We start from the raw sequence: 52,396 nt of genomic DNA on the forward strand, positions 1-52,396 counted from the left end.
CCCGCACTCCGCTAATTTACGCCGCGACCTGTGCCAAATGTTCTGACGACGGACAGTCCTGGTCGAACAGAACGACAGCGGCGGCGGCATTGCTTGCGGCGGGAACAAGGTCGGTGGTTGCCACGGTCAAAAGCCTTTCGGGTTGGGGCAGGCGATCAAAAGCGCGCCGCCGATGGTGATGATTGCGATGACGACTGCGAGCATCTGCGAAAGCGTCAGGAGGCGGGGATCGCGGTCTTGTGCTACGCCCTGCTCAAGGGATTGGGTGGCGGTCATGAAACCCTCCGTTCGTAGAGGATGCCCGCCAGCATCTCGTCGGCGGTATCGATTTCTGGCAAAAGCCGCGCGATTTCCGGCAGCTTGTCGTCAGACGTAGAATGGTCACGAACGACATCGGCTATGAGATCGTAAGCCTCAGCTAGGCGCTGATCGGTCCACGTTGTGTAGTGGCGCGCAGCCATTACGCCGCCCTCCTCTGGTTTGCATGGAAGTCCACAGAGCGAATGAGGTCATCCAGGCGAGGTCCGCGACCGTTCGCGCCCATCATGCCGAGAGCCGTCACGCCGCCGTTGTCGGGCTGCGAGAGATACCATTCGGCTTTTGCGCGATGGCTGACGAGGCCGTCATAATAGGCCCGCGCCGTGAAGGGCTTGATCCAGCGGCGGTTGCGTTCCAGCCTGTCCAGAGCCGCGTCGATGCGCGCGATCTGGTCGCGCAACAGAATGCCCGCGCGACGGTCGCAGTCGGCGTGATACTCTGCGCTGGTGGAAAAGTCGGAGCGGAGCATTATGCCTGCTCCCCGAGGGATTTGGCGATGGCGGCGCGAACATTGGCAAGCTGTTCGCGATGCGTCATCGCGTCCACATCATGCATCGACGCAAATTCTTCTTCTGAGACATCAAGCCAGTGCTCAACCTTGCGTAAGGCATCGAGCATCGCGGTTGCAGCAAGAGTGATAGACAAGTCAGGCTTGGAAAAGCCGAATACCTCTCCCACGGTATGCGCTGGTCCGTCGCCATAGCTGTTAATTCCGGCACATAGGCCGTGCCCCACCTTGCCGTCTGCGCGACGGATGGTCGAAAATATCGTCCAAGGCCCCGGCGTTCCTTTGAAATCAGACATATCCAATCTCCAAACTCGTCATCCTCGCCCCGGCGAACCGGGGTTGGGGGATGGGCCTCAGGCTGCGGGAACCAGCTTGCCGTTTTTGGCGACAAGCCATGTGTCGGCGGGGGTGCCATCGCGGCCAGCGATGCCGGCGGCGACAGAGACGATCTCATATTTGTTGTTGCGCTCGACGGCGAAGATCGCGTTTCCTTCTGCGCCCTTTACCTTGCCTTCAAAGCCAGAGGCCATCGCAGCGCCACGGGTTCCGGTGCTGGACGCAGCGCCACGGGTTCCGGTGCTGGACGCAGCGCCACGGGTTCCGGTGCTGGACGCAGCGCCATAGTCTCCGGTGCTGGACGCAGCGCCATAGTCTCCGGTCACATGGCTTTCGTCGGACTTGATTGCTCGCGACCAGACATAATCCCATGCGCGCTTAATCAGGTCATGGATGCTGATTTCGACGCCGATCGTGATAACGGCGGAGGCAAGCTTGATGTTGTCGTCGCTATGGGTTGCGCCAGACTGCTGAACCTCGAAATAGCGCGATCCAGCGGGCGGGTAATAGCTGAACACCTCGAAGGGGTGCGCTTCGGTAGTGCAGGCGTGGAATCCGTTCTCGCAAGCGCGGATCACGCCTTTGTGCGTGTAGGTTTTGCCCGCCTCGAACTGATAGCCGCGACACTGGAGGTTTTGATCGAAACCCTTGATCGAGTGAACGACCGCGCCTTCTGCCGCAGTATCGGTTTTCTTCTTCGCCATCTGTCCAATCTCCTGCGGGTGGTCCCGGTGTGAGATTGGGTATGGGACATTTTGTCCCGTTCGTCAAGGACAATTTGTCTCTTTATTTTTCACGGCGGAAGCGACCGTTTGTCGCCACTAAAAACCGAATCGCACCTCGCCTATCGCGAAGCTACGTGCTATGCGGGGCTGTAGGAAAGGACTCGTTTCCGATTGCGATTATCGTAAAATTCGTGTACGCATATTGCGTCCGTAGCGCGAAGTCTCAGGAGATGTCCCGATCCTCGCAAAAGCGATAGCGCTACGGGCCGCGTCACCCTTTGGGCGTGACATTCCAGATATTGAGGCGGTAGTCTTTAGGGCCAGAGTTCCCATTAAGGTCTGGCCATTTGGTTTTTCCCAGCACGTAGGCCGCAAGTTCAGCCTTGGTGGCATTAAGCGCCCGCTCGTTTTTCAATGCCGCGAGAGCGCCCAACGGAACGTCGAGCAATTGCAGCAGCGGCTCGCGACGTGAATCTCTAGTCTCCAACACTGGAACGCAGTTTGGCCGGGTGCGCTTCGTGGTGTAGCCCGCCGCGCATAGCTGGTTCCGCATAGACGGGAGATAGCTGGTGCAGTCGCCATGATCCGGGTGAATGTGAATCGGCACTTTTGGTCCATAGAAGGCTACAGGCCGGTGTAGCAGCATCTGCCAATACATCTTGCTGACGGTATCAGTCCGTCCCCGATCACCACTTTCCTTGTGCCTGTATTCCGAAAAAGGAGCAAACCGGATGTGAAAATGCGCCTGCCGATCCTCGATTAGGCCGAATAGATAGTCCACATACCGCATGTGGACGGAGACTCTACGCTTCTTTGCGGTGGACCATTTAACCTCGGAAACTACACCGCACTCTTGATTGATGCGCTTAAGATCGGCGGATATTTCAGCCACACGCCGCTTCGTTACAGCCAGTCCACCGATGGCCATGTAGGCATCGTCTACCTGGCTGCTTTCATCGCAGAAATACAGGACGGTATTCGCCAAGGAGCTAGCCAGCCACCCGGCAGTAGATCGCCAGCTTGACGGTCATCCGTTGGCAGCGGTGCGCACGAGCCGCCTCGGCCCCCTCGCCACCGCTTCATCCTTGCCGGTCAAAATATAGGACACGCTCCTATCGACCACCATCGCAAACCTAGGGATTAGGTAGGGCGGCAAAGGTGATCGCGTTTCATACTTCTTGTAGCGATCCAGCGGCACGCCGATGGCAGTAGCCATTTGCGCCTGCGTCCATTCACGCTCCACGCGAAGGCGCGCAGTGCGAGCGCACAGCATGTCGTTGAACTGAGCTTCTTCAGGCCACTGGGTCATGAGACGATTATGCCCGCTACGCAGCGACAAATCGCTCGACACGTTGTCCTTGACATAGGGGACAATTTGTCCCATTAAATCCTCATGCCAAACGAACGCATCACATGGGCGCTTGTGGACCGCGAGGCTGAAGCCCTTGCCGTCACGAGCGAGGCTCGTCGCAAATGGAGACAGGCAGGACGTGGAGTGCCGCTGGCATGGCGCGTCAGGATCGCGGAAAGGCTTGCCTCCCGTGGGGTGTTTGTCGCCCTGACCGACTTTGACGCTCTACCCGCCAGTCCGGGGAGGGTTGCGGCATGATCTATTTCATCCTGTCTCCCTCGAATGCGCTGGTGAAGATCGGCTACAGCAAAGAGCCGCGCCGTCGCTTCGCCGGTCTTCAAGCGGCTTGCCCTGTAGATCTTGCTTATCTTGGGGAAGTGGCGGGTGGAAGCGAGCTTGAGCGCAAGCTGCACACGTATTTTTTCGGCTTCCATTCGCGCAACGAGTGGTTCCATTTCAAGGGATCGCTCGCTCAAGAGGTGGTGGCGATAATCGCCGGCAATTTTGATTATGCCCGCCTCCCCGAGAAGGGTGTTCGCTCTTGGGCGCTCGTTGAGCGCGCTTCGGGCAATCCGGTCTGTTCCAATGGCCGTAAGCGCAGGGCTTTTGAAATCCCTGCGACCCCCAAAGAACGGGGAGCGGCCTCCCTATGAGCTATGTCATCGGTCATGGGCATGCCCGCGCCTGCAACTGCGTTGGCCCGCAGAATGGCGATCCCGTCTGTCCGTGCGCGATGCCCGCGTATCGCGAGCGCCAGCTTGGCGAGCGGGCGCTGGAGTTCATTCGCAAGCAGGGCCTTGAGAAAGAGATTTCTCATGAGACGCCTGCGCAGAAGGCGAAGCGCATCGGCGTTCCGCTGATCCCGGCGAGACCCAAGCCGCAACAGCCCGCTTTCGATCCTGTCATCAGCGTCTGCGGTGCCTGTGGAATGGAGATGCGCAAGGTCATGGGATACGCCTGTCCTCGCTCTGATTGCCCCTGCTTTCCGCAGGTGACGGCATGACCACCTCCCCCCTCACCGAATTGCAGCGGCTTGGTCAGGAGTGGGAAGATCCTTGCCCGACTTGCTGCGGCAACGGCGAGATCATCACGGACTGGAACCGGTATCTCCACTCCTTCCCCGACGACAAGGGCGACGAAGCTGTTGCTGACTGCCCGGATTGCGACGGGACCGGCCCCATCCCCAGCACAGAAAGGCGGTAGGTGGTGGGAGCAGAACGCATCCGTTTCGCCAATGGCGAGCTTGACGATGTGGCGTCCGTCCTCGTCAACACCAGCGAACATGCCGGGCAGTATCTTGCCCAGGCTCCGGCCATTGCCGTTCTCGCCTGCGGGAAGTTCTCGACCAATATCACTTATGGCGAGCTTGATCGCTTTTCCGGGATCGTCGGCCGCAATCCTCGCTTGAAGGACTTGCTGGCCGAGTATGGTGCGCCAGCCCAATTGCGGAAGATCCCGGCGCACACGCTGCGCCCTCGTCATCGTAATGCCCTTATTGCTCTGTCCCGACTTGACGCTTCCACGCTGTCGCAAATCATTCCGACCGACAGCCATGGCGTTTGGCTGGACGCGATCGATAAATGGCTGCGCCTCATGCCCAGCGGCAAGAAAGCGCAATCCCGGTTCAGCGTCGAATGGGTCGCCCGCCGCCTTTCCGAAAACATGTCGCGCTTCGAAGAGGTCGATACGATCATTGACTGGATCGGTCGCGGCAAAGGTCTGCTGAACGAAAAATGGACGTGGGAACGCGCCCTGGCGGAAGTGGAGGCATGGCACCGCTCCCTTCGCGATGAAGCCGCGCTTAAGCGCCTTGCCGCCGCCGAACGGGAGCGGGCCAGCTTCGACACGGTGATTTGTAAGGCTCCGCTGCCCGATGAAGCCACTGTCGCCGGGTATGATTTCGTGATGCTCCGGTCTCTGCGCAAGCTGCGCGAAGAGGGGCAAGTGATGCACCATTGCGTTGCGTCTTATGCCAACGATGTTCGCAAAGGGCGCTGCTCGATAGCCTCCATCCGCAAGGGCGGCGTTCACATCGCCACGCTGGAAATCTCTGCGAAAGGGGTTTCTCAGCAGCTCAAAGCGCACTGCAATCGCGCCGTCGAAGCTCCGGTTCGACAGGCCGTCGATGAGTATCTCCTTCGCCACTGGCGGCCAGAGGAGCGCGCCTAGATGTCGAACCACACCCTCAGCAATGGGGCCGATAGGGCGGGCGTGGTCGCTGAACTGCGCCGGGTAGCTGCCCTGTTCCAGCTCCGCGCTGTCTGCGCTGCCATGGAAATTCCCTTCCACGCCCTCCCCACCAGCGAAGGCGCATCCCCTTCCGGGGCGCAGATCGATGTTTCCAACCTTGTTCATGAGGGTTGATATGACGCAACGCACAATCAACGTCCTGCGCGTTAATGAGGTCGAAGAACGAGAGGAATACCGTTCGGCGGTCGCTGAAATCCTGCGCAACGTCCAGAACGACTATGGCGTGACGCTGCTTGAGATAGCCGAAACGATCGGCGTTTCTCTTGGCACGATCAGCAATGCGGCCAACAAGAAGGCCGACCTTAGCGCCACCTTTCTCCAGCGGATCGGCCGGGCCTACGCTCCTACCGAGCTGGACCCCTATTACCGGCTCTCGGGCGGTCGCGCCGTTGCACGTGCGAACGAAACGGACGGCGACATCATGCCGCTGTTGCTCCGCACTGGAGCGCAGATTGCCACCGCTCGCTGCCCGTCATCCCCTGGCGGCGTCTCCGAAGTCCTGCGCGAACGTCTGGGCTACCTGCCCGACCTCCGCCGCCTGCGTCGTGAGACTGACGCCCTGATCGCCCTCATTGAAGCGGAAAGGGATGCAGCATGACCTTCCCCCAATATCTCTCCATGCTTGCCGCTCACGCCCCTTTCTGGGTCGGCACCTACTTCGCCTGCGTCTTTGCGATCGGTGCCTATTACACCGGCAAGACCGCTCTCAAGGCTCCCCGGCCATGAAGCACGAACTCTTCACCACCCTGGAGCCGACCCGTCAGGAGCGCAAGCAACAGGTGCGCAACATCCTCGCCCGCCCTGAGAATGAGCGGCTGTGTGAGGCGCTTAAGGAATATCTGGATGAGCGGAGGGTGAAGTGACCTACCAGCGCAAGGAAATCATCGGGAAGGCGACCCTGTATTTGGGGGATTGCCTTGAGGTGATGCGGACGCTCGCGCCCGTCGACCAGATCATCGCCGACCCGCCATATGAGGCAGCGCTGCACAATGCGCGCGCCCACCAGTCGAAGTTGCGCAAGGATGGTGGCCCTGAACTTCAGGAAATCAACTTTGAAGCGATTGACGAGATCCGGGATGAATACGTCGCGGCGGCATCAGCGCTCTGCAACGGTTGGTTCATCGCGTTCTGCACACTAGAGGGCGTTCGTCCTTGGGCGGAAGCCATCAATGCCTCGCCTATGAAATACAAGCGCTCGTGCGTCTGGGTGAAGCCTGATTCCACGCCGCAGTTGAATGGGCAAGGGCCAGCCCAAGGCGCTGAGGCGGTCGCGGTAGCCTGGAATGGGCAAGGCCATGCCAAATGGAACGCTGGCGGCAAGCGCGGTGTCTATACGCACCTCGTCAACAATGCCGAACGCACAGGGAAGCACCCTACCGAAAAGCCCCGCCGGCTGATGAGTGAGATCATCGCTGACTTCACCATGCCGGGCCAATCTATTCTCGATCCTTTCATGGGCAGCGGCACGACTGGCGTTGCTGCCGTCATAGCTGGCCGAGCATTTATCGGCGTTGAGCGGAACCCCGAATATTTTGATCTGGCCTGCCAGCGCCTGCGCGACGCCCAGCGCCAACATGACCTCTTCCTCGGGGAGGCCGCAGCATGAAACAGCCCCTCACCCAACAGCAAGCCATGGACGAGGCTGTCAGGAAGGCGCGGCGGGACAAGATCACCGCCAAGGAGCGCGACATGATCGTGTCCCAACTGCGGACGCTTCCCCTGCCTGAGGTCCATCGGAACACGCGCCGGTCATATCTATGCCTGGGCAAGATCGCGGAGGCGAACGGGCTGTGACAGTCACCCTCCGACCATATCAAGCCGCCCTGCTCGACGGCGCACGCCAAGGCTTTCGCGAGCGCAAGCGCGCAATCCTGCTCCAGCTACCGACAGGCGGCGGCAAGACGGTATCCGGGTCGAAGATGATCGAAGGATCGTCCGCCAAGGGCCTGGTATGCTGGTGGCTTGCGCATCGACGGGAATTGATAGGCCAGACTTCCAAGACGTTCGCCGCGATGGGCATTCAGCACGGCATCATCGCCGGCGGGCATTCGTCCGATCCGCACAAGCGCGTCCAAATCGGCAGCATTCAGACTGTCGCGCGCCGCTTGGACGATCTGGCCCCGCCCGACCTCATCATTTTTGACGAGTGCCATCACCTTGGCGCAAGCCAGTGGCAGAAGATTTTCGACGCCTTCCCCAACGCCAAGATCATCGGCCTTACCGCGACGCCGTGGCGCTTGGACGGCAAGGGCCTGGGCCAGTGGTTCGAGGAAATGGTCAACGGCCCGACCGTGGCGGAGTTGATCGCAGAGGGTAGCCTGTCCCACTATCGGCTGTTCGCCCCGACGCAAATCGACACCAGCACGATCAAGATGCAGGCCGGCGACTTCAAAAAGGATGACCTCGCCAAGCTGATGGATAAGCCGACGATCGTCGGTGACGCGGTGAAGCACTATCTCAAGTTGTGTCGTGGCAAGCGCGCTGTCGCCTTCGCGGTGAACGTTGAACACAGCCAGCGCATCGCGCAGCAGTTCAACGCCAACGGCATCCCTGCTGAGCATGTCGACGGCACTATGGACGCTGGTTCTCGTGACGGCGCTATCCAGCGCTTCATCGCCGGCGACACGCTCGTCCTGACTAATTGCGAGCTGTTTGGCGAGGGATTCGATGTTCCCGCGATCGAGGCGGTCATTCTGCTGCGCCCGACCAAGTCTCTGTCCCTGCACCTTCAGCAGGTCGGCCGCGCTCTTCGCCCCGCACCGGGCAAGTCCGAGGCAATTATTCTGGACCACGCCGGCAACAGCATGATCCATGGCCTACCTGACGATGACCGGGAATGGACGCTGGAGGATCGCGAGAAGAAGAAGAAGGACGACAAGGTTTCGTCCCCCATCAAGACCTGCATGGAATGCTTCCATGTGTATCGGCCGGCGCCGAAGTGTCCGCAATGCGGGCATCAGCCTGTCGGGCAGGCACGCGAGATCGAACAGCGCGACGGTGAATTGGCGGAGGTTGACGTCGCCGCCAAGCGCAAGGAGCAAAGGCGTGAGGTCGGGAACGCCCGAACCCGCGAGGACTTGGAGAGAATTGCTCGCGAGCGCGGATACAAGCCGGGCTGGGTAAACGCGATCATGAACGCGCGGCAGACTGGCGGCTTTGCCGGGAGGCGGTACGCATGATTGGCGAGCGCTTCGGGAACTGGACCGTCATTTCTACGGACAGCGCAAATCGCGCCAACGGCTACAAGGTCGATTGTCGATGCGATTGTGGGACTAAACGCGCCACCAGCGCCAAATATCTCCGCAACGGAAAGAGCAAAAGCTGCGGTTGCGACGGAGTGTATGTCGGCGCGCTGCTCGACTGCGGCACCGTTCTGGCGATCAGCCAAAAAGCCCGCCGTAAGCCGCGAGTACTGACAGTCCGATGCAAATGCGGCGAAGAGTTTTCGAGCCGTCTAGAGGGGCGCTCAGTTCGCGGCGGCTGCCCCTCTTGCCGCGTTCACCACTTCAAGCACGGCGAATCCGCAGCCCTTTGTGACACCAAGGAATATCGCACCTGGAAGGGCATGCGCTGGCGTTGCGGTCCAAATGGGCTGGCTGATTATGCCGGCCGCGGCATATCAGTGTGCGAGCGCTGGTCTGACTATACCGTTTTCCTCGCAGATATGGGGCGTGCGCCGTCGCCAGCCCATTCGATTGATCGCGTCGACGTGAACGGGAACTATGAACCGGGCAACTGTCGATGGGCCACTGCCACGGAGCAAATGAATAACCGCCGCCCATCCTCCGAATGGAGGGCGCGAGCATGAGCGCCGCCCACACCGACCTAGTCAACCAGATCCGGCTCTACCTGTCGGACATCGGCGCCATGTCGATCCCGGTCGACACGCCTGGTCTGCTCTACACCCGCGATGGACGGCCGGCAAAATTCGGCACCAAGGGCGCGCTCGACATCGCAGCGACCGTGAAGGGCCGCGCCGTCTGGATCGATGCGAAGACCGGCCGAGATAGGCTGAAGCCAGAACAGATGAAATTCTGCGCAGCCCAGGAAAAAGCTGGAGGCATCGCCTTCGCCGCCTGGTCCGTTGCCGACGTCGCTACCCGCCTCAAGCTGGAGGGCCTCGCATGAGGCACCGCGACATCATAGACGTGGCGCACCCCTTCCGCCCATTCGCCCAGGCTATCGTCAACTCGCATGAGGAGATTGTCGAGGGCTATCTCAAGCGCCGCGCCCTTTCCGACGCGGCCAGCTTCCAGCGCGAGTTAATCGACGCAGTGGACGCCATGAGCAGCGACACTATCGGGGCCGCATGGCGCAAGGCCCATCGCCTGCAACTGTTTCGCAATCCGGCAAAGGCGACAGCATGGAAGGCCCGCGCCATCAGCCTTGACCCGACCGATCCGCACATGAGTATAGCCCTCGCCAGCTTCGCGCCGATGCAGGTTGACGGAAAATGGCACCTCGCCATCCCACTACCCATCCCGTGTCCGCTTGGGGCCAAATCCATTGAACCAGACGACATCGTTCTGATCGAGCCAGCCACCGGCAACGCCCGTCTCTACAGCGGCGATACGGACACGCTTATCAGCGCCGACAAGCCCGACAGCTTTACCGCCATGGCTGACGCCAAGGTGTGGGCGCGCGAGATCGCAGCCAGCGCTGTCGAATGGTTCTACCGCCGCTGTGACGCCGCCAAGATCGCCAACGTGGCGCCAACCTGGTCAGGCTTGCCATCATCGGCGCTCGCGATCGGGAATCCTGGCAAGATCATCTGGCCGCATGTCACGGCCATCACTGCAGGCGCAGGCATCGACGCCGCGCAACTCAAGAAAACGATCTTCCGCCAGGCGCGCATCACGCATGTCGAAAGTCCGATGCAGATTGTGAGGGCGGCATGATGGCTGACGTCATCGATCTGAACGCCTGGAGGCACAACCTCCAGATGGGCGACAAAGGCCCAAAGCGGAACCTTACGAATACGATCGCGCATCTGCGCGGCCTTCAAGGGCTGGGGAAAAGTCTGCGCTTCAACGAAATGACGCAGGCCATCGAGTGGAATGGCAAGCCGATCGAAGATCCTGACGTGGTCGACATTCGGCTCATCATCGAGCGCAACAATTATCAACCGCAGGACCGCGACATCCGCCCGGCTATCGACCGCGTGTGCCGTGAAAACCGCTACAACCCGGTCACGGATTATCTAAACAGCCTGAAATGGGATGGAACCCCGCGGCTGGAGCGATGGATGCCGCACCTGTTGGGCGCGCCCGCCAGCGACTTCGTGAAGTTGGTCGGCCCCAAGGTGCTGATCAGCGCCGTTGCCCGCGCTTACGAACCGGGGTGCAAGGTCGACACGATCATGGTCCTGGAGGGCGAGCAGGGCCTGAAAAAGTCCAGCGCCATCGCCGCCCTTTTTGGCGAGGAATATACTGCCGAGTCCGTGAGCCTGTTCGACCAGCACAACAAGATGGTCATGCAAATGATGGGCGCGTGGTGCGTCGAGCTGGCAGAGTTCGTGGCGGTCGTCCGCAAGGAGCAAGGCGCTGTCAAGGGCCTCATCTCTATGCGCTCCGATCGCGTGGTCCTGCCCTATGCCAAGATGGCAAGCACCCATCCCCGGCGCTGCATTTTCTTCGGAACGATCAATCCCGACAGCATGGGCTATCTGACCGACAGCACCGGCAACCGCCGTTATTGGCCTGTCACCGTTACCCGCATTGACATCGAGGGCATCCTGAAAAGCCGTGACCAGCTTTGGGCAGAGGCCGTGCATCGCTTCCGCCAGGGCGAGCGCTGGTGGCTTGAGGATGATGAAAACAAGGTTGCCACCGTCGAGCAGGTCGAGCGTGAAGAAGAGGATGCCTGGACGCCGATCCTTAAGGAAAAGCTGGTCGGCAAAGCCGTCATCACGACGAACGACGCGCTAACCGAACTTGGTATTCCGCACGAACGGAAGGACAAGCGCGCGCAGATGCGGGCCGCCACAGCGCTCGTCCAGATCGGCTATGAACGCTTCAAGGTGCGTCCTGCACCGGGGGCTAAACCTATATGGGCATGGAGGCGCAAGGAATGATGGCCGTTCCCTCCCCCCTGTTCCCACTGCGCCCTTGTTCCCACCTCAAGGCGGGAACATGCGCCAAAATTTTGCGTGTTTTTGTTGCCCACCTCACCTGTTCCCGCCGTGTTCCGACCCATTTTGAGGGGGTAGGAACGAGGTGGGAACGTAAGGTTTTCTGCGGCTCTTGCTCTATTTGTTCCCTCCTTTTTCTAAAGAAAGAAAGAAATAGGGAGAGTGGTAAAAACCTGGGTTTCGCGTGCGCGCGAGGAGGTGGGATCAATGGGTAATCTCACCGCCTTCATCTGCTGGCTGCTCAAGTCGCCGCGTTCGAAACGTGACGCCGGCCTTGAAGCGCGCAGGCTCAAGATCCGGCTCGATTGGGCGGAATTCTACTTCAACACGATCGGGAGGATGGGATGAGCACTGACACGACCCGGCCCACCACACAGCAGCAGGGGGAGTAGGGGGATGGGCAAGCACATCACCATCGACACGGAGATCAAGCGCCCATGGCAGGTGGCAGTGTGCCCCGTGGATTTTGCCGAAACTTTCATCCGCGAAGGCTGGCGTGGCGTCGAAGCGAAATACGGATTCCACACCCGCACGAACAAGCGCTGCATCGATGAGGCTGGAGGAGAGGCCCTGATACAGCAACGCCGCGAATATCTCGCCAAGGTTCGCAGGCTGCGCAAAAGCATCCAGCATCGCCACCAAGTCACCGAGCCTGCCCAGATTGTCCCTGAAAGCGTCCGTAGCGCGATTGCCTACATGCGCGGCAGGGAGGGTGGTTCGTGGCTTATCACCGCAACCGGCGCTGGTGATTTCTTCTTCGGGGCCATCCGACTGACTGGAGATGAGATCGTGGAACGGGCCAAGCGGAAGGGATGGACCCATGTTTAAGGCTAACCCTGTCGGCCGCCCCAGCAAGTACAAGGATGCCTACTGCGGCGAGGTGGTGACGCACATGACGGAAGGTGCCAGCCTGACTTCATTCGCTGCTGAGATCGGCGTTTCGCGGGCGACCATCAACGTGTGGATGGAAGAACACCCGGAATTTTTAGAAGCCGTTGGTAAGGCGAAGGCAAAATGCGCCTCTTGGTGGGAGAAGCAAGGGCGTCGGATTGCGCTGGAAGGTGGCGGCCCAGGCTCCAGCACCCTCGCCATCTTTGGCATGAAAAACATGGGCGGCGACGACTGGACCGACAAGCAGGAAGTGGACCACCGTAGTTCCGATGGCAGCATGACCCCGCAACCGCCGATCTACAACATCACCGACAAGTGAACCGCGAATTCATAGATATATTCCCTGCGTATAGGGACTATCTGCAACCTGCTCGTTTTAAGGTTGCATATGGCGGTCGTGGCAGCGCAAAAACGCGGACATTTTGCACCGTCTTAACAAGCAACGTGCTTTACCATGGATGGCGGGTCGTTTGTTTCCGCGAAATCATGGAGAGCATCGCGGATAGCGTCTATCAGGAGTTCGTGGCCGAGATCGAGCGCCGCAACCTTGATGACCAGTTCGAGATATTGAAAACCGAAATCAAGTGCCGGTCTGGCGGTTGCATCCGCTTCTCAGGCATTAAGGCCAGCGCGACTAGGCTGAACACGCAGAAGCTTAAAGGATTTTCGGACTTCGACGCGGCATGGCTGGAGGAAGCAAATCCGGTTACGGCCGAAAGCTGGAATGCGCTCATCCCGACCATGCGCAAGAGCGGGTCGGAAATTTGGGTATCGTTCAACCCTGAGAACCCGCTGGAAGAAACCTATCAGCGGTTCGTGGCTGATCCGAGCTATCCGGCTGAGAAGGACGGACGCCCCTATTGCATCGTCAAAAAGATCAACTTCACGGACAATCCGCGCTTCCCGCGCGAGCTGGCCGACGATGCGGAGTTGATGCGCCAGACGGACCCTGAGCTATACCGGCATGTCTATCTGGGCGAGCCGGTCGCCAACAATGCCTTGTCGATCATCAAGCCCATGTGGATTGAGGCAGCGATAGACGCGCATCTTCAAATCGAAGGCTTCCCCATGGGTGGCGGAAAAATCGGCGGCATGGACGTGTCAGGAGGCGTGGAAGGCGATGTGGCCGCACCCAAGGCGAACGACCCAAACGCGATGGCTTGGCGCTATGGCTGCGTCCTCTCCGGCTTGGAGGAATGGCAGGACGAGAACCCGAACGCCGCAGCAGCCTACGCCTACAGCATTGTGCGGCGAGAGGGCATTGACACCCTGCATGTCGATGACATTGGCGTCGGCGCGTCGGTTCCCGGCGAACTGCGTCGGCTGCAAAAGGAGGCAAAGGCCAGCAGCGCCGCATTTGCAGGCTGGACCGCCTCCGAGAGCCCCACGAACGCCGACAAGGAGTACCAGCCCGGCAAGACGCATGGCGATATGTTCGCCAATCTCAAGGCGCAAGGCTGGGGGCTGTTAGGAGATCGGTTTCGGAACACATGGCAGGCGCGCAATGGACTGCCCTATGATGCGGACAAGCTCATCTCCATTCCTTCCGGGCTACCATTACGCGAGAAGTTGCAAGGCGAATTATCCCAGCCTCGCCGTGAGAGCGTGAACGGGCGCATGAAGGTGGAGAGCAAGAGGTCGTTAAAGAAGCGCGGCATTCCATCGCATAACTTGGCCGACGCGGTTGTCATGGCCTTTTCCGAGCCAGAGCGGAGGGTGACACGCTTCAGCGTCCTATAGGCTGGCGTCCGTAGCAATCCCCGGACCTTCTCCGCACCGTCTCCCCATGTCTGGCCGCATCAGCAAAGTCACCCCTAAGCCGGGATTTGTGTTCGACGGTCGGGACGTAATCCCCGCCCCTGCCAACGTCGTTCCGATCAGCCGCAGCTTTGCGCTCGACGGCGCGCTGGCCAACATCATGTCGGGGCGCGGCACATCCGTGGATAAGTCCAGCTATAATCACTGGACCTTCATGCCGCAGAACCCGCAGCAGATCGAAGCGGCGTACCGGGGCAACTGGCTGGTCCGCAAGATCGTGGACATTCCGTGTCAGGACATGACCCGCGCCGGGCGTGATTGGGATGCTGAAGATGACCAGATCGCAGCGATTGAGGCAGAGGAAAAGCGGCTCGGCTATTGGGCCAAGGTCTATCAGGCGCTCACGCTAGGCCGCTTGGGCGGCGGCGCAATCCTCATCGGCATGAAGGATGGGCGGCCTGATCTCCCCCTGCCCGCCAATGTCGGCCCGAATGCGGTTGATTATCTCGTCGTCCTGTCCCGCCACCAGCTTCAGCTTGGCGACATGGAGACGGACCCCGCCTCCCCTATGTTTGGCGAACCGCGCTGGTTCCGCCTTGCTGGTGGGCGCAACAACATCGACATTCACCCTTCGCGCGTCATCCCGTTCAAGGGCCTGCCTGCGCCCGGTCTCTATGCCACGAACGCAGAGGATCAATATTGGGGCGATTCCATCATCCAGACGGTGGATGATGCGATCAAACAGGCCGTCACTGCAACACAGGGTTTCGCCAGCCTGATCGATGAGGCGAAGGTGGACGTGTTCACCATGCCGGGCATGTATGAGACGCTTGCCCAGCCTGGCGGTGAGGCGAAGTTCATGGCGGCGCTTCAGGCATCCGCGATGGGCAAGAGCAACTACCGCATGCTCGCGCTTGGTGAAGGCGAGACATGGGAGACGCGGCAGATCGCATGGGCGGGGATGCCCGATGTCATCAAGACCTATCTTTCGATCGTCGCGGGTGCTGCTGACATTCCCGCTACCCGGCTGCTGGGGAAATCGCCGGATGGGATGAACAGCACCGGCTCGTCCGATGAGCGCAACTATCTAGCCATGATTGCGGCCAAGCAGCACATGGACCTGCGCCCGCCTCTGGAGCGGCTTGACGCGGTGGTCCTGCCATCCGCTGGCGTGAAGGCTGATTTGCCATGGACGTTCACGCCGATCAGCACGCTTAGCGAGACTGAGGCGGCCGACATCGAGCTCAAGGAAGCACAGGCGCTGGAAAAGCTGGTGGGCCTTGCTGTCGTTCCTGAAACCGCGATGGCGAAGACGATCCAAAACCGCTTGATCGAGACGGGAAGATTCCCCGGCCTCAAGAAATTGATCGAGGAAGCCGAAGCTGCTGGCGAGGGGCTTCCTGACGACGAATCCGAACTGGGGATCATGCCCCTCGGAGAGAATGGAGGTGGTCAAATATCTCGCGTGCCGGGCGGTGAGTCTGGAAGTGGCGAGCCGCCCCGCCGTGCTGCGAATGACAAGAAGGCGGATGCCAGCGAGGGCGAGTGATGCCCTACGACCTTCCATCCATTGTTAAGCGAACAGGCCGCAGGAGAGATGTGACCCTGCGCCCCATCATCCCCACCGCCAGCCAAGCGATCGATCTGGCCGCGATCTACGCCCCCGCATGGCGCATATGGGCCGAGAGCGTAGACCGCATCCTCGCCGCCTATGATCCGCAGCCCCTGCCGACATCCGACAGCCTGACGCTCGACACCGCTGACCAGGTGCAGGCCGCCATCACCAGCGTGGCAAACGAGTTCCTGACGATTCTGACGGCGCGGATCAGCCCGGCGCTGAGGAATTGGTGTATAAGGGTAGAATCCTGGCACCGCGATAAATTCACCGCTAGCGTGAAGGCTGGGACCGGTCTGGATGTGGCGATGCTGCTCGGTCCCTCAGATGCGAATGACACGCTTGAGGTATTCATGGCACGCAACACTGCCTTGATCCGCAACGTGAGTGACCAGACACAGGCGCGGGTGGCTGACGCCGTTTTTCGCGGATACCAGGACCGGAGGCCGATCCGTGAGGTTGCTAAAGAACTTAGTGAAGCAACCACGCTGGGTCGCGACCGTGCACGTCGCATCGCGCAGGATCAAACTCAGAAGGTTAGCGCTGCGCTCGACCGCACTAGACAGCAGGACGCAGGGATAAGCCAATTCAAGTGGAGGCATTCGTTTAAGCTACATCCACGCAAGGAGCATCAAGCGCGCGATGGTAAGATTTACGATTGGACCAGCGAGGTTGCGCGCAATGACCCTCCCGGTTCCGCCCCCTACTGCGGGTGTCGCGCTCAAGCATATCTGGCGATTTTAGACGAGATTGAATGAAGAAAAGCTATGTTTTGCGCTGAATCGCTGGCATAAATAGCGAGCCGCAGCAGGACTGGAACTCCCGCCACGGCTCTGACCATAAACGCATTGGAGGTGCGGCCATGGCTCGCATGAGCATAGAGCAATTGTTACGTGGGGAAACCCGTTTTGGGATGTTCACCGTCTTGGGCGAGGGTGAGCCGATCATCACGAAATCACACCCGCTGCGTTGTGCCAAGGTGCGATGCGACTGCGGCAACATCCGGCATGTTCAACCAGCCAAGCTTCGAAGTGGGAAGCACTTGAGTTGCGGTTGCATGAATGCGGAGTTGAGCCGTCACCGCTTTACAAAACATGGTAGGTCTGGGACTCCAGAGTACTCCAGCTGGAAATCGATGCATGAGCGCTGCTACAATCCGAAAAACAGAGTGTATCATCGCTACGGCGGACGCGGAATAGATGTCTGCCCCCAATGGCACGGGCTTGAGGGGTTGCAGCAGTTTCTTAGTGATATGGGGAATAGGCCTGAGGGGACCACCATAGACCGGATTAACAATAATCGCGGCTATTGGCCCGATAATTGCCGGTGGGCTACGCCAAAGCAGCAGAGCGCAAATATCTCAACCAACCGGCTGATGACGTTTGACGGAATTACGAAGATCGCAGGACAATGGGCGGATGATCATGGCATCCCCCGCCAAACCTTCCATCAGCGATTGGCCAAGGGTTGGAGCGATGAGCGGGCTATCACTGAGCCGCTACAAGAAAATGAACGCCTGGTCAAAATTGACGGGGAGGAAGTATCGCTCGCGGAAGCCGCACGCCGCTGCGGCGTGCCCTACAGCCGCCTGCGACATCGCATTGACCAAGGCGTTCCATTGGAGAGGGCGTTGGATTCAACGCCAATCGAGGTTGGCCGCAAAGGTGAGAAGAACTCCTCAGCCAAGCTAACTCAGAAGGATGTAGATTACATACGCTCCTCGTCAGAAATGGGGATCACGCTGGCGAGGCGGTTCGGGATTTCGAACACTACCGTGACCAACATTCGGAAGCGCCGGATATGGAAATAGCCACTGCCGTGAAAAGCTGGCGTCCGTAGAGCCTACCTAAAGCCGTGGGGCACACAAGCCCCATGGTGCAACTGACCGACACCCTTGATGCTTCGACCGCCGCCCGCATCTGCGCGGATGGTTCGCTTGTGGCTGAAGTGTTCGCGGCCCGCACCGGCATCCAGGATTATCTCGGCCGCGAGGTTGATCCAGACAATCAGCATGGCCTCCGCGATAAGGCGACGGTCAAGGTCTATCGCCCCGAGAGCGAGGTTTTCAAGGCAGACAGCCTCGCCACCTTCGCGTACGCGCCTGTCACGCTGGATCATCCTTCCGTCCCGGTGACGGCGGACAATTGGCGTCAGCTTGGCCGAGGCGAGATCAACGGTGATGTCGTTCGCGACGGCCAGCGTGTCCGTGTTCCGATCATTGTTCGCGACGCCAAGGCTGTTGAGGCCGCCACCACCACCCACAAGCAACTGTCCATGGGATACGCCACCAAGCTGGTGTTCCCGACTGACGGCAGGCATCCCGATGGCACGCTTTGCGACGCCTATCAGACCGAATTGAAGATCAACCACATTGCGCTTGTCCGCGCCGCACGGGGCGGGCCGGAATTGCGTGTCATTGACGAGCGCAAGCCGCTTCATCTTCTGACAGACGGCATCGGCGACGCCAAGGCGTGGCTCAAAAAGGCCATAGCCCTCCACAAAAAGCACATGGACGGCACAGCGCCCACAACCGGCCCTGCCGGAGAAAAAAGCCAGATGCTCATGATGGAGCAGATGGAGAACGCGTTGTCCGCGCTCGACGGTGAATCTCCAGCGAGCCGGATGAAAATGGACTTTAACCCCAAGGAGCTTCTCATGAAGATCAGGATCGGCGACGCCGAAGTCGATGCGACCAACGGTGAGGCCGTTCGGATCGCGAATGATGCGCGCGAAGGCGCATTCAAGGAACTCCAGACCAAGGTCGGCACGCTGACCGCCGATCTGGCGACCGCGAACACCACCATCCAGACCAAGGACGGCGAGATCGCCGCCCTGAACGCCAAGCTGAAGGACGCGGAAGTGACGCCGGCGAAGCTTCAGGCGCTGGCCGATGCTCGCGCCGATGTGATCGGCAAGGCAAAGCTGCTGGCCCCGAACATCGTCGCGGACGGCAAGACCGACGCGGAAATCCGCAAGGAAGCTGTGTCTGCCAAGTTGGGCGACGCCGCGAAGGATATGGCGGACGCAGCGATCGAAGGCGCTTTCATCGCTTTCACCAAGGACGCGAAGATCGACCCCTTGCGCGCAACCATCATCGACGGCGTGCAGACGGTTGGTGACGCTGCCGCGAAGGAGCAGCAGGCATTCGACGCCGCCAACGACTTCAACGCCTGGCGCAAGCAGGCATAAGGGAGGGCTGAACAATGCCTTTGCAGACTTCTTATTCGCAGTTCCAGCCCGAGGCCTTCATTGGCCAGCTCGGCAACATGGAAGAGTGGAACGGGCTTACCCGGACCGCGACCGCGACCATCGCCTTTGGCGCCCCTGCCCAGCGCAGCGGCGACGCAGGCTGTGCCCCGCTCGCTTCCGGCGGCGAGTTCCTGGGCATCGCCATTGGCCATCACGTCATCACGGCCACCAACGCCGACAGCTACGGCCAGTATGACAACGTGCCGCTTGCCGATGAGGCTGGCCGCATCCGCGTCGTTGCCGACGCCGCAATCACGGTCGGAGCTGCGCTCAACTTCAACACCGCGACTGGCCGCTATACCACGGCCGCCACGTCCGGCACCGTCATCGCCGTCCCCGGCGCGGAGGCAGACACCGCCGCCGCTGGTGCTGGCTCGCACTTCTGGCTGCGGCTGCGCCGCGTGCCGTCTTAACCGGGGGCTGAGCAATGAACATGCACACGAATTTCAACGACGCGCAGCAGGCTCAGTTCGGCTTCGTCGTCAATCAGGCTTACGCGATCAACGCACAGGTCTATGCCACCAAATTCCCCGATCTGGACTTCGGGCGGCTCGTCTATGTCGACACCTCTGCGCCTGAGTGGACGCCGGGGATCATCACCTTCCTGTCGTCTTCGGTCGGCAAGGCAGGATGGTATTCGGGCGCAGCTAAGGATGTGCCCCGTGCTGACGTGACCATGGACAAGTCCGAGGTCCGCGTTCACATGGCCGCCATCGGTTATGGCTATAATGACGAGGAAATTGGCCAAGCGCAGCTGCTCGGCATGAACCTCGGCACCGCCAAGGCTGAGGCCGCTCGCCGGGCTTACATGGAGTTCATGTGGAACATCACCTTGACGGGCGACACCACCAAGAACTTGCTTGGCCTTGCTAACCAGTCCGCTGTGACGGCAGGGACCGCCCCTGCCGATGGGACGGGTTCGGTGACGACTTGGTTCGATGCGAACGGCAATGCGACGAAGACGCCTCAACAAATCGTCCGCGACATCAACAGTGTTCTGACGGGCATCTTCACCGGGTCACTCACGGTCGAAATGGCCGACACGCTGCTGCTGCCTTACAGTACTATCAGCTACCTCGGCGCGACCCCGATGTCTTCGACCAACAGCGAGACGATCCTGTCGTTCATTCTGCGGACCAACATCTACACGCAGATGACCGGCCAACAGATCACCATTCGTGGTGTCCTTGGTCTGGATACTGCCGGCGCATCCTCGACCAAGCGCATGGTTGCTTACGCGAACCGCCAGGATGTCGTGAAGCTGCATCTGCCGATGCCGCATCGCTTCGGCCACAGCGGCGGGCTTGTCTATCAGGATGGGCCAAGCTCGTTCCAAATTCCGGGTCGGTTCCGCACGGGCGGCGTTGAAGTCCTGCGCACCGGCGCGTTCCGGTATCTGGACGGGATTTAAGCCATGGCTGACGAACCCAAGATCGTGAAGCATGTCGTCACCAACATCACGAACGGCCCGAAGGTGCTGAACGCCGTCACGCCCGGCGTCCTGGCGGCGGGCGATTCTACCGATGATCCGGTGGAGATGACCGAAGCGGAATATAATGCTGCCAAGGCGACTGGCTGGTTCAAGTTCGGAGCTGCCGCCGCAAAGGCTGCGGCCAAGGACGACGACAAGTAACCCGACGCTCCGGGGGCGAAGCGAGGCCGCTGCTTTCGAGTGGCGGCCTTTTTCATAAGGACTGACCTATGGCCTATACCCCGCCCACGAAGGCGACCTTCATCGCCATCTTCCCGTCCTTCGCGGCAGTGAGCGATGAGGCCTACGATTTCTGGTCAGGTCAGGCCGTGCTTATCACAGAACCTCTGCAAGATTGCCTCGCCGGCCAGATGGACCTTGCGACCATGCGGGCGACGGCCTGGTATCTGACGGACGCCGGGATCGGCACTGGTGCCGAAAGCGAGATGGCGGCGCAGGGGGCGTCGGGTTTCAAGCGCATCAAGTCTGGCACGATCGAACTGGAACGGGGCGATGCTACGAAAGCGGAGAGTGCCGGCGTCTATGGCTCCAACAGTTATGGGGTGGCCTTCTTCGCGATGATCCGTCCTTGCCTTGCCGGGCCTCGGGTGACTGGGACTGGCTGCGTTCCGTGCGGAACCGGCTTCAACGGCTGGGCCGGCCCTCTGCCTTATGGGAGGTGCTGATGGGCCTGCTCAACGGCGGCATCTCCGCGATCTTCGGGGCGGCTTTGGGCGGGCTTTATCTTGATGGCATCCTTCATCGCGACGGGGTGAACCCGGTATATGACGATGAGGGCAATATCACCGGATACGCGGGCGCTGATGACATGCCGATAAAGGTCCAGCGCGACGCCTGCTCCTATTCCATGCGGCAGTCGGAAGGTTATTCCGAAGGCGACGTAATGCTGATCATTTTGGCGTCGTCCTTGGCCGGCACGAAGGTGACGACCGACATGCAAGCGACCGATGGCGCTGGCGACCGATGGACGATCAAGAGCCATGATCTGGACGCGGCCAGCTCGCATTGGATTTGTCGGGGGCGGGTGGCGTGAGGATCACCGGGGCTAAAGCGCACAAAGCTAGGTTGAAGCGAATCCGTGGGTCAGAAATGCGGCGCGAGGTCGGGAAGGCGATTTATACAGCTGCCGACCTTCTGAGTGTGGAGGCCGCGCTGTCCATCACGCAAGGGGCGGTGTCCGGCGCTAACCACAAGCCCAGCGCCCCAGGAAGCCCGCCAAACGCAGATACGCACCTACTTGACAGGTCCATCCACACCGAGCGCGAAAGCACTCTGGTATCCCTTACGGTAGCAGACGCTCCCTATGCTGCCGACCAAGAGTTCGGCAACTCCCGCCTTCCCGAACGCCCTTACATGCGCCCCGCTGCGGAAAAGACGCGCCCCAAGGCTGAGCGCCTGGTCGTTGCCGCAGTAAAGCGGGTGGTTGGCGGAGGCACGCTATGAGGGTGCACTTCACTCGCGACTATGACCACCGCTGGCCTTCGCGCGCCGTTACCGCCTTCAAGGCCGGCTGGTCCGGTGCCGTGAAGCGTGAAGTGGGCGAAGCGGCCATCGGAAAAGGCAGGGCGACAGAGATCGCGAACGGTGGTAAGCCTAGCAGCGATGCCAAAGCCTCCCCGCCTGCCGACATTCGAGGAAGTAGAGGAATGGCTCGACCGGACGATGCTTCTGATGTGGGGTCCGTCATTCTCGATCTGCCGCTGGATGGGGCCGGACAATGACAACGACCCTAGACCCGTCGCTCTCGATCCGGGGCAAGATCATAGCGGCCTTGAGGGCTGACGCCACCCTAACGGCGATCATCCCGGCAGAGCGCATCTACCCGACCAAAGGGCCGGCATCGCCAACTTTTCCCTTCATCCGCGTTCCCATGCTCATTGGCACCCCCGCCGAACTGGACGGAGGCAGCGGGTCGGATCAGTCGGGCGTCATTCATTGCTTCACGAAGCTGGCGACAGGCGTTGCCGATCCTGAAGCGCAGGCGGCGGTCATCAACCGACATATCGTTCGTATCCTGAGCCAGATCGATGATGTGGACCTTGGCGACGGGGAATCTCTCGGCATCCATGTCACGCAGACACAGGTCATCATGGACAGCGCCGAAGCTGATGCTTTCCATGGAATGGTTTCCGTTCGCGCCGTTGCCTCCTAAGCTGGCGTCCGTAGAGGCGTCACCCCCTACCCCATAGCCTGCCCGCAAATCTCGCTGGAGTTGCGGAATGGCCTATACCGACAAGCTGAAATCGACCCGCGTGGCGATCATGATGGGCAACGGCGCATCGCCGGAAGTCTTCGCGCCCATGTGCGGCATCACCACCAAGGGTTTTCAGCAAACGCGGGCGACCAACGATACCGTCGATTGGGACTGCGCCGATCCCGACGCTACACCTATCACCGTTCGCGATGTCGGCGCGACAGACTGGACGATCAGCGGTTCGGGCCTGCTTCACCGCCCGCTCCTCGCGCAGGTTCAGGAAGCTTTCGACAGCGCCGACGCCACAAACTATCGCTTCATGTTCGATGAACCGACCGGAAACGAAGTGATCGACGGCTATTACCAGGGGCCAGGCATCATCACCGACCTCAACATCACCGGCACCAACGGCGAATATGTTCAGATCAGCATCACGATCAGCGCGGCAGGAGCAAAAACCTTCGTAGCAAACCCTTAATTCCGGTCGCCCGCTGGTCAAGAGGCAGAGATGGCGCTTCAGGATTATCCAGATCATCAAGGACCGGAATCCAAGACTGAAACATACATGCACATTGCCCCGGATGGGTGCATTCGTCGAATGGCGTAATCTCGACTTGACTCACCGGAAGCCTAGCCTCGTTTAGGGCTAGCGCTTTGGGGCATGGTCCGGCAGCCATATTGGACGCGCGAAATCGGATAATATCTACCCCCGCCGACTTGGCTGATTGAAGGCTGTCGTAGGAGCGGATCAGCCCCGTTGCGTATGCGCAAATTGTCCCGGCAGACTCGACAGGATCAATGCGACCTTCCTCGTTTAGCGTATCCCACAACTCAAAGGTGAACATGCCACGGTAGTTTAAGCCGCGCTCCCTTTTGTCCTGCGGCGACATCAGCCTGCCGGACTTGCGGATATCACGCCAATTCAGAATGCCGGTCCGATGCGCGCTGATGTAGAAATCAATGTCAGAGGGGGTAGCGTTGGACAGGCCGGAATGGCGCACTGCATGAGCGATGAGTTCCGCCTCGGTTTTTAATTCAGGCCGCATTTCTGCTAGATGCCGCATGACTTAATCAAGCCGATGCCGATCGCCAGGACGATGGCAAAGCCTACCATCCCGCGCACCCTCGCCGCCCTGATAGAAGATTGAACTTCCTGCTCGCTAAAGATCGACTGGCAGTAGGGACAGATGCGTGCCTCATTGTCGATGCGCTTTCTACACTGTGGGCACTGCTTCACCGCTGCCTCCGCTGGCGTCCGTAGAGTCGCCCGATGGTTCGCACATAGCGTCGGGCCATGCAAACCGAGATCACCCTACCCTTCGCTGACGGCGAATATCTATTCCGGTTGCCCATCAAGCGCATTGTCGAGATCGAAGCCAAGACAGGCCCTATTGACCTCGTGAAGCACCGCCTCATGCAGGGCGGATGGTCGATCCACGATGTTGTCGAGACCATCCGGCAGGGCCTAATCGGCGGCGCAAGAGGCGAGGTTAATGGCGTGTCCGTCGAGGTCACTGCCCTGCGCGCGAACAGCCTGATCGAAAACTATGTCGATAATCACGCGCTGGCCGAGCATCACATTACCGCGAAGGCCATCATCGCCGCCCTCTATGTCGGTTACGCCCCTGCCCAAGAGGCTAAAAAAAAAGCCCCGGTGAAGCCAAGGAGCCGGAAAGCATCGACTGGGGCCTCGTCCTCCACAACCTCCGAACCATCGGCTTCGGCCTGAAAGATGCTGAGCAGGTTACCATGCCGGAATATGCCGCGCTGATCCATCACCACGGGCTTGCTAACGAGGATAGCGAAGAAGCTCCGCCGAGCGCCGATGATGTGAGCGCCATGTTCCTGCGCATGGAGCGAGCTGGCATCGGGAAGATCCACTGATGGCCGTTACCGCAGATCGCGTCGTTGTCGAGTTGGAGGCCCGGCTTGACCGCTACGAAGCCAATGTCGCACGCGCCGAAGCGAAGTTCGACAAGGCCATGGGTGGCATCCAGAAGAGCGCCAGCGCTACCGAGGCGCTGGTGTCGCGCGCCATGGGTGGAATCACAGGCGCTCTTGCTGGTGTATCAGTTCTCGCCCTAGCTCGTTCGTTTCTGACGATCACAGATGAGGCAAAAAAGCTGGACGCTCAATTGCGATTGGCGACGGCAGGTTTCGGTTCGTTCGGACAGGCTCAAAGGGATGTGCAGCGCATCGCTGATGCCACACGTTCTGGCCTTGTTGAAACTGCCTCCCTCTATGGAAATTTTGTGCGGGGCGCGAAGGAGCTTGGGGCGAGCCAAGCGGAAGCTGCGCGGGCAACGGAAACCTTCTCCAAGTCTCTCAAGATTAGTGGCGCAGACGCCAACCAAGCGGCATCTGCCACCCTCCAGTTTGGGCAAGCGCTGGCGTCTGGCGCGCTCCGTGGCGATGAACTCAACAGCATTTTGGAGGCTTCTCCTCGCCTTGCCCGCTTGCTCGCTGACAGCATGGGGCAACCCATCGGGCAGATCAAACAGCTTGGGGAGGAAGGCAAGCTAACCTCCGACAAGCTGCTTGCCGCCTTGACGGATCGGAAGTTCACGGCTGGCATTGATTCCGAATTTCAGCAGCTTCCTGTCACATTCGATGACGCGATGACGCGCGTTTATAATGCAGCCATCACGACATTTTCCGCCTTCGACAAGGGCGGTGAATTTTCTTCCTACATCGCCAGCTTCTTCGGTGAAAGCACCGATGGTTTCACCAGCATGGAGGAAGATGCATTCAATGCTGGGGCGGAAATCAGAGCGACCTTTGCCGGCCTGACCGACGTTTTTCAGCCGCTGATTGATGCAGCATTCGGCGCGTTCGACAAGATCGAAACGCGGGCCAATTATGCCCGCGATAGCATCGCCAACATTCTTCGCCTGATCGACAACGCTGACAATCTGTTGATCGGCATAGACAATTTCGGTCGCCGTTTCGACAATCGTGTAAAGGCTACTTTTAACGAGGCAGCGCGTCGTGCCGGGAACACTGGCGGCGAGTTCGCGATGACGCCTCTTGCAAAAGAGGCTGACCGCGCCGGAAAGTTTCTCAAGTCGTTCAATCAGTCGATGGCGGTGGCTCAAGGTAAGCGGGCCGAAGATCGATTCCGCGCCAACAACTTCATTTCCGGCGTTGATGTGTTCGGCAACCCCCTTCCCGGCACCCCAGGCGCGGCTCCGGGCAAGCGCCCCTCTGCCCCATCATCCAGCGGCAAAAAGACCCGGACCCCGCGCTCCAAGCTGAACCCGGAAGCCTTCGCACGCGAAGAAGCGAGCCTGAACGACGAAATCCTGCGCCTCAAGCAGGTCGAGATCACCAGCGCCGATGAAAAGGCAAAATCCGAGATCGCCCGCGCAGAGACGGCGAAAGCGGCGGCGGTCAAGGATGTGAATGCTGACGAACGCTATACCGCCGAGCAGAAGAAGAAGATCGTCGTGCTTATCGAAACGGTCGCTGCTCTGGAAACGGCGAAGGCCGTTTATGAGCGCGACGTTCAGACGGCGAAGGAGGCGCTTGATGTCCGCCTAGGCGACCTCCGCAACCAGCAAGACCTTCTGCGCGCGCAGACTGACCTAGCAGACACGCGAGAGCAGCGCCGCGATCTTGAATTGCGGCTGCTCGACCTTGCCTATCAGCAGGAGCGTGCCGAGCTTGAGGCTGTCATCGCCAGCAAGGATGCAACCGAAGCTCAGAAGAAGATCGCGCAGGCCCGGCTTGCCGCATTGGGTCAGATGCAGCAGGCGGAGACTGCCGGCATCGAGCGGCAATATGAAGGCCCTCTCGCCCGCTACCGCCGCAATCTCGACGCCACCAGCACGCAGGACCAGATCGAAGAACTGGTTACCCAAGAGCTTGATTACGTTCGCGACGGCATCCGTGACAGCATCACCAAGCGGCTCGGCATCAAAGACCCGTTCCTTGCTGGACTGCTGGACATGTTCATTCAACAGAACATCATCAAGCCGCTCGCAGCGTCTTTTGCTGGCGCGGGCGGTGGCATTGGCGGTATCGTCAAAACCGTTGGCTCGTTCCTCGGCTTCTCCTCTGGCGGCTCTGGCACAATCGGTGGCAGGGGTGGCACCGACACCAATGTCCTGTCCTTGAATGGCCGCCCCTTCGCGAATGTTAGTCGCGGCGAGACGCTTAGTGTCGGCAGCAAGGCGCTTCGCGGCGGCGGTGGCTCCCCGACGATCATCCAGCCCATAATCCAGGTCGATGCGCGCGGGGCTGTGATGAACGATCAATTCGCGGCGCAAATCCTTGCCCGGTCGGCTCAGCAAGCGCAGCAGGCAGCGGCGACGATGGGTCAAGGAGTTCTAAAGGCTGTTCCCCAGCGCATGGCTCAATATCAGACGGATGGCACCTGATGGCCTTCTATCGCGAGTCCATTATCGTTCGCATTGATTGTGACCCGCCCGCACTGCTCTGGTCAGGCGTCGGCCCGCTTTTCGTGCCTGCTGATATTGTAATCCCTGAGGATGGCATAGCCCTTGGAGGCGGCGAGCTGGTAAGCATCCCGGACTTCCAGCAGCTGATGAATGGCACAGCCGAACGTTTGGAGTTCACCCTGTCCGGTGTCGATGATGAAACGCTCCGATTGGCGCTTGAGGATGCGCCATCGGTGCGCGGCGCGCGTGTTGATATTGGGCGCGTGGACTTTGATGAAGAATGGCAACTGATCGGGATAGAATGGGAAGCCGTTTTTGAGGCGCGCAGTCTTTCCATCAGCCGCCCCGCCTCTGACGGAAACCAGATCACGCGGTCCATTTCCCTAACGATTGTCGCTGGAGATAGCACACGGGCGCGAGCGCCTAATGCGTTCTTCACAGATGCGGACCAGCGACGCCGAAGCCCAACGGATGCAATTTTCTCTTATGTCGCCGGGATCAATGCCGGCACCTCACGCAGGTTCGGCCCGTCCGATGCCTGACCTTGGCGCATATCTGGCCGACATTGGCGGTAAGCCATGGGATTGGGGCAAGGCCGACTGCTGCACATTCCCGGCTGACTGGCTCATATTGTGCGGGCGGCCCGATCCCATGTCGAGATGGCGTGGGCTTTATGCCGACGAGGCTGGGTGCGCAGCGCTGATCGCAGACGCTGGCGGGCTTATGCCGCTTTGGACCAAAGCGCTCGGGGAGCCAGCGCTTTGCGAGCCTGAAATTGGCAATGTCGGCGTCGTTCAGATGTGGGGCCACGCGGCGGGCGCGATCTTCACTGGCAAGCGATGGGCTGTTCGCTCGCAACGAGGATGGGCCGCAGCCTCTTTCCAACCTGATGATGTCCTGGGGGTCTGGTCCCATGGGTAAAACTTTGGGCAACATTATTGCTGTCGGGTTCGCAATCGGCGTCAATGTAATTCCGGGCGTCGGCACCGCAATCAGTTTGGGCATCGCCAGCACCGGCCTCGGCCTCGGTTTCGCGGCAACTCAGGCCGTCATAAGCGCTATTCAACTCGGGTCATTGGCATATGGCCTTCAGGCAGGCGCGTCCCTTTTGGGTCTCGGCCCTAATCTGCCCCGGCCCGACACAGCAGTAACAAATATCAAGACCACCCGCCCGCCCCGCGTTTCCGCATACGGCAAGGGGCGACTCTATTTTGCCTATGCTCTCTATGAGACCGCAGCGAACGGAACGGCAGTCGATGTCGGAGCGGTCCATGACGGAAAAATGAACGCGCTGATCGGCTTCTATCTAAACGATGATGCGGTCACGTTGTCAGGTAACACGGTCAATGCGGGGGCGGACAATCGCTACAGGGATGGCGCTGTGTCGCTCTATTGGACGGATGGCAGCAATCCAGGAACTCCGCTTTCCGCTGTATCCTCGTTGATCCCAGGTTGGGGAGAAAATCATCGCGGGGATGGTGTCGTCATGCTTGCCCAACTGGCAAAGGCGGTAAAGTCCAAACGCTATCTTGAAACTTACCCGAACCAAGTGCCATCGCCATCCATGGTGGCGGAATGGCAGCTATGCCCTGACCCCTATTCGGATGATCCATCCGACCCGACCGGATGGACATGGACCGAAAATCCAGTTCGCCAGCTAATGCACTACAAGTTGCTGCGCGAAGGCGTTGATTATGCGACAAAGATCGCCCCGACGATCGCATTCTGGCAGGCAGCGGCAGGTGTTTGTGATGAGGCGCGCCCACTGAAAGATGGCGGTAGCGAGCCGCGCTATCGATCATGGGTCAGTCACAAACATACCGATCGGCATGGCGAAGTGCAGGCCGCCCTACTTACGACTTTTGACGGGTGGATCGCTCCGCGATCGGACGGCGCATTGGTCGTTTATGCGGGCAAATACTATACCCCCACGGTTTCGATCGGGCCCGCTGAAATCGTCTCTTACGACTGGAACGGCGTCGGCGTAGATGACGATAAAGCGGTCAATGAGATCGTGTGCTCCTACATCTCTGCCGAGCATGATTACAGCACGGTTGAGACGGACGCATGGGTCGATGAAGACGACATAGCTGCGCGCGGTCAGGTGCTTAGCGGGAATCTTGACCCGCAGGTTCCATCGTGGGGGCAGGTGCGCGCGCTTGCCAAAATCAAGATGGCCCGAACTAACACGCTGTATAGCGGCACGATAACGACGAACGTGGCCGGGCGATCAATCCGTGGGCAGCGTTTTATCGACTTGCTAATAACCGAAGCGGGCACAACGTTTTATAACGGCCCTGCCGAAATCACGTCGCTTACCCGCAATCTCATGACGGGAGGAGTGACATTCACATGGGTCGCCGTCGATCCCAATATGTATTCTTGGAACCCTGCCACCGAAGAAGGCGACCCCGCCCCTGTCGGCGACCGCGTAGCCCCTGAACCCCTGCCTCCGCCTACCATAACGGAAGCCATCGCAGAGCTAGGCGACGGTGGTTTCACCGCCCGCATTCGCATCATCGTGGAGGGCTTCGACCGCGATGACGTGACATGGTATGCCCGCTGGAGGGTGACGACCGACACGACATGGAACGAGCAGGAATATAGCGATATCATTCCCGGCGTCAGCGCGGCGCTCCTGACCAACCTTGTCCCTACAGACGTTGCGATTGATGTCGAAACCGCATTTGGTATCGGTGACGGGCGGATATCGCCATGGTCGAACCTAGTTTCCGTCAGCACATCTACGGCTGCGCTTGCGCCATCGCCTCCGACTAGCGCCAGCGGCACAGGCGGCGCGGGGTCGGCAGATATCGAATGGGTGAACGGGAGTTCGGGCAATCTGTCTTACGCCCGCGTGTTCCGCAACACCACAAACACGGTGATAGGCTCGACGCAGGTTAGCGGTGACTTGCCCGCCTCTCCGGGGGCGTCGCAATCGTTCGCGGACACTGTGACTGCTGGAACATACTATTATTTCGTGCGCGGCTTCAACGCATCTGGGGCGGCATCTTCGGCGGCTGCAACCGGTGCTGTCACGGTCACATAGAGGCTGGCGTCCGTAGAGTGCGACGCGGCTTTGGCGGCACGGTTTCGCCATGGCGGTATTTCCTGCACATGTCTTTAACCCGCAGGCGATCAAGGCCGATGTCGTGCCACGCCTGATCGACGGCGGGACCGCGATCAACGGGGATAGCACGGAAATTCAGACCGATGGCGGCGGCCGGTGGGAAATCACCTATTCCGGCATTGTCCTGCGCACGCCACAGATGATCCGTCTGTGGGACGCATGGACCGGCTATATGCCTGGGCAGGCGTTTGACGTGCCTTTGGTATCGCTGCTGACGGCTCCGCGCCCTGCGACCGGCCTGCATCCGGCCCGCCCTTCGGAAATCACCGGCGATGATCCAATGTTCCCCGACAGCGTGGCCTTTGCGCAGCCTTACATCGAGGCGGTCACGGTAGGGTCTGCGGCACTTCGAGCGACGCAGCTTACCATCAATGTCACGCGCGGCGCTCTGATCCAGGGCGGCGAGAAGTGCAGCATCGGCGGTCGCGGCTTCAAGATTGAGCGCGTTCTTTCCCGTGCCGGGCAGCAGGCGATCGTTGTCGTTTCGCCCCCTGCCCGCGCCGCTATCCCGAACGGCTCCGCCGTCAACTTCGACTGGCCCACCGTCCGCTGCAAGCTGGTGATGGGGCAAGACCTTGCCCCCAGTCTCGCCTTCGGCAAGCGCGCTGAAATGTCGATCAGCTTCGTGGAGGATTTCCGCGATGTCTAGCGCCTGGGAAATGAACATTGATGTGCCCCGCTCCGGTGCGGCGCAGTTCACTCTTCTTTTGCGGGACGTAGAGGACGGGCCTGTCGATCTGACTGGCGTAGCGGTGGCGATCGAGTTTCGCAACGAGTCCGGCGACAGCGACACCATCGCGACTGCTGGCGTCGAAGCCAACGATGATGTGACCGGGCTGGTATGGACTGACCAGGCCAATGGTCAGGCGCTGGTCACCTACTACGGCTCCGACTTTGACGCGCTCGACGGCCAGTATGATGTCGTCCGCCTCTCTCACAAAATCCGCTTCACGAAGGCAGGAGACGCGCCGCTGCTCGTCTTCGGCCGCGTCAACCTTCTGCCGGAGTGACCGATGGCGCTTAATGATGTCAAACGGCTAGTTGTTACGACCGCGCTGGCGACCCCGCTGGCAGGGAAGGCTGACGCCGACGAACTGACAGCGGAGGTAAGCCGGGCGACCAGTGCGGAATCAGCCCTTGATACCCGCCTGGACACGGTCGAGGCGGCTCTCCCCGGCAAGGCGACCGCTGCCCAAGGCGCTCTTGCGGACAGTGCGGTGCAGCCCGGCGATTTTGTTGATGTCCTGGCTGAGACGCCCACGGCCAAGATCATGTCGTCAGCCGAACGGGCGAAGCTGGCGGGGATCGCCGCTGGGGCCACCGCCAATGCGCCTGACGCGGAATTGCTTGACCGTGAGAACCACACCGGCACGCAACCGATCGCAACTGTCGCAGGCCTTCAAGATGCGCTGGACGACGAAAGCGACGCGCGGGTTGCAGGGGATCAGGCAGAGTTCGACCGCGCCACCGGAGCGGAAGCCACGCTGTCGGAAGCGATCACAAATGAGGCGGCGCGCGCACTGACGCAGGAACAGTCCCTGTCAGCTCGCCAGACCCGTTCGGAGCGCCAGATCGTGGATATCAACGAGACTTTCGAGCAGGGCGACGACCCCGGGGTCGTGTTCGTCGTGGCGGATGAGACGGGCCGCAAGGCCATGGATGTGACGGAGGATCGCACCCTTCGCACTGGGGCCATTGCTGTCGAAAGAAGCGCTGCCATTGGCACCAACACTATCGAAGATAGCCAGGATGACGGAGCCTATGGCCCGTTCGTGGTGGTCGATCCAGCAGGCCGCGTGGTCGAGCCGATCGAAAGGGCGGGGCACATCCTGATCCGCACCATACCGGGATATGTCGGTGACGGTGACGCCAACGACAGCGTTGCGCTGGCCAAGGCGCGGGATCGGGCGCGGACGCTCGGCCTGCGCTATGTCGATCTACAAGGCACCACAGCCTATGCGCCGGACCTGACCAGCGACGGTAACGTTCATTTCGTCAACGGCGTCGTCTCTGGCCGATATGGCAAGCGCGGCGCGCCGCTGCATCGGCCGGCTCCCTTTACTGGTCTTGGCGATCTCGACGCGGCGCGCCACCTGCCGACCTTCAGCGCCGCCGCCGCGCCAGTGGCCGTGCTGGTAGGGGACAGCACCGCGACCATCTATGCCGATGGATTGCAGGTGCGAGACTGCCTGTCCGGTATGCTGGAGGAGCGGCTGCGCCGCGCGGTGGGCAGCAAGACGCTGACCTTCTACAATCGCGCCATCGGCGGGCAGACTTGGCAGACGTTCAACAGCGGCCCCGGTTACACGCCTCCCTATGTCACCAATGCGCTCTACAGTTGGTGGTACACGGACGCCAACCGGGACTGGCTGGATTATGTCGAGGATTTGGCACCCGACCTGATCGTTATGCACTTCGGCATCAACGACCGGCAGAATATCGACCATAGCGCGATCAAAAGCGTGCTGGCCAAGATCGCGGCATGGGCCAAGGTGCCGGACATCGTCTTCACCACACCGCCGCAGCCGCAGTCGGATCAGGCGATCGATTACATGACCGATGTCGAGCAGGATGGCCGGGACATGGCCGCCGGCCTGATGCGGACGATGGCCGGTCAGCTTGGCTATGGTCTACTCGACTTCAACCGCACCTATAATCTGCGGGTGCGGGGCATCGATCCTGTCGAGACATCGCTGGTGACGGCCTTTGAAGTCCAAACCGTAGCTCTGCCGTTCGAGGCGACGGCGATCTACCGCGTCAATGACGAGGCGGTACGCGGCGCGGTGCGGGACTATGCCGCGCAGATCGACATCTCGTCCCTGACCTCGACGACTTTCGCGACGCCGCTGCGCTTTCGCCTGTCCGGCCATGGCGGCGGGCTGGATAATGACCTGCTGCTCTGGAGACATGCCAGCGGCAAGTTCGCCTGGAACGTGCGGATGGCGGGCAGCGACATGCTGTTCGCATCCGATCAGGTCAGCACGGTCGATTGCCCGACGAGCGGCACGGTCAGCCTGCGGTTCCAATTGTCGAGCGGGGGGCACGTCCGCCTTGGCATCGCCGGACCCTATGTCGAAGACCCTATCGTCAACCAATATCTGACGCGCTTCGGCGGTGTGTTCCGCCCTGCCATTGCTGGGTCGGCCGCGACATCGGCGCTGCTCTCGCTCTGGCTCGGGCGGGAACTGGTCTACACGCCGTCCCACAACAGCCGCGAAATCTGGGGCGACCCGAACAGTCCGATCGCCAAGCAGCAGCCGCTTGGCGGCAACGGGGTCAATCACCCGACCGACCTCGGTGCCCACATCATCTATGGCCCGGCGCTCGACGCCGCCCGGTTCGTCTGAAAGGATCGTCATGACCGTCATCATCCGCACCAACACCGACGTTACCGACCCCAACGCACCGATCTATGTCCGCGATCAACTGCTGGCCGACAGCAACGACGGCGTGCGCTTCCTGTTCGATTATGGACGCCCGTATAGCTGGCCCAACCAGGATGATCCGATCAACGGCGACGGCGCGCGCGATATCTCGAATCACGCCAATGCCGCATGGACGATCACGTCCGGCAGTCCCGACTTTGATCCCGAAGACGGCGGCATGGATTTTTCCACGGTAACGACGCAGCCGGCCAATCTGGTGGTCCCTGCCGCATCCTTTGCCGCCGATATCTTCGCCGACCAACTGTTCCTGGTCGCCATGTACCTAAAGCTACCCAGCGCGGCGCAATGGCCTGCCGACGCGTCGGGTTATCGTTACTTCATGTGCGGGACGTTGGGCTCCAGTTCGGTCGTGACCAGCGGGGAAGCTGACATCGTGTCGATCGGTATGTGGACGAACGGCAGCACCCACTATCTGGTCGCCCACCGCCAGAAGAACGGCACCGTGGTCGATACGCTATTCATCGACATGGCCGGCCAGTTCGAGGCTGTCGGGCAGCTTGGCTTCTGGCGCAGCGCGACACAGCAGGGGCTGCGCTGGAAATCGGCGGCGGGGACCGTTCTCTACACGCTGAGCGCATCGACCAAGAATGTCACCAACTTCTCATCCAAGACGTTGCAGGTCGGCCTGCCAAACACCTTCTGGGGGCTCAGCGATGCTGGTCACCGCGCCAGTTCGCATTACCGCATGTTCCGGCACTTCGGTGAAAACCTCGCCCGCTCGGGCCGTGATCCGGTGACCGTGCTGGATGCGGACTATGCGCGCAACATCGGGCGGTTCGCGTGACACAGCAGGGAGCAGCGGCGATGACGCCATGGGGCGGAGGGCGTCATGCCTGATCTAGATTCCGCTTCCATGATCATCGGTGAACTCAAGGGCCAGTTCGCGGCTCTTGAGAAATACATTCACAATCGGTTCCACGATCAGGCGCAGCAGGCGCAGGTGCAATATAACTATCTCGAAACAATCCTCAAAGAACTCAAGGCTATGCGTGAGTCAGACCGGCAGGCCGCTGTGGAAAATCACGACGAGCTGGAGGAGCGTATCGCCGCACTGGAGGCGATCAACACCAAGCGCGACGGCCTCATGGGGGGCGTGGACTGGCTGATGAAGTCGCCGCTGGTGGCGTGGATCGCCGCCGCAGCCCTGTGGGCGTGGGCGCTTATAACGGGGAGGGTTCACGGATGAGCATCGAAACCATGATCGAAGCCACCATCGGCAAGGAAGGCGGATATGTGGATCACCCTGCCGACCGGGGCGGGAAGACCATCTGGGGCATCACTGAAGCGGTAGCCCGCAAGAACGGCTACACCGGCGACATGAGGGCTATGCCGCGCTCGACAGCGGTCGCCATCTATCGCAGCGAATATGCGATCAAGCCCGGCTTTGCAGCGGTCGCGGAAATCTACCCCCGCGTGGGCGAAGAGCTGTTCGACACCGGCGTCAACATGGGGCCGGCGCGTCCGTCGATGTGGCTTCAGGAATGGCTCAACGCTCTCAATCAAGGCGGTAAGCATTGGCCCGACATTGCGGAGGACGGAAAGATCGGCCCCGGCACACTGGCGGCCCTCAAGGCATACAAGAAGGCGCGCGGGGCTGAAGGCGAAAACCGACTGCTCGCGGCTCTGAACGCATCGCAAGGCGAGCGGTATAAGCAGATCGCGCGTAGCAATCCTTCGCAAGAGGCGTTCGTCTATGGCTGGCTGGCGAGGCTCGCATGAAAACAGACCGCACCACCGGCCTCGTCGCCTTCATCTCGACCCTGATCGCCGTCGTCCTGCTGTCCAAGATCGGCGGCTCTGGCGCGGACCTCGCCATCATGACGGGCCTGATCGGCGTGCTTGGCATGTTGGCTCCGGGCCTTGTCCCTTCGCGCGGCAATGACCGCCGCGTCACGATCGATCAGCCTGCTGACAGCCCCGTTCCCGTGGAGACGAAGCCATGAAACACGCCCTCCCCCTGATCCTGCTCGCCCTCGCCGGCTGCGCGACAGTCCAGTCCTACGCCAACTGCGATACGGCAAAGCGGGTCATACAGGCCGCTCAACTCGCCGCCGCTCGCTACTGCCCGATGGAGGCAAACTGATGGCTCTGAACGCGCTCACCCTCGCCGTTACATCCGGCGTACAAGGAAAACAATTCCAGTCAGCGATCAATGGCCTGACTACCGGGAAGGTCGAAGTCCTCAACGATGGTTCGCCGGGCTTTTCCACGGTCAACGGGCAGCTTATCTCGCATGGGCTTCCTTACCCCGTCTCGACGGTCGTCTTGCGCGAATACGAGCCGGGCGTTGGGCAAGGCTACAGGGATACGCGGATCGACATCACGGCTGCGACCGAAGGCCAGATCTACAATCAAGCCTTGGCCCTGCTTTCGCCTGGCCGGACGCTGGTTCGGTATCGCACTGGCGGCGAGCGGCAGTCTGACGGGTCGATCGTGTTCAGGGTGTATGCCGAGGATGAGCTTGGGGCGACTCTGAGCGCGGTAGTGGCTGGATTGCCCCCCATCCCCATCGACCTGAACGGCTACTATTTCGCCTCAACGCGCCTGCGCACGCCTCTATCCCAGGCGGCGGTTCCGGCAGGCAGCGAATATCGCATCGACGTGTGCGAGTTCTATTCCCCGCCTTACCCAACCAACAATTACCGCTTCTCGCTTCCAGGTCATTTCAGTGACAGCAACCAGACGCCTGTCGAAAACGACATGGCAAATCCGTTCAATATCGAGGGTATGCGAGTATTAGCCTTCATCAGTGGCTCGTGGCAGAGCGTCGTCTGCAACCTCAATGGACAGGCGGCGTTCACCGTCAATCCCGGCGATGGCGAACTGACGGATGACGCCGTGTTCGGCCAGTCCGTTCCTGCCAACACCCGCATGCAGGTCCGCATCGCGTCCTATGTGCAGCCGGGTCAGTCCATGATCGGCGGCCTTATCCCCTCGCAGGCCGGCGCGCTCGTCTCGCCCATGCGCACCGTAGCGTCCGTCGAATGGGCTGTGGTCGGCTCCACGTCGCAGGCGTCTCAGCTTACCGCGAACACCAAACCCACCGGCACCGATGGCCGCGTGGGCGGCAGCGCGATCTATACTCCGTCCTTTGCCGTCGCCAAGGCTGTGGGCGGTCTTCCACGCCCGGTCATCTGGCACAGCGGCGACAGCAAGACGTGGGGCAAGAATGAGAACGAAACCTATCTGGCGACGAGATATCTGTCCGCTGGTTTTGCCGCGCGCGCGTTCGATGATGACGACACGTCGCAGCGGCTCGCCGCGTATATGATGTCGATCCCCGGGATGGGCATCTTGAGCCTGTCTCCAAGGACGGCGGGGCCGCGCAAGTTCAACCTGATCCGTAAGGTGCCAAACCGGCCTTACACGCACATCACCACCGATCACTATAACAACGGCGGATTGGACGCGAGCTACCGCGCCACCTTCTCCGCCTATTATGATGTTCTGCTGGCAGAAAGCCGTTTCTGGGGCAACACTTCAGCGCCGCTTTACCAGTTCCGCGTCATTCCGAAGGCCGGCAGTTGGGCGACGACACTTGGCGGTCAAAACCCCGGCGCGGACAGTCTTGTCAACGGCATCCGCTGGCAATTCGATGCCGATCTGGTTGCAGGCAACATCTTCACCCAGCTTTCCGGCGTCATCGATACCAACACCGACTATGCCTATGACCAGTCCACGAACCGGGACAAGGTGGCGATTCCCTCGCGCACCTACACGCTGGCGGCCGACTATACGGCGAGCGCGACCAGCATCCAGGTCAACGAACTGCCGCAGCATGACGACAGCCTTGTAATCGACCCCACCAAGTCGAACGGGCGGGCGTTTATCCGTAGCTGGACAGGGAGCGGGCCATATACCTGCACCATCTTCCCCGGCGTCCCGACTGCGCGGTCAGCGGGCTATGTCGTTCCCACCAGCAACGTGGGCGACAATGTGGGTCTGCACCCCTCTCCGCAGGGGCATAAGGTCATCGCGGGCACTGCAATACCGTGGAAGTCCACCCTTGTCATGCCAACCTAAGGACTGCCGATGCCCTGGCCCACCCTCACCCTGAAAAGCTGGAAGCCCCAACGCGGCTATCCGCGCGTGGTCACGTCCACCGGCGAGCACCTGGTTCACAACGCCCAATGCGCGCCCGATCCGCAACCTGGCAAGCCGCAGATGTGGAACGCGAGGAACGATTGGGCGCTGTCGGAGGGCGCAGGTGGCTCCACCCGTTTCGAGGTCCGCGCAGGCGACCGGCAATGGTTCGACCGCAAGCAGGCCAAGGAGCGGTCCGAGCTACAGTTGCTCAAGGACTTCCCCTACCGCAAGACCATGCGGGCGACGGGCTTCCTCACCATCGAACCCGGCCCTACATCCACGGCGAAGTGGCTGAACCTGTTCCAGACCCACGACAAGGAGCCGGGTGCACCAACCGACCCGGCGCAGTTTCCTCCCATCGCTTTGGAGATCGAGCGCGGATGCTTCCGTGGCGTCGTCCGCTGGCAGAAGGACGGCAAGCTGGTCGAGGACAAGACCACCTCAGCCCTGATCCCGGTCGAGCATGGCAAGCGCTACAAGGTCGAGATCAGCATGCACGCATGCAATGACGAGCGCGGGCGAGTGCTGATGACGATCGATGGCAAGACCCTACTCGACTATCGCGGGCCGTGCGGGTTCAGGACAAGCGGCCTGCTCTATGCGCAATATGGCATCTACAGGTCCGCAGCCCCGGAGACGTTCGCTATTCGGTGGCAGAATCTTTCGGTGCGGTGAAGCTTTCCCGCCCGCGCTCGTTCCCGCACTTCCCCGTCTCCACCCAATAATAGACGGCAAGCTCTATCGCCATATCCAGCGCGTCCTGTTCGGTGCTGCCCCTACCGCCCCAGCGTGGGGTTGCCCCGCCGTCAGGATGATGGAGCCGTACCTCTGCCTCCCATCCTTTGTCTGTCGGCCGCGTGCGCCATTTCCAGACCATCTTTCTGGATGCGGCATAGTCGGACAGGCGGGAGGCGTCAGGCATGTTGCCTGTTCGCGCATTGTTCCTGATTCGGTCAAGGGGTGACGCGGGATTTCCGATTGGGGCTTACAGCGGATCAGCCGCGTGATTTACCCAACTGATCCGGTTCAGCCTTGCGCGCGAAGCCCACGCCGGAGAGTATCGCTTCTCCCTCAACCGTTCGCGCCCGCAGCCTCTCGATCACCTCATCAACCTGCATCGCGGCCTCCCTTGTAGCCCGACCGGATCAACATGGCGGCAAACATCTCTGCCGACCTCCGGCCTTGAATAGCAATCACGTTCGGCGCGCAGCTCATTTGGTCAGCAATCCGGTTGGAGTGGAATTGCTTACACTCAATATACACACCCGCGTCCGGTAGCCAAAAGTCGAGCGTCTGGTTCGCCTCCGGCACCTCGCCCTCAAGCACATAGGCCATGCCGATGGCGTCGAGCGCTTTCTGAACGATGCGCTCTATCGGGTCGGTGCATTGACGATGCTCAACCTGCATCGCTGTTCTCCAGGTGGGCGCGGACGGCTAGGCCGGTGTCGGACAAGGCATGTTCTACTGCGTCCCCGTACCACGAACGTATCAGGCCAGACTGGCCAAAGCCTCGCAAGCCTTTCATCTCGTCCATAGCCATTCCGTCTGGCCAGCGCTTGGCCGAACCATCCGCAGGCAAACTAAGCAGAAATGCGCTTTGCTCTTTGCTCAATCCCGCCGCGATCCTCTCTATGTCGCTCATGGCTCGATTAGCTCCCCGTTTCGGTCTTTCGCCAGCTTCTCCCCGTCCGCGAAAACGGCGTATCGGTCGCCAGCGTAGTAAGCGCCATACCATGCCATGATGGACGCAATGCTGGCCGTGTCGCAGCGGATCGTCGCCACCTTGGGCTTTGCATCGCTGTTCACGAATTGTAGCTCAACCATTATGCCCCTTCCCCCGATGCTCTGGCGCGGATCAACGGCATTGCGTTCGCCAGCACCGCTACACATGCGTAATTTGCTGCATCAAGCGGACCGCAGCTTTCGGACGATGATGCCCCGCATTTTGGGCATTTATCGCTGCTCCTGAAGCGCGGGTTATTGACCGGGCACGCCTTCCTCACCTCATCGGTATAGTCGAGCGCCTTGCTCAGCCCCTCCACCGCGTCGGCTAGTTCGGACAATGAGGTCATCGTGAATAACTCCCGCTATGGCCGCGCTCGCCATATTTGGCGCGCCGGGTGGCCCATGCTTGCTTTCGGATTTCGGAGACCGATCGGGCTGGCGTATCGGGTAAGGCAACCTCGAACACATAATGCCCGCCACGCCTCCAACTGAGCATGTGCCATCGGAGATCGACACGCCGATTGATAAGGCTAATGATTGATTCAGCGCCAGACCAGCCACCAGTGCTGAACTCGATAAGTGTAACGGGTTTGCCGGTGATGCCTTTGCCTTTGCGGATGCGGCAGAAGCAGCACATATTTTCAGCGGCGCGTGGCAGTTCGCGCAGGAGCCATTCGCCTGCCGCCTTCATATCCAGCGGGGGCGATGAGACGTTGCCCCACGCCACGAAATCCTCGTCTACGGGATAGCATTCCTCGTATTCGATTTCTGGCCAGTCGCTCATCGTCCTTCCTCTGATCGTGTGGGGGTGGGCATCCTGCGAACCTTGACGTTGACGCCCATTTCTTTTGCGAGCGCCTGAATGATCGGGATTGCAGGGAAGTAGGCGACGACATCCAGCCCGCCATCTGCACGCCGGTGGACGGTTGCAACATCACCGGTGGGGCCGGTGTTTCCAAACAGGCGGATCGTCCGCCCGCATGTCTTGTTTCGACGTGGCAGGGTCAGCATGACGAATGGCTTATCGGCAAACACCTCGCCGCGATTGAAGCGGTCAACGGCATCCATGCACAGGTCGAAGAGTTCGACGGGCCTCATCTTCACCCCCTCCTTTCGATGGATAGGCGGGCTATAAAGCCAACGTGATGCGGCCAACGTTTCATCGCCAAGCGGGCCTGCCGTTCCATGTCCTCCGCCAAAGACATAGTTTTTAGAAAGCGTTTCACGCCCGCCTTCGACCCTTTGTTTCGTAAAGCATCGCCGCGCCATTTCTCAGCCCAGCGCAAATGGTCCGCAACCTCGGCATTGACGCGGTTGCGGGTCGCCATGCGAAATGAGTGGCGAAACCAAAAAGCGCCAGGGCCGTCAGGCATGTGCCATGGGTTGAAGGCGAAATATCCCGATTTGTCGTTCTTCCTGACGATTATGGCGTTCCAACAATCACCCCATTCGACAGACCATTCGTGATTGTCGTCCGTCAGGAAGTGATGTGTTTCGCGCATTTCGTTATAGGCGACAGCGGCGATGTCCACGCCAGCCTCGCACGGCTTGATAGTGATGCCGTAATGGTGGCGGCATTCGACGCCATAGAATATATCATGCTCACCCATGCGCGGTCCTTTCGCGTGTCGGCAGGGCCGGTGTCACGTTGCGTAGGCGTGGTGCTGGCCCGATTTGGTTTTGCCTGCGCCAGCCAACATATTGATTCATATGAGGCTTGTTTTTCGTCTCGCTAAACCGCGCAGCGCAGAAAACTCCCATTCTTGGTAAAGGTTTGGTAAGCCAAAAGGTCTAGTGCGCAGGCCCATGTACGGGGATTTTTTCAGGCTGGCGCTGATCTGCGCTCTGGGCACGCTGCTGATCGTCGCGGCGATCACGGACCTTCGGTCCCGCATCATTTCCAATCGGTTGAACCTGATCGTGGCGGCGCTGGCGCCGCTGTGGTGGATCGCCTGCGGCCTCCCGCTGTGGCCGGACGTCGTGGCGCAGTTGGGCGCGGGTATCGTCGTGTTCGCGATTTTCGCGGGGCTCTTCGCGTTGGGCCTGATGGGCGGCGGCGACGTCAAGCTGCTTGGCGCGCTCGCCTTATGGTTCCCCTGGCAGATCCTGGTGTCGTTGCTTGTCCTGATGGCGCTGCTGGGCGGCGTGGTGACCATCGTGACGGTCATCGACCACAAACTGCGGAAAAGACAGGGACAAGCAGAGATTCCCTATGGCGTCGCCATCTCGATCGCAGCCCTTTGGGTACTTGGCGAACAATATCTTAACCATTTTGCGTGATGACCGGGGTGTTTGGGGCAGTGCACCCATTTGAGGGAGGCGAATTTCGTCATGGATGCTAAGAAGATCGTGCTGTTGGTGGGAGCGCTAATCGTAGCGGTCACGACAGCGTTGCTTGCGCGCAGCATGCTGAGTTCGTCGAGTGCCCCCCAGGTCAATGCCGCAGCCATGCCCGCGGACGCGGATCAGCCGCATGTAATGGTCGCGACCAAGGCCCTGCCCGTGGGCACCATCATCGATGCGGAAAGCTTCCGCTTCCAGCCCTGGCCCAAGGATCTGGTCGAGCAGGCCTATTATCTGCGCGGCCAGGCCGACCCGGCCAAGATCGCGGGCAGCGTCGTGCGCACCGCCATCACCGCTGGGCAGCCGCTGACGCAGGGTGCGCTGGTGAAGCCGGGCGAGCGCGGCTTCCTTGCCGCCGCCCTTGGCCCCGGCATGCGTGCCGTGACGGTTCCGGTATCGGCGCAAAGCTCCGTCGCGGGCTTCGTGTTTCCGGGCGACCGCGTCGACCTCGTCCTGACGCAGAGCGTGTCGGGCGGCGGCGACGGCGATCCGCTCAAGGTGTCCGAAACCATCCTGCGCAACCTGCGCGTGCTCGCCACCGACCAGCGCATGGACGCCATGGGCCCGGACGGCAAGCCGGTGGTCCAGACCTATTCCAACGTCACCGTCGAGGTGACTCCCAAGATCGCGGAAAAGATCGCAGTCGCACAGACCATCGGATCGCTGTCCATGTCGCTCCGTTCCATCGCGGACAACGCCTCCGATCTCGACGCGGCGATCGCCGGGACGGACGTCGATCTGCCCGGCAGCGCCAATCCGAATGCGGAAAAGGCGATCATCGCCAAGCTGGCGTCGCGTCCGGTCGATCGCGGCTCCACCTATTCGACCGGTGCGGACGTATCGCGCTACCAGCGCAGCTCGGTCCCGGCCAAGGCCGAACCTGCCGCGACCGCCATGGCGGGCGCAAACGGCGCGCCAGCTGGCACGGTCGCCTTCAAGGGACCGGTGATCCGCGTCGCACGCGGCACCAATGTGACCGATGTTCCGGTCGGGGGTAAGTAAAGATGAAGAGCTTGCATATGCACGCCGCGCGCGTCGCCCGTCCGGCGATCGCGCTGGGCCTGGCCGCCGCCGCCGTCATGGCCCCCGCCGCGGCCGTCAACGCCGAACCGTCCACGATGCAGGATAATGCCATCCTGATGTCGGCGGGCGGTAGCCGGGTAATCAACCTGTCGGCTCCCATGTCCGACGTGGTGATCGCCAACCCCGAAGTCGTGGACGTCCATGTCCGCTCGCAGAACCAGCTCTACCTGATCGCGAAAAAAGCGGGGGAAACCACGGTCTTTGCCACTGCAAAGAATGGCAAGGTGCTGTTTTCCGGCACCGTTCGGGTCGGCAACAATCTGACCAGCATAGATGACATGCTGCGTCTGGCGATGCCGGAAGCGAACATCGCCGTGAACAAGATGAATGGCATGATCCTCCTGACCGGCACGATCAAGGCCCCCGAGGACGCCGCCGAAGCCGAACGGTTGACGCAGGCCTTCGTCGGCAAGGAAGTGACCGTGGTCAGCCGCCTGCGGATGGCGACGCCGCTGCAGGTCATGCTGCAGGTCAAGATTGCCGAAGTGAACCGCGATCTGGGCCACAAGATTGGCATGAACATCACCGGGCTCGGCACGGGAACCGGCAGCTTCAGCGGATATATCAACCGGGCGAACCGCCCTTTCCAGACCAATAGCGGGGGGGGTGCGCCGACCGATGACATTTCGCGTTCCTGGGTCTTTAACAGCCCCACGGATGGAACGACGTCCCTTGGTTTCGTTGCAAAACTGCTGGGCATGGACCTTGCCGCCGCTCTCGACCTTGCAGAATCGAGCGGCCTCGCCACCACCCTCGCCCAGCCCAACCTGACCTCGCTTTCCGGCGAGACGGCAAGCTTCCTGGCAGGCGGCGAATATCCCTATACGGTAAACAACGGACCTTCGTCGGGCAACAGCATCGAATTCAAGCAATATGGCGTCCAGCTGGCCTTCACGCCCACGGTGCTGGCCGATGGCCGCATATCGCTTCGCGTCCGGCCGACCGTGTCCAGCCTTGATTTCAGCGTCAGCGCCAGCGTTCCGGCGCTGCGCAGCCGTACCGCCGAAACCACGGTGGAACTGGGTTCGGGCCAGGCCTTCATGATCGCAGGCCTCCTGAACAACCAGACAAGCAACAATATCTCCAAGGTTCCGGGGCTGGGAGACATCCCGATCCTGGGCAGCCTGTTCAAGTCGCGCCAGTTCCAGCGCAACGAATCCGAACTGGTCATCGTCGTCACCCCCTATCTGGTGAAGCCGATGAACGCGGCGGATGTGCGCCTGCCGACCGACGGTTTCCGCAACGCGACGGAATTGCAGGGGCTGATCAGCCAACAGACGAACGACGGCGTCAGCGGCGGCCGTCCGGTCGGCCCGACCCGCGCCCCGGTACCGGTGCCCGTATCGCCGGCTCCTCAGGCCTCTGCCGCAAGGCCGGCCAAGTCCGGCGCCGTCGCCCCCGGCTTCAGCTTCTGACGGAAGGATAAAGATATGATCCGCCATACCCCCGCCCGTCTGTCGCTCAAGGCTCTGGGGGCTCTTGCCCTCGCCGCCCTGCCGATATCGGTGCAAGCAGCCCCGCCGCGCGAAAATCGCAGCCTCGATTCGGTGCATCAGCCGGTCGTCAGCCAATCCGCCTACACGTTCGACGTGCTGGCGGGCGCAAGCGGCGGCCTGTCGGCGGCCGAAGCGCTCCGTCTCAACGACTGGTTCGTGTCGATCGGCCTTGGCTATGGCGACAATGTCGCGATCGTCACCGAAGGCGGCTACTACAGCCCAGCCGTGCGCGAAGATGTCGCCGCCATCGTGGCGCGCCATGGCCTGCTGGTATCGGAAGACAGCTCCGCCATCGCTGGTCCCGCGGCGGCAGGCAGCATCCGCGTGATCGTGCGCCGCTCTACCGCGCGCGTGCCCGGCTGCCCCGACTGGCGGTCGAAACAGGAAACCAACATGAGCCTGCCGACTTCGTCCAACTTCGGTTGCGGCGTGAACAGCAACTTTGCCGCCATGGTCGCCGACCCGGAGGATCTAGTCCGGGGCCAGGGCACCGACAGCGACCTGCGCACCGCAACGTCGAACCGGGCGATCTCCGCCTATCGTGACAAGGCCCCGACCGGCGCGGGCGACCTCAAGCAAATCAACGCGGGAGGCCAGTGACATGAACGCACCCTGGAAACCCGGCATGGCCGGTCAGCGCGATCCCTTCCACGCCTTCGTCTGTGACGATCACAGCTTCGACATGCTGCGCGCGGTCGCGGCCGAGATGGGCTGGGCACCGGAAAAGGTGAACAAGGGCGGCATGCGCAACGCGGTGCAGAGCCTCTCGATCACCGCTTCGCCGCAAATCCTGTTCATCGACATGTCCGAAAGCGGCGACCCGCTGAACGACATCAACAGCCTGGCCGAAGTGTGCGAACCCGGAACGGTGGTGATCGCCGCCGGGCAGGTCAACGACGTGCGCCTCTATCGCGATCTCGTCGCCAGCGGCATTCAGGATTATCTGCTTAAGCCCTTCGGTGCGGACCAGCTGCGCGATGCGCTGGCGCAGGCGCAGGCCGTGTTCATGGCCCCGCGCGATACGGGACCGGACCGTCCCCACTGCACCATGGCCGTGATCGGTGCGCGGGGCGGCGTGGGCGCGTCGAGCGTCGCAACGTCGCTCGCCTGGCTGCTGTCGGAAAAGAAGCAGCGGCCGACCGCCCTGCTCGACCTCGACGTGCATTTCGGGACGAACGCCCTCGCGCTCGATCTGGAGCCGGGGCGCGGCCTGACCGACGCGATCGAAAATCCCAGCCGGATCGATGGCTTGTTCATCGAACGGGCGATGGTGCGGGCCAGCGACACGCTCGCTATCCTGTCGGCCGAAGCGCCGATCAGCCAGCCGGTGATGACCGATGGCGGCGCATTCTATCAGCTGCTGGAAGAATTCCATCAGGCCTTCGAATGCAGCGTCATCGACCTGCCGCGTAACATGCTGATCCAGCATCCGCACCTGATGGCCGACGTCAATGTCGCGCTGGTCGTGACGGAACTGACGCTGGCGGCAGCACGCGACACGATCCGCATCCTCTCCTGGATCAAGACCAATGCACCGCAGAGCCGCGTGATCGTGATCGCCAACCGCGTTCACCCGGGCGCACCCGAAATCAGCCGCAAGGATTTCGAACAATCGATCGAGCGCAAGGTGGACATCCTCATCCCCTTCGACCTGCGCGTCGCCTCGCAAGCCGCGAAGCTGGGCAAGACGATCGCCGAAACCGCCAAGGGCAGCAAGGTCGGCGCGGCCTTCGCTGGTCTGCTGGATGCCGCGATCGGCGCGGGCGATGCCGATGACGGCGCATCCACGAAGAAGCACGGCGGCAAGAACCAGTCGTTGCTGGGCAAGATCGATTTCAAGTCGATGATCCCGTCGCGCCGCAAGGGCAAGGTGGCGCAGGAAGGCTGACGGCCTGCCGCCATCGGGCGGCGGGCTTCACATAGAGGGACTGGCTGAGGCAATGGACGGCAATTTCATTCTGATCATGGTGCTGGTGGCGACCCTCTTGGGTGTCGCTATCGTCGCCTTGGCCGGCCCATCCCCCAACAAGGCACAGAAGCGGCGCGTGGCGATGATCCGCGGCCGGCATGGCGAATCCGCCGAGGCGCTGCTTGAAGCGCGCATGCGCCGGGTGATCTCCAATCGCAACACGGGCGGCGATGCCAAGATGCTGGTGTCACTCGTTCCCAACCCGGAAAATCTGGCCAAGCGGCTGCAGATGACCGGGCGGAAGTGGACGCTGAGCCAGTATATGACCGGTTGCGCGGTCGTTTTCCTGCTGATCGCCGGCTTCCTCACCCTGCGTGGCTTTCCCTTCCTCTTCGCGATGATGGTAGGCCTTGCGGCCGGCCTTGGCCAGCCGCACTGGTGGGTCGGCCGCCTCATCACCAAGCGCGTCAACCTCTTCACCGCCAAATTTCCCGACGCGCTTGAATTGCTGACGCGCGGCCTGCGCTCGGGCCTGCCGATCACAGAATCGCTGGGCATCGTGTCGAGCGAAATCCCGGGGCCTGTGGGCGAGGAATTCAAGCTCATCACCGAGCGGATCAAGATAGGGCGCACGATGGAACAGGCGCTTCAGGAAACGGCCGACAGGCTGGGCACCCCGGAATTCCAGTTCTTCGTCATCACGCTGTCGATCCAGCGCGAAACCGGCGGCAACCTTGCCGAAACGCTGTCCAACCTGGCAACGGTGCTGCGCCAGCGTGCCCAGATGAAGCTGAAGATCCGCGCCATGTCCTCGGAATCAAAGGCATCGGCCTATATCATCGGCGCCCTGCCGTTCCTTGTGTTCGGCCTCATCTCCTACATCAATTTCAACTATATGACGCCCTTCTTCACGCCGGACCCGAACGGCCTGTTCGGGCTGGGCACGATGCAGATCGTCGGCATAGGCGGCATGTGCTGGATGGGCATTGGCGCCTTCATCATGGCCCAGATGGTCAATTTCGAGATTTGAGGGGGAAATAGCATCATGGACGCCCCTGCCCCCGCCGGCACCCTGTTCGGCCTGACTGCGACCGATGTCGGCACGCTACTCGCAGCGATGGCGAGCCTGGCCATATTGTTCGCGCTCTACGCCATCATGACCGTGCGCGATCCGATGGCCAAGCGGGTGAAAGCGCTGAACGACCGGCGCGAACAGCTCAAGGCCGGCATCACCGCCTCCACGGCCAAGCGCCGCGCCAAGTTGGTCAAGACGAACCAGACCACGGACCAGATGCGGTCCTTCCTGTCGAGCCTCAAGGTGCTTCAGGACGACCAGCTCAAGGACGTGCAAACCCGCCTGGCCCAGGCGGGCATCCGATCCAAGGACCTTGCGGTCGCCGTCATCTTCGGTCGCATGATCCTGCCGATCCTGATCGGCGGGGCGGCCGCCGTGTTGCTTTACGGCGTCGGTATCGAACCCGAATGGGGACCGATGAAGCGCTTCTTCGCCTTCGCGGCTGCGCTGTTGCTCGCCTACAAGGCCCCCGACATCTATATCAACAACAAGGTGCAGAAGCGCGCCGCGGCGATCCGCAAAGGGTTGCCGGATGCGCTCGACCTGCTGGTCATCTGCGCCGAGGCCGGCCTGACGGTCGACGCCGCCTTCAGCCGCGTCGCCCGCGAGCTGGGCAAGGCCTACCCCGAACTGGGCGACGAGTGCCAGCTTACCGCGATTGAGCTGAGCTTCCTTACCGAACGGCGCATGGCTTTCGAGAATCTGGCGAACCGCGTGAAGCTGGATGCGGTCAAGGGCGTGGTCACGACCATGATCCAGACCGAGAAATATGGCACGCCGCTGGCCTCTGCCCTGCGCGTCCTGTCGGCCGAATTCCGGCATGAGCGGATGATGCGCGCCGAGGAAAAGGCGGCGCGCCTGCCCGCGATCATGACGGTACCGCTGATCCTGTTCATTTTGCCGACCTTGTTCGTCGTCATCCTGGGCCCGGCGGCCTGCTCGATCAACAAGGCCTTCTGACGGCACAGATCGCGGCCGGACGCTTGCCGTAGCGTCCGGTGGCCCCTTCTTCCAAACCGTACAATCCGCTGGAACCGAAGGCTTTCTGCGGCTATTTTACGCTGACGTAAAAGGAAAGAAGAGAGGATCGCATGCGTTTCATTCGTCCCGCCGCCATTGCCGCCCTTGGGCTCGTTGCCCTTTCCACCTTCCCGGCACAGGCGGCACAGCCCGTCACCGGGCGTTGGGCCACGGTGGATGGGAAGGCGATCGTGGCGGTCGCGCCATGCGGCCAGCATCTGTGCGGTCGGATCGAGAAGATCGTCAAGCCGACGCCGGGCCGACCGCAGACGGACATCAAAAACCCCGACCCGGCGCTGCGGTCAAAGCCGCTCGTGGGCCTGGCGCTCCTCACCGGCTTCACGGATGCGGGCGACCTCTGGAAAGGCACCATCTACGATCCCGAAAGCGGCAAGAGCTACACCTCGAAGGTCAGCCGCAACGCCAACGGCACGTTGAAGGTCCAGGGCTGCATCGCCTTCTTCTGCAAGACGCAAACCTGGACGCCGGTGCGATAGGCAAGGAAAGGCAGGGTCGCGTCGGAACGCTGCGGCGCCCCGGCGCGCATGTTCAGAACGCTTCGGCGGGCAGTGCCATCATCGCCTGCTCGCCGGCGCGGATCGCCGTCGCCAGACCCTCCGCCTGCGGCAGCACGCGATCAGCATAATAAGCGGCGACGATGCGCTTGGCGCGATGCAGTTCCTCCTCTCCACTGGCGGCCACGGCCATGCGCGTCCACATCCAGCCCATGACGACAAGGGCGAACAGGCGGAGATAGTCCACCGCCGCCGCACCGGCTGCGTCCACTGACGCGCCTTGCAAACCTTCCGTCACCTGCCGCAGCCGGTCCAGCGCTTCAGCCGTCCGCGACGCGACGGGAACAGCGCCATGGTCCGCCAGATCCGCCTGAATGAGATCGAAGAAGCTGTTGACGACGCTGCCGCCGGCCATCGGCAGTTTCCGCCCGACAAGATCCATCGCCTGAACGCCGTTCGTGCCCTCGTAAATCTGGGCGATGCGGGCATCGCGGACATATTGTTCCATGCCCCATTCCCGAATGTAGCCATGGCCGCCGAACACTTGCTGCGCCTGCACCGCGCTTTCGAAACCGAAGTCGGTGAAGGCCGCCTTCACGACCGGAGTCAGCAAGGCGACCAGCGCATCGGCCTTCGCCCGCTCCGCCGCGTCGGGATGATGATGCGCCCGGTCGAGTTGCAGCGCGGTCCAGCCCGCCAGCGCCCGCCCGCCTTCCACGAACGCGCGGATGTTGAGCAGCATGCGCCGCACATCGGCATGTTCGATGATGGGCACGGGCGCACGGTCGCCGTCCGCGCTGCGGCCCTGCAGCCTGTCCTTGGCGTAGGCGGATGCCTGCTGATAGGCCGCGCCGGCGATGCCCAGTCCCTGAACGCCGACCATCAGCCGTTCCGCGTTCATCATCGTGAACATGGCGGCAAGGCCTCTATGCGGTTCGCCCACCAGCCAGCCGGTCGCGCCGTCATAATTCATGACGCAGGTCGGTTGGGCATGGATACCCATCTTCTTTTCGAGCGCGCCGACCGACATGCCGTTGCGCACGGTAAACTGCCCCTGCGCATCGGGAAGATATTTGGGAACGAGGAACAGGCTGATCCCCTTCACCCCCGCCGGCGCGTTGGGCAACCGAGCGAGCACGAGGTGGACGATGTTGCCGCCAAAATCATGATCGCCCGAGGAGATGAAGATTTTCTGCCCGGTCACCGCATAGCTACCGTCACCTGCCGGCGCGGCCCTGGTCTTGAGCAAAGCCAGGTCGGTGCCCGCGCCGCTCTCCGTCAGCGCCATGGCGCCGGTCCATTCACCGCTCACCATGCGGGGCAGATAGGTCGCTTTCAGATCGTCGCTGGCATGCGCCATGATTGCTTCGCACGCGCCCCGCGTCAGGCCAGGGAACAACCCAAAGGACAAATTGGTCGCCGACAGCATCTCGTCGAGCCAGAGTTGCAGAATGAAGGGCAGGCCCTGTCCGCCATAGGCCGGATCTGCGGAAAGCGAAGCCCAGCCCGCCTCCGCAAAGGCGCGCCATGCGTCGGCAAAGCCGACCGGCGTCCTGACTTCGCCGTCGATGAGGCGGCTGCCCTCCTCGTCGCCGTGCCGGTTGAGAGGATGCAGTTGCTCCGCGCACATGCGGCCTGCCTCCTCCAGCACCGCGACGGCCAGGTCGGCATCCACCTCGCGGCCCAGATCCGCCATCGCCTTGTCGAAACGCAGCGTATCGGCCAGCAGGAAGCGATAATCGTCGACCGGGGGAACATAGGTAAACATCGGCATCTCTCCTTGCGGCGAGTTAATACCAAACATCTGTTGTAGTCAATCTGTCCGATGAATTCTTCCCGCCCGGAGGCGGCATCAGCCAGCACTGCCAGCCCGGATCTGCCGTCGCGCGGGCAAAGTCATAGGCACCATCTATGGGGCATATACCCTAAACCCATCTGGCGCGCGGTCGGCGTCTTGCGGATGGTGGTCTGACAAGATGTTCGTTGGTCGGGGAGCATCAGTTTTCTGCGCCGTGCGCATGGCGGACAGCGCCAGCACGGGCAAGGCAACATTCGGGGACAGCGTTATGGACGGCGTTCGCGTAGGCAAGAGAGTGATAGGCGCACAGGCGCCGGTCACCATCGGGTGGGACAATATTGGCCGGGTTCAAGGCGGCCCGATCAAGCAGTTCGTCTTTACCTGGTTCCAGCCCACGGCGCTCTTCGCGCTGGTTGCCTTCTGGTACTATGCTCCAAATTCCATCGCCAAGGCGTCGACCGCGATCGGCATCGGCATCGGCTTCAAGATATTGCTGCTGGCGCTGGAATGGGTCAATCCGCGTTATGAAAGCTGGCGGCTGACATGGAAGGAACTGGTTACCGACCTCTTCTATGTGGGCCTGGGCTACACCATCCTGGACCTGGTCGAATATTATATCGGCAGCGGCGCAGTGATCGAGGCTGTCCTGCATAATTTCGACTGGGACAAGCTGGCCTGGTTCACAGGCCTGCCGCTGCTGTTGCAGGCGTTCCTGATCTCCTTCATCTTCGATTTCGGGCAATATTGGATGCACCGGGGCATGCACAACTGGTATCCGCTGTGGCTGCCCCATTCGGTGCATCATTACATCACCCAGCTGAACATAAACAAAGGTGCGGTCGGCAATCCGATCGAGCTTTTCCTGATCGGCCTTGGCATCGGCGGATTTTTCGACTTCCTGCCAAGGGCCGCGCTGCTCGCGGGCACCTTTGGCCTGACCATCGGCATCTATCAGCACATCAACGTCCGGTTCAACACGCCCCGCTGGTGGCGCTTTCTGTTCAACACCACCGAACATCACAGCCTGCATCATTCCCAGGACTTCGAAGCGACGCGGAGCAATTATTCCAACACCTACATCTTCATCGACCGCATCTTCGGGACGTGCGTCGATGGCGAGGCCGAACTGCTGGGTCTGGAGGGCGGCCGCCGCATGTCGATCCGTGAGCAGATGACCTATCCCTTCACCGAAGGGTGGAAAACCATCAAGGAACGTTACGGTCGGCCCGAAACGGCGGTACCGGCCGAATGACGGCGCAGTCTCGCTTGCAAAGAGGGGATGATGTGACCGCGCGTTTCCTGGAGTGGATCTGGCACATAAAGGGCAGCCTGGCGCTCACGCCCGATCAGTCGGCCGATGAGGCCCTGGCCAAACTCGGCCCCTTGTTCAACCAAAGCGGGACCAGTTACGAGCGCCGCGGCGACACGCTGACCTTCAGCAAGAAGGATCAGGCCGCGCAGGACAAGATGTCGATCTTCGACGGCGGCGTACTCAGAATCGAACGGGAACCGGACGGCCCGGTGCTGCGCTATCATCTGACCAGTCGGGCATT

At 61.2% G+C, this 52,396-nt stretch carries 74 protein-coding genes (1 of these 74 cut by a window edge); 57 read left to right on the forward strand and 17 right to left on the reverse strand.

Annotated features, from left to right (window positions below; translation table 11 throughout):
* Window positions 1–126: 126 nt before the first annotated feature.
* The 7 genes from AX724_RS23730 to AX724_RS19705 form a co-directional block, all read right to left on the reverse strand.
* On the reverse strand, window positions 127–276 hold the full coding sequence (locus AX724_RS23730; RefSeq protein WP_156448177.1) for a hypothetical protein: 150 nt from the start codon (window positions 274–276) through the stop codon (window positions 127–129).
* On the reverse strand, window positions 273–461 hold the full coding sequence (locus AX724_RS19685; protein ID WP_066770001.1) for a hypothetical protein: 189 nt from the start codon (window positions 459–461) through the stop codon (window positions 273–275). The genes AX724_RS23730 and AX724_RS19685 overlap by 4 nt, the downstream gene beginning before the upstream one ends.
* Window positions 461–787, reverse strand: a complete 327-nt coding sequence (locus AX724_RS19690) for a hypothetical protein (RefSeq protein ID WP_066770004.1) — start codon at window positions 785–787, stop codon at window positions 461–463. Before AX724_RS19690 ends, AX724_RS19685 begins: the two co-directional genes overlap by 1 nt.
* Complete coding sequence (locus AX724_RS23735; protein WP_156448178.1) at window positions 787–1,122, reverse strand: hypothetical protein; 336 nt, start codon at window positions 1,120–1,122, stop codon at window positions 787–789. The genes AX724_RS19690 and AX724_RS23735 overlap by 1 nt, the downstream gene beginning before the upstream one ends.
* A 57-nt stretch (window positions 1,123–1,179) precedes the next feature.
* A complete protein-coding gene (locus tag AX724_RS19695; protein ID WP_066770006.1) occupies window positions 1,180–1,866 on the reverse strand; it encodes a DUF7666 domain-containing protein in 687 nt (228 codons plus the stop codon).
* Between the two features lie 292 nt (window positions 1,867–2,158).
* A complete protein-coding gene (locus AX724_RS19700) occupies window positions 2,159–2,872 on the reverse strand; it encodes a DUF3800 domain-containing protein (RefSeq protein ID WP_066770008.1) in 714 nt (237 codons plus the stop codon).
* Between the two features lie 42 nt (window positions 2,873–2,914).
* Window positions 2,915–3,271: a helix-turn-helix domain-containing protein gene (locus AX724_RS19705; protein WP_066770015.1), complete on the reverse strand. Its 357-nt coding sequence runs from the start codon at window positions 3,269–3,271 to the stop codon at window positions 2,915–2,917.
* A 221-nt stretch (window positions 3,272–3,492) separates the two neighbouring features.
* On the opposite strand from AX724_RS19705, the gene AX724_RS19710 reads away from it, so the two are divergent.
* The 31 genes from AX724_RS19710 to AX724_RS19835 all read left to right on the forward strand — a co-directional run bounded on the left by AX724_RS19710 (window position 3,493) and on the right by AX724_RS19835 (window position 23,295).
* A complete protein-coding gene (locus tag AX724_RS19710) occupies window positions 3,493–3,891 on the forward strand; it encodes a GIY-YIG nuclease family protein (RefSeq protein ID WP_066770018.1) in 399 nt (132 codons plus the stop codon).
* Window positions 3,888–4,241, forward strand: coding sequence for a hypothetical protein (locus AX724_RS19715; protein ID WP_066770021.1), 354 nt, complete (start codon window positions 3,888–3,890; stop codon window positions 4,239–4,241). The genes AX724_RS19710 and AX724_RS19715 overlap by 4 nt, the downstream gene beginning before the upstream one ends.
* On the forward strand, window positions 4,238–4,441 hold the full coding sequence (locus AX724_RS19720) for a hypothetical protein (protein ID WP_066770023.1): 204 nt from the start codon (window positions 4,238–4,240) through the stop codon (window positions 4,439–4,441). Before AX724_RS19715 ends, AX724_RS19720 begins: the two co-directional genes overlap by 4 nt.
* Window positions 4,442–4,642: 201 nt before the next feature.
* Window positions 4,643–5,407, forward strand: coding sequence for a PcfJ domain-containing protein (locus AX724_RS19725; protein WP_156448179.1), 765 nt, complete (start codon window positions 4,643–4,645; stop codon window positions 5,405–5,407).
* Window positions 5,408–5,602 carry a hypothetical protein gene (locus tag AX724_RS19730; RefSeq protein WP_066770029.1) on the forward strand — a complete coding sequence of 65 codons (195 nt, stop codon included), beginning with the start codon at window positions 5,408–5,410 and terminating at the stop codon, window positions 5,600–5,602. It begins immediately after the preceding gene.
* 1 nt (window position 5,603) lies between these two features.
* Window positions 5,604–6,086, forward strand: coding sequence for a helix-turn-helix domain-containing protein (locus tag AX724_RS19735; RefSeq protein WP_066770033.1), 483 nt, complete (start codon window positions 5,604–5,606; stop codon window positions 6,084–6,086).
* Window positions 6,083–6,214, forward strand: coding sequence for a hypothetical protein (locus tag AX724_RS24780; RefSeq protein WP_269454174.1), 132 nt, complete (start codon window positions 6,083–6,085; stop codon window positions 6,212–6,214). The genes AX724_RS19735 and AX724_RS24780 overlap by 4 nt, the downstream gene beginning before the upstream one ends.
* Complete coding sequence (locus AX724_RS23740; RefSeq protein ID WP_156448180.1) at window positions 6,211–6,351, forward strand: hypothetical protein; 141 nt, start codon at window positions 6,211–6,213, stop codon at window positions 6,349–6,351. Before AX724_RS24780 ends, AX724_RS23740 begins: the two co-directional genes overlap by 4 nt.
* Entirely contained in the window at window positions 6,348–7,094 is a 747-nt protein-coding gene (locus AX724_RS19740; protein ID WP_066770036.1) for a DNA-methyltransferase, read from the forward strand. The genes AX724_RS23740 and AX724_RS19740 overlap by 4 nt, the downstream gene beginning before the upstream one ends.
* Window positions 7,091–7,282 (forward strand): hypothetical protein, encoded by a 192-nt coding sequence (locus AX724_RS23745; RefSeq protein WP_156448181.1) that lies wholly within the window; start codon window positions 7,091–7,093, stop codon window positions 7,280–7,282. The genes AX724_RS19740 and AX724_RS23745 overlap by 4 nt, the downstream gene beginning before the upstream one ends.
* The gene (locus tag AX724_RS19745) at window positions 7,279–8,667 is read left to right on the forward strand and encodes a DEAD/DEAH box helicase (RefSeq protein ID WP_066770039.1); all 1,389 of its coding nucleotides are present in this window, start codon (window positions 7,279–7,281) and stop codon (window positions 8,665–8,667) included. The genes AX724_RS23745 and AX724_RS19745 overlap by 4 nt, the downstream gene beginning before the upstream one ends.
* Window positions 8,664–9,296: a hypothetical protein gene (locus tag AX724_RS23750; protein WP_156448182.1), complete on the forward strand. Its 633-nt coding sequence runs from the start codon at window positions 8,664–8,666 to the stop codon at window positions 9,294–9,296. Before AX724_RS19745 ends, AX724_RS23750 begins: the two co-directional genes overlap by 4 nt.
* Window positions 9,293–9,616: a hypothetical protein gene (locus tag AX724_RS19750; RefSeq protein ID WP_156448183.1), complete on the forward strand. Its 324-nt coding sequence runs from the start codon at window positions 9,293–9,295 to the stop codon at window positions 9,614–9,616. The genes AX724_RS23750 and AX724_RS19750 overlap by 4 nt, the downstream gene beginning before the upstream one ends.
* Window positions 9,613–10,386, forward strand: a complete 774-nt coding sequence (locus tag AX724_RS19755) for a hypothetical protein (protein WP_066770045.1) — start codon at window positions 9,613–9,615, stop codon at window positions 10,384–10,386. Before AX724_RS19750 ends, AX724_RS19755 begins: the two co-directional genes overlap by 4 nt.
* Window positions 10,386–11,561 (forward strand): virulence-associated E family protein, encoded by a 1,176-nt coding sequence (locus AX724_RS19760; RefSeq protein ID WP_197421645.1) that lies wholly within the window; start codon window positions 10,386–10,388, stop codon window positions 11,559–11,561. Before AX724_RS19755 ends, AX724_RS19760 begins: the two co-directional genes overlap by 1 nt.
* A gap of 264 nt (window positions 11,562–11,825) precedes the next feature.
* Complete coding sequence (locus tag AX724_RS23755) at window positions 11,826–11,966, forward strand: hypothetical protein (protein ID WP_156448184.1); 141 nt, start codon at window positions 11,826–11,828, stop codon at window positions 11,964–11,966.
* A gap of 48 nt (window positions 11,967–12,014) precedes the next feature.
* Entirely contained in the window at window positions 12,015–12,446 is a 432-nt protein-coding gene (locus tag AX724_RS19765) for a hypothetical protein (protein WP_066770049.1), read from the forward strand.
* Window positions 12,439–12,828 (forward strand): hypothetical protein, encoded by a 390-nt coding sequence (locus tag AX724_RS19770; protein WP_066770050.1) that lies wholly within the window; start codon window positions 12,439–12,441, stop codon window positions 12,826–12,828. The genes AX724_RS19765 and AX724_RS19770 overlap by 8 nt, the downstream gene beginning before the upstream one ends.
* Entirely contained in the window at window positions 12,825–14,249 is a 1,425-nt protein-coding gene (locus AX724_RS19775) for a PBSX family phage terminase large subunit (RefSeq protein WP_066770058.1), read from the forward strand. Before AX724_RS19770 ends, AX724_RS19775 begins: the two co-directional genes overlap by 4 nt.
* Window positions 14,250–14,295: 46 nt before the next feature.
* Window positions 14,296–15,816, forward strand: a complete 1,521-nt coding sequence (locus tag AX724_RS19780; protein WP_066770061.1) for a phage portal protein — start codon at window positions 14,296–14,298, stop codon at window positions 15,814–15,816.
* Between the two features lie 50 nt (window positions 15,817–15,866).
* Window positions 15,867–16,640, forward strand: a complete 774-nt coding sequence (locus tag AX724_RS19785; RefSeq protein WP_197421646.1) for a minor capsid protein — start codon at window positions 15,867–15,869, stop codon at window positions 16,638–16,640.
* A 104-nt stretch (window positions 16,641–16,744) separates the two neighbouring features.
* Window positions 16,745–17,692, forward strand: coding sequence for a hypothetical protein (locus AX724_RS23760; protein ID WP_156448185.1), 948 nt, complete (start codon window positions 16,745–16,747; stop codon window positions 17,690–17,692).
* Between the two features lie 62 nt (window positions 17,693–17,754).
* Window positions 17,755–19,071, forward strand: a complete 1,317-nt coding sequence (locus tag AX724_RS24620; protein ID WP_066770078.1) for a DUF2213 domain-containing protein — start codon at window positions 17,755–17,757, stop codon at window positions 19,069–19,071.
* A 14-nt stretch (window positions 19,072–19,085) separates the two neighbouring features.
* Entirely contained in the window at window positions 19,086–19,544 is a 459-nt protein-coding gene (locus AX724_RS19800; RefSeq protein WP_066770082.1) for a structural cement protein Gp24, read from the forward strand.
* A 14-nt stretch (window positions 19,545–19,558) separates the two neighbouring features.
* On the forward strand, window positions 19,559–20,542 hold the full coding sequence (locus AX724_RS19805) for a DUF2184 domain-containing protein (RefSeq protein ID WP_197421647.1): 984 nt from the start codon (window positions 19,559–19,561) through the stop codon (window positions 20,540–20,542).
* A gap of 3 nt (window positions 20,543–20,545) precedes the next feature.
* Window positions 20,546–20,764 (forward strand): hypothetical protein, encoded by a 219-nt coding sequence (locus AX724_RS19810; RefSeq protein WP_066770086.1) that lies wholly within the window; start codon window positions 20,546–20,548, stop codon window positions 20,762–20,764.
* A gap of 68 nt (window positions 20,765–20,832) precedes the next feature.
* On the forward strand, window positions 20,833–21,288 hold the full coding sequence (locus tag AX724_RS19815) for a DUF4054 domain-containing protein (RefSeq protein WP_066770091.1): 456 nt from the start codon (window positions 20,833–20,835) through the stop codon (window positions 21,286–21,288).
* Complete coding sequence (locus AX724_RS19820) at window positions 21,288–21,656, forward strand: hypothetical protein (RefSeq protein WP_066770094.1); 369 nt, start codon at window positions 21,288–21,290, stop codon at window positions 21,654–21,656. The genes AX724_RS19815 and AX724_RS19820 overlap by 1 nt, the downstream gene beginning before the upstream one ends.
* 406 nt (window positions 21,657–22,062) lie before the next feature.
* Entirely contained in the window at window positions 22,063–22,344 is a 282-nt protein-coding gene (locus AX724_RS23770; RefSeq protein WP_156448186.1) for a hypothetical protein, read from the forward strand.
* Complete coding sequence (gene gp17 / locus AX724_RS19830) at window positions 22,341–22,775, forward strand: tail completion protein gp17 (RefSeq protein WP_066770098.1); 435 nt, start codon at window positions 22,341–22,343, stop codon at window positions 22,773–22,775. Before AX724_RS23770 ends, gp17 begins: the two co-directional genes overlap by 4 nt.
* A gap of 67 nt (window positions 22,776–22,842) precedes the next feature.
* The gene (locus tag AX724_RS19835; protein ID WP_066770101.1) at window positions 22,843–23,295 is read left to right on the forward strand and encodes a phage tail tube protein; all 453 of its coding nucleotides are present in this window, start codon (window positions 22,843–22,845) and stop codon (window positions 23,293–23,295) included.
* Here AX724_RS19835 and AX724_RS23775 read toward each other — a convergent pair.
* Window positions 23,255–23,881: a hypothetical protein gene (locus AX724_RS23775; protein ID WP_156448187.1), complete on the reverse strand. Its 627-nt coding sequence runs from the start codon at window positions 23,879–23,881 to the stop codon at window positions 23,255–23,257. The genes AX724_RS19835 and AX724_RS23775 overlap by 41 nt on opposite strands.
* Window positions 23,882–24,111: 230 nt before the next feature.
* Between AX724_RS23775 and AX724_RS19840 the strand changes: the two genes are divergently transcribed.
* From AX724_RS19840 to AX724_RS19905, 16 genes are all read left to right on the forward strand, one after another.
* A complete protein-coding gene (locus AX724_RS19840) occupies window positions 24,112–24,546 on the forward strand; it encodes a gene transfer agent family protein (RefSeq protein WP_066770104.1) in 435 nt (144 codons plus the stop codon).
* 20 nt (window positions 24,547–24,566) lie between these two features.
* Window positions 24,567–24,701 carry a hypothetical protein gene (locus AX724_RS24785; protein ID WP_269454175.1) on the forward strand — a complete coding sequence of 45 codons (135 nt, stop codon included), beginning with the start codon at window positions 24,567–24,569 and terminating at the stop codon, window positions 24,699–24,701.
* Window positions 24,701–27,196, forward strand: coding sequence for a tape measure protein (locus AX724_RS19845; RefSeq protein WP_066770107.1), 2,496 nt, complete (start codon window positions 24,701–24,703; stop codon window positions 27,194–27,196). Before AX724_RS24785 ends, AX724_RS19845 begins: the two co-directional genes overlap by 1 nt.
* Complete coding sequence (locus AX724_RS23165) at window positions 27,196–27,759, forward strand: hypothetical protein (protein ID WP_082733618.1); 564 nt, start codon at window positions 27,196–27,198, stop codon at window positions 27,757–27,759. Before AX724_RS19845 ends, AX724_RS23165 begins: the two co-directional genes overlap by 1 nt.
* The gene (locus tag AX724_RS24980) at window positions 27,752–28,138 is read left to right on the forward strand and encodes a DUF6950 family protein (RefSeq protein WP_066770114.1); all 387 of its coding nucleotides are present in this window, start codon (window positions 27,752–27,754) and stop codon (window positions 28,136–28,138) included. Before AX724_RS23165 ends, AX724_RS24980 begins: the two co-directional genes overlap by 8 nt.
* On the forward strand, window positions 28,131–30,266 hold the full coding sequence (locus tag AX724_RS19860; RefSeq protein ID WP_066770116.1) for a hypothetical protein: 2,136 nt from the start codon (window positions 28,131–28,133) through the stop codon (window positions 30,264–30,266). Before AX724_RS24980 ends, AX724_RS19860 begins: the two co-directional genes overlap by 8 nt.
* Window positions 30,267–30,315: 49 nt before the next feature.
* Window positions 30,316–30,996 (forward strand): hypothetical protein, encoded by a 681-nt coding sequence (locus AX724_RS19865; RefSeq protein WP_066770118.1) that lies wholly within the window; start codon window positions 30,316–30,318, stop codon window positions 30,994–30,996.
* Between the two features lie 10 nt (window positions 30,997–31,006).
* Window positions 31,007–31,357, forward strand: a complete 351-nt coding sequence (locus tag AX724_RS19870; RefSeq protein ID WP_066770120.1) for a hypothetical protein — start codon at window positions 31,007–31,009, stop codon at window positions 31,355–31,357.
* A gap of 3 nt (window positions 31,358–31,360) precedes the next feature.
* Window positions 31,361–33,694: an SGNH/GDSL hydrolase family protein gene (locus tag AX724_RS19875; RefSeq protein WP_066770122.1), complete on the forward strand. Its 2,334-nt coding sequence runs from the start codon at window positions 31,361–31,363 to the stop codon at window positions 33,692–33,694.
* 10 nt (window positions 33,695–33,704) lie between these two features.
* Entirely contained in the window at window positions 33,705–34,577 is an 873-nt protein-coding gene (locus AX724_RS19880; RefSeq protein ID WP_156448189.1) for a hypothetical protein, read from the forward strand.
* A gap of 69 nt (window positions 34,578–34,646) precedes the next feature.
* The gene (locus AX724_RS19885; RefSeq protein WP_197421648.1) at window positions 34,647–34,979 is read left to right on the forward strand and encodes a hypothetical protein; all 333 of its coding nucleotides are present in this window, start codon (window positions 34,647–34,649) and stop codon (window positions 34,977–34,979) included.
* Complete coding sequence (locus AX724_RS19890; protein ID WP_066770130.1) at window positions 34,976–35,512, forward strand: glycoside hydrolase family 108 protein; 537 nt, start codon at window positions 34,976–34,978, stop codon at window positions 35,510–35,512. Before AX724_RS19885 ends, AX724_RS19890 begins: the two co-directional genes overlap by 4 nt.
* The gene (locus AX724_RS19895; RefSeq protein ID WP_066770133.1) at window positions 35,509–35,736 is read left to right on the forward strand and encodes a hypothetical protein; all 228 of its coding nucleotides are present in this window, start codon (window positions 35,509–35,511) and stop codon (window positions 35,734–35,736) included. The genes AX724_RS19890 and AX724_RS19895 overlap by 4 nt, the downstream gene beginning before the upstream one ends.
* A complete protein-coding gene (locus AX724_RS23780; protein ID WP_156448190.1) occupies window positions 35,733–35,876 on the forward strand; it encodes a hypothetical protein in 144 nt (47 codons plus the stop codon). The genes AX724_RS19895 and AX724_RS23780 overlap by 4 nt, the downstream gene beginning before the upstream one ends.
* Window positions 35,876–37,816, forward strand: a complete 1,941-nt coding sequence (locus tag AX724_RS19900; RefSeq protein WP_066770136.1) for a hypothetical protein — start codon at window positions 35,876–35,878, stop codon at window positions 37,814–37,816. The genes AX724_RS23780 and AX724_RS19900 overlap by 1 nt, the downstream gene beginning before the upstream one ends.
* Before the next feature lie 9 nt (window positions 37,817–37,825).
* A complete protein-coding gene (locus AX724_RS19905) occupies window positions 37,826–38,554 on the forward strand; it encodes a heparin lyase I family protein (protein ID WP_066770139.1) in 729 nt (242 codons plus the stop codon).
* On the opposite strand, the gene AX724_RS23785 is transcribed toward AX724_RS19905, so the two are convergent.
* The 8 genes from AX724_RS23785 to AX724_RS19935 form a co-directional block, all read right to left on the reverse strand.
* Entirely contained in the window at window positions 38,523–38,801 is a 279-nt protein-coding gene (locus AX724_RS23785; RefSeq protein ID WP_156448191.1) for a hypothetical protein, read from the reverse strand. The two genes, AX724_RS19905 and AX724_RS23785, sit on opposite strands and share 32 nt — an antisense overlap.
* 73 nt (window positions 38,802–38,874) lie before the next feature.
* Window positions 38,875–38,997, reverse strand: coding sequence for a hypothetical protein (locus AX724_RS24790; RefSeq protein ID WP_269454176.1), 123 nt, complete (start codon window positions 38,995–38,997; stop codon window positions 38,875–38,877).
* Entirely contained in the window at window positions 38,987–39,286 is a 300-nt protein-coding gene (locus AX724_RS19910) for a hypothetical protein (protein ID WP_066770142.1), read from the reverse strand. Before AX724_RS19910 ends, AX724_RS24790 begins: the two co-directional genes overlap by 11 nt.
* A complete protein-coding gene (locus AX724_RS19915; protein ID WP_066770144.1) occupies window positions 39,276–39,521 on the reverse strand; it encodes a hypothetical protein in 246 nt (81 codons plus the stop codon). Before AX724_RS19915 ends, AX724_RS19910 begins: the two co-directional genes overlap by 11 nt.
* Entirely contained in the window at window positions 39,518–39,703 is a 186-nt protein-coding gene (locus AX724_RS19920; RefSeq protein ID WP_066770145.1) for a hypothetical protein, read from the reverse strand. The genes AX724_RS19915 and AX724_RS19920 overlap by 4 nt, the downstream gene beginning before the upstream one ends.
* A gap of 244 nt (window positions 39,704–39,947) precedes the next feature.
* Complete coding sequence (locus AX724_RS19925; RefSeq protein WP_066770146.1) at window positions 39,948–40,388, reverse strand: hypothetical protein; 441 nt, start codon at window positions 40,386–40,388, stop codon at window positions 39,948–39,950.
* The gene (locus tag AX724_RS19930; protein ID WP_066770148.1) at window positions 40,385–40,702 is read right to left on the reverse strand and encodes a hypothetical protein; all 318 of its coding nucleotides are present in this window, start codon (window positions 40,700–40,702) and stop codon (window positions 40,385–40,387) included. The genes AX724_RS19925 and AX724_RS19930 overlap by 4 nt, the downstream gene beginning before the upstream one ends.
* Window positions 40,703–40,704: 2 nt before the next feature.
* Complete coding sequence (locus tag AX724_RS19935; RefSeq protein WP_066770151.1) at window positions 40,705–41,214, reverse strand: hypothetical protein; 510 nt, start codon at window positions 41,212–41,214, stop codon at window positions 40,705–40,707.
* 196 nt (window positions 41,215–41,410) lie between these two features.
* Here AX724_RS19935 and AX724_RS19940 point away from each other — a divergent pair, with 196 nt between their 5' ends.
* From AX724_RS19940 to AX724_RS19975, 8 genes are all read left to right on the forward strand, one after another.
* Window positions 41,411–41,884 (forward strand): A24 family peptidase, encoded by a 474-nt coding sequence (locus AX724_RS19940; protein ID WP_066770161.1) that lies wholly within the window; start codon window positions 41,411–41,413, stop codon window positions 41,882–41,884.
* A gap of 51 nt (window positions 41,885–41,935) precedes the next feature.
* Entirely contained in the window at window positions 41,936–42,949 is a 1,014-nt protein-coding gene (gene cpaB, locus AX724_RS19945) for a Flp pilus assembly protein CpaB (RefSeq protein WP_066770164.1), read from the forward strand.
* Window positions 42,950–42,951: 2 nt separating this feature from the next.
* The gene (locus AX724_RS19950; protein ID WP_066770171.1) at window positions 42,952–44,445 is read left to right on the forward strand and encodes a type II and III secretion system protein family protein; all 1,494 of its coding nucleotides are present in this window, start codon (window positions 42,952–42,954) and stop codon (window positions 44,443–44,445) included.
* Window positions 44,446–44,460: 15 nt separating this feature from the next.
* On the forward strand, window positions 44,461–45,126 hold the full coding sequence (locus AX724_RS19955) for a CpaD family pilus assembly protein (protein ID WP_066770172.1): 666 nt from the start codon (window positions 44,461–44,463) through the stop codon (window positions 45,124–45,126).
* Between the two features lies 1 nt (window position 45,127).
* Window positions 45,128–46,414, forward strand: coding sequence for a pilus assembly protein CpaE (locus tag AX724_RS19960; protein ID WP_066770173.1), 1,287 nt, complete (start codon window positions 45,128–45,130; stop codon window positions 46,412–46,414).
* A gap of 52 nt (window positions 46,415–46,466) precedes the next feature.
* Window positions 46,467–47,465, forward strand: coding sequence for a type II secretion system F family protein (locus tag AX724_RS19965; RefSeq protein WP_066770174.1), 999 nt, complete (start codon window positions 46,467–46,469; stop codon window positions 47,463–47,465).
* A gap of 15 nt (window positions 47,466–47,480) precedes the next feature.
* The gene (locus tag AX724_RS19970) at window positions 47,481–48,470 is read left to right on the forward strand and encodes a type II secretion system F family protein (RefSeq protein WP_066770176.1); all 990 of its coding nucleotides are present in this window, start codon (window positions 47,481–47,483) and stop codon (window positions 48,468–48,470) included.
* A 131-nt stretch (window positions 48,471–48,601) separates the two neighbouring features.
* Entirely contained in the window at window positions 48,602–49,027 is a 426-nt protein-coding gene (locus AX724_RS19975) for a DUF2147 domain-containing protein (RefSeq protein WP_066770179.1), read from the forward strand.
* A 52-nt stretch (window positions 49,028–49,079) separates the two neighbouring features.
* Here the strand turns inward: AX724_RS19975 and AX724_RS19980 are convergent, their stop codons facing one another.
* On the reverse strand, window positions 49,080–50,813 hold the full coding sequence (locus tag AX724_RS19980; protein ID WP_066770183.1) for an acyl-CoA dehydrogenase C-terminal domain-containing protein: 1,734 nt from the start codon (window positions 50,811–50,813) through the stop codon (window positions 49,080–49,082).
* A gap of 298 nt (window positions 50,814–51,111) precedes the next feature.
* Here AX724_RS19980 and AX724_RS19985 point away from each other — a divergent pair, with 298 nt between their 5' ends.
* Window positions 51,112–52,095 (forward strand): sterol desaturase family protein, encoded by a 984-nt coding sequence (locus AX724_RS19985; RefSeq protein ID WP_066770710.1) that lies wholly within the window; start codon window positions 51,112–51,114, stop codon window positions 52,093–52,095.
* Between the two features lie 32 nt (window positions 52,096–52,127).
* On the forward strand, window positions 52,128–52,396 hold the 5' end (the start) of the coding sequence (locus tag AX724_RS19990) for a hypothetical protein (RefSeq protein WP_156448192.1). It continues 331 nt past the right edge of the window; only the first 269 of its 600 coding nucleotides appear in the window; the start codon lies at window positions 52,128–52,130; its stop codon lies beyond the right edge, outside the window.

It is taken from the genome of Sphingobium sp. CCH11-B1 (assembly GCF_001556865.1).
In the GTDB taxonomy this organism is placed as follows: domain Bacteria; phylum Pseudomonadota; class Alphaproteobacteria; order Sphingomonadales; family Sphingomonadaceae; genus Sphingobium.

Bases quoted from the DNA above. Each gene is read 5' to 3' on its own strand.
- AX724_RS23730 (WP_156448177.1), bottom strand. From the start codon at position 276: ATGACCGCCACCCAATCCCTTGAGCAGGGCGTAGCACAAGACCGCGAT.
- AX724_RS19685 (WP_066770001.1), bottom strand. From the start codon at position 461: ATGGCTGCGCGCCACTACACAACGTGGACCGATCAGCGCCTAGCTGAG.
- AX724_RS19690 (WP_066770004.1), bottom strand. From the start codon at position 787: ATGCTCCGCTCCGACTTTTCCACCAGCGCAGAGTATCACGCCGACTGC.
- AX724_RS23735 (WP_156448178.1), bottom strand. From the start codon at position 1,122: ATGTCTGATTTCAAAGGAACGCCGGGGCCTTGGACGATATTTTCGACC.
- AX724_RS19695 (WP_066770006.1), bottom strand. From the start codon at position 1,866: ATGGCGAAGAAGAAAACCGATACTGCGGCAGAAGGCGCGGTCGTTCAC.
- AX724_RS19705 (WP_066770015.1), bottom strand. From the start codon at position 3,271: ATGGGACAAATTGTCCCCTATGTCAAGGACAACGTGTCGAGCGATTTG.
- AX724_RS19710 (WP_066770018.1), top strand. From the start codon at position 3,493: ATGATCTATTTCATCCTGTCTCCCTCGAATGCGCTGGTGAAGATCGGC.
- AX724_RS19715 (WP_066770021.1), top strand. From the start codon at position 3,888: ATGAGCTATGTCATCGGTCATGGGCATGCCCGCGCCTGCAACTGCGTT.
- AX724_RS19720 (WP_066770023.1), top strand. From the start codon at position 4,238: ATGACCACCTCCCCCCTCACCGAATTGCAGCGGCTTGGTCAGGAGTGG.
- AX724_RS19730 (WP_066770029.1), top strand. From the start codon at position 5,408: ATGTCGAACCACACCCTCAGCAATGGGGCCGATAGGGCGGGCGTGGTC.
- AX724_RS19735 (WP_066770033.1), top strand. From the start codon at position 5,604: ATGACGCAACGCACAATCAACGTCCTGCGCGTTAATGAGGTCGAAGAA.
- AX724_RS24780 (WP_269454174.1), top strand. From the start codon at position 6,083: ATGACCTTCCCCCAATATCTCTCCATGCTTGCCGCTCACGCCCCTTTC.
- AX724_RS23740 (WP_156448180.1), top strand. From the start codon at position 6,211: ATGAAGCACGAACTCTTCACCACCCTGGAGCCGACCCGTCAGGAGCGC.
- AX724_RS23745 (WP_156448181.1), top strand. From the start codon at position 7,091: ATGAAACAGCCCCTCACCCAACAGCAAGCCATGGACGAGGCTGTCAGG.
- AX724_RS23750 (WP_156448182.1), top strand. From the start codon at position 8,664: ATGATTGGCGAGCGCTTCGGGAACTGGACCGTCATTTCTACGGACAGC.
- AX724_RS19750 (WP_156448183.1), top strand. From the start codon at position 9,293: ATGAGCGCCGCCCACACCGACCTAGTCAACCAGATCCGGCTCTACCTG.
- AX724_RS19755 (WP_066770045.1), top strand. From the start codon at position 9,613: ATGAGGCACCGCGACATCATAGACGTGGCGCACCCCTTCCGCCCATTC.
- AX724_RS19760 (WP_197421645.1), top strand. From the start codon at position 10,386: ATGGCTGACGTCATCGATCTGAACGCCTGGAGGCACAACCTCCAGATG.
- AX724_RS23755 (WP_156448184.1), top strand. From the start codon at position 11,826: ATGGGTAATCTCACCGCCTTCATCTGCTGGCTGCTCAAGTCGCCGCGT.
- AX724_RS19765 (WP_066770049.1), top strand. From the start codon at position 12,015: ATGGGCAAGCACATCACCATCGACACGGAGATCAAGCGCCCATGGCAG.
- AX724_RS19770 (WP_066770050.1), top strand. From the start codon at position 12,439: ATGTTTAAGGCTAACCCTGTCGGCCGCCCCAGCAAGTACAAGGATGCC.
- AX724_RS19780 (WP_066770061.1), top strand. From the start codon at position 14,296: ATGTCTGGCCGCATCAGCAAAGTCACCCCTAAGCCGGGATTTGTGTTC.
- AX724_RS23760 (WP_156448185.1), top strand. From the start codon at position 16,745: ATGGCTCGCATGAGCATAGAGCAATTGTTACGTGGGGAAACCCGTTTT.
- AX724_RS24620 (WP_066770078.1), top strand. From the start codon at position 17,755: ATGGTGCAACTGACCGACACCCTTGATGCTTCGACCGCCGCCCGCATC.
- AX724_RS19800 (WP_066770082.1), top strand. From the start codon at position 19,086: ATGCCTTTGCAGACTTCTTATTCGCAGTTCCAGCCCGAGGCCTTCATT.
- AX724_RS19805 (WP_197421647.1), top strand. From the start codon at position 19,559: ATGAACATGCACACGAATTTCAACGACGCGCAGCAGGCTCAGTTCGGC.
- AX724_RS19810 (WP_066770086.1), top strand. From the start codon at position 20,546: ATGGCTGACGAACCCAAGATCGTGAAGCATGTCGTCACCAACATCACG.
- AX724_RS19815 (WP_066770091.1), top strand. From the start codon at position 20,833: ATGGCCTATACCCCGCCCACGAAGGCGACCTTCATCGCCATCTTCCCG.
- AX724_RS19820 (WP_066770094.1), top strand. From the start codon at position 21,288: ATGGGCCTGCTCAACGGCGGCATCTCCGCGATCTTCGGGGCGGCTTTG.
- AX724_RS23770 (WP_156448186.1), top strand. From the start codon at position 22,063: ATGAGGGTGCACTTCACTCGCGACTATGACCACCGCTGGCCTTCGCGC.
- gp17 (WP_066770098.1), top strand. From the start codon at position 22,341: ATGACAACGACCCTAGACCCGTCGCTCTCGATCCGGGGCAAGATCATA.
- AX724_RS19835 (WP_066770101.1), top strand. From the start codon at position 22,843: ATGGCCTATACCGACAAGCTGAAATCGACCCGCGTGGCGATCATGATG.
- AX724_RS23775 (WP_156448187.1), bottom strand. From the start codon at position 23,881: ATGCGGCATCTAGCAGAAATGCGGCCTGAATTAAAAACCGAGGCGGAA.
- AX724_RS19840 (WP_066770104.1), top strand. From the start codon at position 24,112: ATGCAAACCGAGATCACCCTACCCTTCGCTGACGGCGAATATCTATTC.
- AX724_RS24785 (WP_269454175.1), top strand. From the start codon at position 24,567: ATGCCGGAATATGCCGCGCTGATCCATCACCACGGGCTTGCTAACGAG.
- AX724_RS19845 (WP_066770107.1), top strand. From the start codon at position 24,701: ATGGCCGTTACCGCAGATCGCGTCGTTGTCGAGTTGGAGGCCCGGCTT.
- AX724_RS23165 (WP_082733618.1), top strand. From the start codon at position 27,196: ATGGCCTTCTATCGCGAGTCCATTATCGTTCGCATTGATTGTGACCCG.
- AX724_RS24980 (WP_066770114.1), top strand. From the start codon at position 27,752: ATGCCTGACCTTGGCGCATATCTGGCCGACATTGGCGGTAAGCCATGG.
- AX724_RS19860 (WP_066770116.1), top strand. From the start codon at position 28,131: ATGGGTAAAACTTTGGGCAACATTATTGCTGTCGGGTTCGCAATCGGC.
- AX724_RS19865 (WP_066770118.1), top strand. From the start codon at position 30,316: ATGGCGGTATTTCCTGCACATGTCTTTAACCCGCAGGCGATCAAGGCC.
- AX724_RS19870 (WP_066770120.1), top strand. From the start codon at position 31,007: ATGAACATTGATGTGCCCCGCTCCGGTGCGGCGCAGTTCACTCTTCTT.
- AX724_RS19875 (WP_066770122.1), top strand. From the start codon at position 31,361: ATGGCGCTTAATGATGTCAAACGGCTAGTTGTTACGACCGCGCTGGCG.
- AX724_RS19880 (WP_156448189.1), top strand. From the start codon at position 33,705: ATGACCGTCATCATCCGCACCAACACCGACGTTACCGACCCCAACGCA.
- AX724_RS19885 (WP_197421648.1), top strand. From the start codon at position 34,647: ATGATCATCGGTGAACTCAAGGGCCAGTTCGCGGCTCTTGAGAAATAC.
- AX724_RS19890 (WP_066770130.1), top strand. From the start codon at position 34,976: ATGAGCATCGAAACCATGATCGAAGCCACCATCGGCAAGGAAGGCGGA.
- AX724_RS19895 (WP_066770133.1), top strand. From the start codon at position 35,509: ATGAAAACAGACCGCACCACCGGCCTCGTCGCCTTCATCTCGACCCTG.
- AX724_RS23780 (WP_156448190.1), top strand. From the start codon at position 35,733: ATGAAACACGCCCTCCCCCTGATCCTGCTCGCCCTCGCCGGCTGCGCG.
- AX724_RS19900 (WP_066770136.1), top strand. From the start codon at position 35,876: ATGGCTCTGAACGCGCTCACCCTCGCCGTTACATCCGGCGTACAAGGA.
- AX724_RS19905 (WP_066770139.1), top strand. From the start codon at position 37,826: ATGCCCTGGCCCACCCTCACCCTGAAAAGCTGGAAGCCCCAACGCGGC.
- AX724_RS23785 (WP_156448191.1), bottom strand. From the start codon at position 38,801: ATGCCTGACGCCTCCCGCCTGTCCGACTATGCCGCATCCAGAAAGATG.
- AX724_RS24790 (WP_269454176.1), bottom strand. From the start codon at position 38,997: ATGCAGGTTGATGAGGTGATCGAGAGGCTGCGGGCGCGAACGGTTGAG.
- AX724_RS19910 (WP_066770142.1), bottom strand. From the start codon at position 39,286: ATGCAGGTTGAGCATCGTCAATGCACCGACCCGATAGAGCGCATCGTT.
- AX724_RS19915 (WP_066770144.1), bottom strand. From the start codon at position 39,521: ATGAGCGACATAGAGAGGATCGCGGCGGGATTGAGCAAAGAGCAAAGC.
- AX724_RS19920 (WP_066770145.1), bottom strand. From the start codon at position 39,703: ATGGTTGAGCTACAATTCGTGAACAGCGATGCAAAGCCCAAGGTGGCG.
- AX724_RS19925 (WP_066770146.1), bottom strand. From the start codon at position 40,388: ATGAGCGACTGGCCAGAAATCGAATACGAGGAATGCTATCCCGTAGAC.
- AX724_RS19930 (WP_066770148.1), bottom strand. From the start codon at position 40,702: ATGAGGCCCGTCGAACTCTTCGACCTGTGCATGGATGCCGTTGACCGC.
- AX724_RS19935 (WP_066770151.1), bottom strand. From the start codon at position 41,214: ATGGGTGAGCATGATATATTCTATGGCGTCGAATGCCGCCACCATTAC.
- AX724_RS19940 (WP_066770161.1), top strand. From the start codon at position 41,411: ATGTACGGGGATTTTTTCAGGCTGGCGCTGATCTGCGCTCTGGGCACG.
- cpaB (WP_066770164.1), top strand. From the start codon at position 41,936: ATGGATGCTAAGAAGATCGTGCTGTTGGTGGGAGCGCTAATCGTAGCG.
- AX724_RS19950 (WP_066770171.1), top strand. From the start codon at position 42,952: ATGAAGAGCTTGCATATGCACGCCGCGCGCGTCGCCCGTCCGGCGATC.
- AX724_RS19955 (WP_066770172.1), top strand. From the start codon at position 44,461: ATGATCCGCCATACCCCCGCCCGTCTGTCGCTCAAGGCTCTGGGGGCT.
- AX724_RS19960 (WP_066770173.1), top strand. From the start codon at position 45,128: ATGAACGCACCCTGGAAACCCGGCATGGCCGGTCAGCGCGATCCCTTC.
- AX724_RS19965 (WP_066770174.1), top strand. From the start codon at position 46,467: ATGGACGGCAATTTCATTCTGATCATGGTGCTGGTGGCGACCCTCTTG.
- AX724_RS19970 (WP_066770176.1), top strand. From the start codon at position 47,481: ATGGACGCCCCTGCCCCCGCCGGCACCCTGTTCGGCCTGACTGCGACC.
- AX724_RS19975 (WP_066770179.1), top strand. From the start codon at position 48,602: ATGCGTTTCATTCGTCCCGCCGCCATTGCCGCCCTTGGGCTCGTTGCC.
- AX724_RS19980 (WP_066770183.1), bottom strand. From the start codon at position 50,813: ATGTTTACCTATGTTCCCCCGGTCGACGATTATCGCTTCCTGCTGGCC.
- AX724_RS19985 (WP_066770710.1), top strand. From the start codon at position 51,112: ATGGACGGCGTTCGCGTAGGCAAGAGAGTGATAGGCGCACAGGCGCCG.